The sequence below is a fragment of the Mesoflavibacter sp. CH_XMU1404-2 genome (genome assembly GCF_037029465.1).
Lineage (GTDB): Bacteria > Bacteroidota > Bacteroidia > Flavobacteriales > Flavobacteriaceae > Mesoflavibacter.
Window position 1 is genome coordinate 173,014 of record NZ_JAYMEM010000006.1, and the last position, 57,671, is coordinate 230,684.

General features: G+C 31.1%; 55 protein-coding genes and 1 tRNA gene (2 of these 56 only partly in view). 28 read left to right on the forward strand and 28 right to left on the reverse strand.

All coding sequences use genetic code 11. The features are described 5' to 3' along the window. Positions 1-1,706 carry the 5' portion of a GAF domain-containing protein gene (locus WA327_RS05450; protein WP_336067331.1) on the reverse strand. Its footprint begins 673 nt before the window's first position, so 1,706 of the gene's 2,379 nt are visible here — the first part of the coding sequence; the start codon lies at positions 1,704-1,706; its stop codon lies beyond the left edge, outside the window. A gap of 166 nt (positions 1,707-1,872) precedes the next feature. Here WA327_RS05450 and WA327_RS05455 point away from each other — a divergent pair, with 166 nt between their 5' ends. Next, the gene (locus WA327_RS05455; RefSeq protein WP_336067333.1) at positions 1,873-2,499 is read left to right on the forward strand and encodes a hypothetical protein; all 627 of its coding nucleotides are present in this window, start codon (positions 1,873-1,875) and stop codon (positions 2,497-2,499) included. Between the two features lie 3 nt (positions 2,500-2,502). Here WA327_RS05455 and WA327_RS05460 read toward each other — a convergent pair whose 3' ends face one another. Then, positions 2,503-3,597 (reverse strand): ABC transporter permease, encoded by a 1,095-nt coding sequence (locus WA327_RS05460; protein ID WP_336067336.1) that lies wholly within the window; start codon positions 3,595-3,597, stop codon positions 2,503-2,505. A 6-nt stretch (positions 3,598-3,603) separates the two neighbouring features. Then, entirely contained in the window at positions 3,604-5,739 is a 2,136-nt protein-coding gene (locus tag WA327_RS05465) for a carboxy terminal-processing peptidase (protein WP_336067339.1), read from the reverse strand. A 151-nt stretch (positions 5,740-5,890) separates the two neighbouring features. Between WA327_RS05465 and surE the strand changes: the two genes are divergently transcribed. The 4 genes from surE to WA327_RS05485 all read left to right on the forward strand — a co-directional run bounded on the left by surE (position 5,891) and on the right by WA327_RS05485 (position 10,486). Next, positions 5,891-6,667 carry a 5'/3'-nucleotidase SurE gene (gene surE / locus WA327_RS05470; protein ID WP_336067341.1) on the forward strand — a complete coding sequence of 259 codons (777 nt, stop codon included), beginning with the start codon at positions 5,891-5,893 and terminating at the stop codon, positions 6,665-6,667. A gap of 19 nt (positions 6,668-6,686) precedes the next feature. Further along, the gene (lpxB, locus tag WA327_RS05475) at positions 6,687-7,802 is read left to right on the forward strand and encodes a lipid-A-disaccharide synthase (protein WP_336067343.1); all 1,116 of its coding nucleotides are present in this window, start codon (positions 6,687-6,689) and stop codon (positions 7,800-7,802) included. Between the two features lie 7 nt (positions 7,803-7,809). After that, positions 7,810-8,388 (forward strand): C40 family peptidase, encoded by a 579-nt coding sequence (locus WA327_RS05480; protein ID WP_336067345.1) that lies wholly within the window; start codon positions 7,810-7,812, stop codon positions 8,386-8,388. Between the two features lie 112 nt (positions 8,389-8,500). Then, positions 8,501-10,486 carry a ComEC/Rec2 family competence protein gene (locus WA327_RS05485; protein ID WP_336067348.1) on the forward strand — a complete coding sequence of 662 codons (1,986 nt, stop codon included), beginning with the start codon at positions 8,501-8,503 and terminating at the stop codon, positions 10,484-10,486. A gap of 6 nt (positions 10,487-10,492) precedes the next feature. Here WA327_RS05485 and WA327_RS05490 read toward each other — a convergent pair whose 3' ends face one another. From WA327_RS05490 to WA327_RS05500, 3 genes are all read right to left on the reverse strand, one after another. Continuing rightward, complete coding sequence (locus WA327_RS05490) at positions 10,493-11,035, reverse strand: thioredoxin fold domain-containing protein (RefSeq protein WP_336067351.1); 543 nt, start codon at positions 11,033-11,035, stop codon at positions 10,493-10,495. 99 nt (positions 11,036-11,134) lie between these two features. Then, a complete protein-coding gene (locus WA327_RS05495) occupies positions 11,135-12,724 on the reverse strand; it encodes a peptide MFS transporter (protein WP_336067354.1) in 1,590 nt (529 codons plus the stop codon). A 25-nt stretch (positions 12,725-12,749) separates the two neighbouring features. After that, the gene (locus WA327_RS05500) at positions 12,750-14,936 is read right to left on the reverse strand and encodes a S9 family peptidase (RefSeq protein ID WP_336067356.1); all 2,187 of its coding nucleotides are present in this window, start codon (positions 14,934-14,936) and stop codon (positions 12,750-12,752) included. Positions 14,937-15,115: 179 nt separating this feature from the next. On the opposite strand from WA327_RS05500, the gene WA327_RS05505 reads away from it, so the two are divergent. Continuing rightward, a complete protein-coding gene (locus WA327_RS05505) occupies positions 15,116-16,414 on the forward strand; it encodes a hydroxymethylglutaryl-CoA reductase, degradative (protein WP_336067359.1) in 1,299 nt (432 codons plus the stop codon). Next, entirely contained in the window at positions 16,415-17,323 is a 909-nt protein-coding gene (locus WA327_RS05510) for a GYDIA family GHMP kinase (RefSeq protein WP_336067361.1), read from the forward strand. 23 nt (positions 17,324-17,346) lie between these two features. Here WA327_RS05510 and WA327_RS05515 read toward each other — a convergent pair whose 3' ends face one another. The 8 genes from WA327_RS05515 to WA327_RS05550 all read right to left on the reverse strand — a co-directional run bounded on the left by WA327_RS05515 (position 17,347) and on the right by WA327_RS05550 (position 25,505). Then, positions 17,347-17,700 (reverse strand): hypothetical protein, encoded by a 354-nt coding sequence (locus WA327_RS05515; protein ID WP_336067364.1) that lies wholly within the window; start codon positions 17,698-17,700, stop codon positions 17,347-17,349. A gap of 71 nt (positions 17,701-17,771) precedes the next feature. Then, complete coding sequence (locus WA327_RS05520; RefSeq protein ID WP_336067366.1) at positions 17,772-19,898, reverse strand: peptidylprolyl isomerase; 2,127 nt, start codon at positions 19,896-19,898, stop codon at positions 17,772-17,774. Between the two features lie 132 nt (positions 19,899-20,030). After that, positions 20,031-21,320: a hemolysin family protein gene (locus tag WA327_RS05525; RefSeq protein ID WP_336067369.1), complete on the reverse strand. Its 1,290-nt coding sequence runs from the start codon at positions 21,318-21,320 to the stop codon at positions 20,031-20,033. Beyond that, entirely contained in the window at positions 21,320-21,505 is a 186-nt protein-coding gene (locus tag WA327_RS05530; RefSeq protein ID WP_336067372.1) for a hypothetical protein, read from the reverse strand. Before WA327_RS05530 ends, WA327_RS05525 begins: the two co-directional genes overlap by 1 nt. 55 nt (positions 21,506-21,560) lie before the next feature. After that, complete coding sequence (gene lptC / locus WA327_RS05535; RefSeq protein WP_336067375.1) at positions 21,561-22,115, reverse strand: LPS export ABC transporter periplasmic protein LptC; 555 nt, start codon at positions 22,113-22,115, stop codon at positions 21,561-21,563. Beyond that, positions 22,115-23,440: a hypothetical protein gene (locus WA327_RS05540; protein ID WP_336067376.1), complete on the reverse strand. Its 1,326-nt coding sequence runs from the start codon at positions 23,438-23,440 to the stop codon at positions 22,115-22,117. Before WA327_RS05540 ends, lptC begins: the two co-directional genes overlap by 1 nt. Positions 23,441-23,460: 20 nt before the next feature. Beyond that, on the reverse strand, positions 23,461-24,777 hold the full coding sequence (locus tag WA327_RS05545) for a hypothetical protein (RefSeq protein WP_336067380.1): 1,317 nt from the start codon (positions 24,775-24,777) through the stop codon (positions 23,461-23,463). Continuing rightward, entirely contained in the window at positions 24,774-25,505 is a 732-nt protein-coding gene (locus tag WA327_RS05550) for a type III pantothenate kinase (RefSeq protein WP_304145210.1), read from the reverse strand. The genes WA327_RS05545 and WA327_RS05550 overlap by 4 nt, the downstream gene beginning before the upstream one ends. 185 nt (positions 25,506-25,690) lie before the next feature. On the opposite strand from WA327_RS05550, the gene WA327_RS05555 reads away from it, so the two are divergent. Beyond that, a tRNA-Phe gene (locus tag WA327_RS05555) sits at positions 25,691-25,766 on the forward strand. 116 nt (positions 25,767-25,882) lie between these two features. On the opposite strand, the gene WA327_RS05560 is transcribed toward WA327_RS05555, so the two are convergent. The 13 genes from WA327_RS05560 to WA327_RS05620 all read right to left on the reverse strand — a co-directional run bounded on the left by WA327_RS05560 (position 25,883) and on the right by WA327_RS05620 (position 39,566). Beyond that, a complete protein-coding gene (locus WA327_RS05560; protein WP_336067384.1) occupies positions 25,883-26,524 on the reverse strand; it encodes a DUF6266 family protein in 642 nt (213 codons plus the stop codon). 147 nt (positions 26,525-26,671) lie between these two features. Next, positions 26,672-27,094: a DUF6943 family protein gene (locus tag WA327_RS05565; protein ID WP_336067386.1), complete on the reverse strand. Its 423-nt coding sequence runs from the start codon at positions 27,092-27,094 to the stop codon at positions 26,672-26,674. Between the two features lie 250 nt (positions 27,095-27,344). Next, positions 27,345-28,181: a hypothetical protein gene (locus tag WA327_RS05570; protein ID WP_336067388.1), complete on the reverse strand. Its 837-nt coding sequence runs from the start codon at positions 28,179-28,181 to the stop codon at positions 27,345-27,347. Between the two features lie 777 nt (positions 28,182-28,958). After that, on the reverse strand, positions 28,959-29,702 hold the full coding sequence (locus WA327_RS05575) for a nucleotidyl transferase AbiEii/AbiGii toxin family protein (protein ID WP_336067390.1): 744 nt from the start codon (positions 29,700-29,702) through the stop codon (positions 28,959-28,961). A 3-nt stretch (positions 29,703-29,705) separates the two neighbouring features. Beyond that, entirely contained in the window at positions 29,706-29,993 is a 288-nt protein-coding gene (locus tag WA327_RS05580) for a DUF6922 domain-containing protein (protein ID WP_336067393.1), read from the reverse strand. A 152-nt stretch (positions 29,994-30,145) separates the two neighbouring features. Then, on the reverse strand, positions 30,146-30,709 hold the full coding sequence (locus tag WA327_RS05585; RefSeq protein ID WP_336067396.1) for a hypothetical protein: 564 nt from the start codon (positions 30,707-30,709) through the stop codon (positions 30,146-30,148). 81 nt (positions 30,710-30,790) lie between these two features. Further along, positions 30,791-32,356: a hypothetical protein gene (locus WA327_RS05590; RefSeq protein WP_336067399.1), complete on the reverse strand. Its 1,566-nt coding sequence runs from the start codon at positions 32,354-32,356 to the stop codon at positions 30,791-30,793. A gap of 11 nt (positions 32,357-32,367) precedes the next feature. Further along, positions 32,368-35,454, reverse strand: coding sequence for an Eco57I restriction-modification methylase domain-containing protein (locus WA327_RS05595; RefSeq protein ID WP_336067403.1), 3,087 nt, complete (start codon positions 35,452-35,454; stop codon positions 32,368-32,370). A gap of 137 nt (positions 35,455-35,591) precedes the next feature. Next, entirely contained in the window at positions 35,592-36,113 is a 522-nt protein-coding gene (locus WA327_RS05600) for a hypothetical protein (RefSeq protein ID WP_336067406.1), read from the reverse strand. Positions 36,114-36,325: 212 nt separating this feature from the next. Beyond that, entirely contained in the window at positions 36,326-36,616 is a 291-nt protein-coding gene (locus tag WA327_RS05605; protein WP_336067409.1) for a helix-turn-helix domain-containing protein, read from the reverse strand. A 3-nt stretch (positions 36,617-36,619) separates the two neighbouring features. Then, on the reverse strand, positions 36,620-36,916 hold the full coding sequence (locus WA327_RS05610) for a helix-turn-helix domain-containing protein (RefSeq protein ID WP_336067412.1): 297 nt from the start codon (positions 36,914-36,916) through the stop codon (positions 36,620-36,622). A 90-nt stretch (positions 36,917-37,006) separates the two neighbouring features. Beyond that, positions 37,007-38,248, reverse strand: coding sequence for a hypothetical protein (locus WA327_RS05615; RefSeq protein ID WP_336067415.1), 1,242 nt, complete (start codon positions 38,246-38,248; stop codon positions 37,007-37,009). Between the two features lie 10 nt (positions 38,249-38,258). Further along, positions 38,259-39,566 carry a site-specific integrase gene (locus WA327_RS05620; RefSeq protein ID WP_336067416.1) on the reverse strand — a complete coding sequence of 436 codons (1,308 nt, stop codon included), beginning with the start codon at positions 39,564-39,566 and terminating at the stop codon, positions 38,259-38,261. Positions 39,567-39,995: 429 nt separating this feature from the next. On the opposite strand from WA327_RS05620, the gene WA327_RS05625 reads away from it, so the two are divergent. The 13 genes from WA327_RS05625 (at position 39,996) to WA327_RS05685 (ending at position 52,003) form a co-directional block, all read left to right on the forward strand. Further along, positions 39,996-40,955 (forward strand): hypothetical protein, encoded by a 960-nt coding sequence (locus WA327_RS05625; RefSeq protein WP_336067418.1) that lies wholly within the window; start codon positions 39,996-39,998, stop codon positions 40,953-40,955. 23 nt (positions 40,956-40,978) lie between these two features. Then, on the forward strand, positions 40,979-42,574 hold the full coding sequence (locus WA327_RS05630) for a nickel-dependent hydrogenase large subunit (RefSeq protein ID WP_336067420.1): 1,596 nt from the start codon (positions 40,979-40,981) through the stop codon (positions 42,572-42,574). An 85-nt stretch (positions 42,575-42,659) separates the two neighbouring features. Further along, positions 42,660-43,136 carry a hydrogenase maturation protease gene (locus tag WA327_RS05635; RefSeq protein ID WP_336067423.1) on the forward strand — a complete coding sequence of 159 codons (477 nt, stop codon included), beginning with the start codon at positions 42,660-42,662 and terminating at the stop codon, positions 43,134-43,136. Then, positions 43,136-43,447: a hypothetical protein gene (locus WA327_RS05640; RefSeq protein WP_336067425.1), complete on the forward strand. Its 312-nt coding sequence runs from the start codon at positions 43,136-43,138 to the stop codon at positions 43,445-43,447. The genes WA327_RS05635 and WA327_RS05640 overlap by 1 nt, the downstream gene beginning before the upstream one ends. Continuing rightward, the gene (locus tag WA327_RS05645; protein WP_336067427.1) at positions 43,444-43,704 is read left to right on the forward strand and encodes a hypothetical protein; all 261 of its coding nucleotides are present in this window, start codon (positions 43,444-43,446) and stop codon (positions 43,702-43,704) included. The genes WA327_RS05640 and WA327_RS05645 overlap by 4 nt, the downstream gene beginning before the upstream one ends. Next, positions 43,679-45,151, forward strand: a complete 1,473-nt coding sequence (locus WA327_RS05650; RefSeq protein ID WP_336067430.1) for a hypothetical protein — start codon at positions 43,679-43,681, stop codon at positions 45,149-45,151. The genes WA327_RS05645 and WA327_RS05650 overlap by 26 nt, the downstream gene beginning before the upstream one ends. Further along, positions 45,151-45,498 (forward strand): hydrogenase maturation nickel metallochaperone HypA, encoded by a 348-nt coding sequence (locus WA327_RS05655; RefSeq protein WP_336067432.1) that lies wholly within the window; start codon positions 45,151-45,153, stop codon positions 45,496-45,498. The genes WA327_RS05650 and WA327_RS05655 overlap by 1 nt, the downstream gene beginning before the upstream one ends. Before the next feature lie 6 nt (positions 45,499-45,504). Next, positions 45,505-46,206: a hydrogenase nickel incorporation protein HypB gene (gene hypB, locus WA327_RS05660; protein ID WP_336067435.1), complete on the forward strand. Its 702-nt coding sequence runs from the start codon at positions 45,505-45,507 to the stop codon at positions 46,204-46,206. A gap of 3 nt (positions 46,207-46,209) precedes the next feature. Beyond that, positions 46,210-48,456, forward strand: a complete 2,247-nt coding sequence (gene hypF, locus WA327_RS05665) for a carbamoyltransferase HypF (RefSeq protein ID WP_336067438.1) — start codon at positions 46,210-46,212, stop codon at positions 48,454-48,456. A 3-nt stretch (positions 48,457-48,459) separates the two neighbouring features. After that, positions 48,460-48,735, forward strand: a complete 276-nt coding sequence (locus WA327_RS05670) for a HypC/HybG/HupF family hydrogenase formation chaperone (RefSeq protein WP_336067441.1) — start codon at positions 48,460-48,462, stop codon at positions 48,733-48,735. A gap of 3 nt (positions 48,736-48,738) precedes the next feature. Next, positions 48,739-49,833, forward strand: a complete 1,095-nt coding sequence (gene hypD, locus WA327_RS05675) for a hydrogenase formation protein HypD (RefSeq protein WP_336067444.1) — start codon at positions 48,739-48,741, stop codon at positions 49,831-49,833. A gap of 12 nt (positions 49,834-49,845) precedes the next feature. Beyond that, a complete protein-coding gene (gene hypE, locus WA327_RS05680; protein ID WP_304141106.1) occupies positions 49,846-50,907 on the forward strand; it encodes a hydrogenase expression/formation protein HypE in 1,062 nt (353 codons plus the stop codon). Between the two features lies 1 nt (position 50,908). Next, positions 50,909-52,003: a hypothetical protein gene (locus tag WA327_RS05685; RefSeq protein WP_304141107.1), complete on the forward strand. Its 1,095-nt coding sequence runs from the start codon at positions 50,909-50,911 to the stop codon at positions 52,001-52,003. Here the strand turns inward: WA327_RS05685 and WA327_RS05690 are convergent. Continuing rightward, entirely contained in the window at positions 51,992-52,681 is a 690-nt protein-coding gene (locus WA327_RS05690; RefSeq protein WP_304141109.1) for a sulfite exporter TauE/SafE family protein, read from the reverse strand. The two genes, WA327_RS05685 and WA327_RS05690, sit on opposite strands and share 12 nt — an antisense overlap. 151 nt (positions 52,682-52,832) lie before the next feature. Between WA327_RS05690 and WA327_RS05695 the strand changes: the two genes are divergently transcribed. The 7 genes from WA327_RS05695 to WA327_RS05725 all read left to right on the forward strand — a co-directional run. After that, positions 52,833-53,168: an arsenosugar biosynthesis-associated peroxidase-like protein gene (locus WA327_RS05695; RefSeq protein WP_304141111.1), complete on the forward strand. Its 336-nt coding sequence runs from the start codon at positions 52,833-52,835 to the stop codon at positions 53,166-53,168. Positions 53,169-53,171: 3 nt separating this feature from the next. After that, positions 53,172-54,236 (forward strand): arsenosugar biosynthesis radical SAM (seleno)protein ArsS, encoded by a 1,065-nt coding sequence (arsS, locus tag WA327_RS05700; protein ID WP_304141113.1) that lies wholly within the window; start codon positions 53,172-53,174, stop codon positions 54,234-54,236. Positions 54,237-54,238: 2 nt separating this feature from the next. Beyond that, the gene (locus tag WA327_RS05705; RefSeq protein WP_336067452.1) at positions 54,239-54,730 is read left to right on the forward strand and encodes a rhodanese-like domain-containing protein; all 492 of its coding nucleotides are present in this window, start codon (positions 54,239-54,241) and stop codon (positions 54,728-54,730) included. Then, positions 54,730-55,338 carry a TIGR04282 family arsenosugar biosynthesis glycosyltransferase gene (locus tag WA327_RS05710; RefSeq protein WP_336067454.1) on the forward strand — a complete coding sequence of 203 codons (609 nt, stop codon included), beginning with the start codon at positions 54,730-54,732 and terminating at the stop codon, positions 55,336-55,338. Before WA327_RS05705 ends, WA327_RS05710 begins: the two co-directional genes overlap by 1 nt. Beyond that, on the forward strand, positions 55,335-56,147 hold the full coding sequence (locus WA327_RS05715) for a purine-nucleoside phosphorylase (protein ID WP_336067456.1): 813 nt from the start codon (positions 55,335-55,337) through the stop codon (positions 56,145-56,147). The genes WA327_RS05710 and WA327_RS05715 overlap by 4 nt, the downstream gene beginning before the upstream one ends. Before the next feature lie 79 nt (positions 56,148-56,226). Then, positions 56,227-57,195, forward strand: coding sequence for an arsenosugar biosynthesis arsenite methyltransferase ArsM (gene arsM, locus WA327_RS05720; RefSeq protein ID WP_336067458.1), 969 nt, complete (start codon positions 56,227-56,229; stop codon positions 57,193-57,195). A 63-nt stretch (positions 57,196-57,258) separates the two neighbouring features. Beyond that, positions 57,259-57,671, forward strand: the 5' portion of a protein-coding gene (locus WA327_RS05725) for a DUF547 domain-containing protein (protein WP_336067461.1). Its footprint extends 379 nt past the window's final position; the window shows 413 of its 792 coding nt (coding positions 1-413); it begins with the start codon at positions 57,259-57,261; its stop codon lies off the right edge, out of view.

Below are 57,671 nucleotides of genomic sequence, written 5' to 3' on the forward strand. Positions count from 1 at the left end.
TAAAAATAAATAACTTTTAAAGTATCGTCTATCTTATTAAAGTAGTCTTCTATATCTTCCTTTAATTGCTGATGTTTATTTAGTTGAAATCTAAATATAGGTTCTATTTCTCTATTAAAAAACTGCGTTAATTTTTGCTCTGTATCTACTTTAAACTGTTGTTTTAAATGGTCTTCAAATTGATCTATCTTAAACTTAATTTGCTGGTAAATTATTAAATCTTCTAGCGTTGAAGCTTTTTCAATTATATTTTTTACTAGTTTAAGTTGTAATTGAAGGTCTTTAAGTGTTGCTTCATTTCTTTCTTTAGAAGAACCTTTCACATCAATTTGACCAAATAATGGATAAACTTTATCAAAACTAATACGTTTAAAGTTTGGGTTACGCTTACCTTCTTCTTGTTCTTTTCTAAATAATCTAGCTGCTTCTTCAAATTTCCATCTTACACTTGGATGTATGGATGTGCATTCTCTTTGTATAATGGCTTCTATTTGATTTTCTTCCTCTTCTTTTGCACGTTTTACTGCGGTCAAAATAAAAGGCATAACATCTATTAGTTTATTTGCGTTTATACTATTTAATTCGCCTTTTTTACTTGAAACTAACTCTAAAATAGCAAGTAACTCACCATCTTCTGCAATTGGCGCAAAAATGGCACTTTTTATACCTTGTTCTTTTAATGCTTTAAGTTGTGGCTCTTTACCTTGTGATAATTGATATAGTTTTTCTACATCAGAAATACTGTAGTAATTTTTATCTTTTATTAATCTATCATAAGAAAAAATACAAAGTGCTTCTTTACAATTAATAGTTTCTTGGTGATTAAGCAGGTAGCTTTTTATATTATTTTGATACGCTTGAGTAAGCGCATTTTCTTCTTGAGTAAACACCGAAAAGCCAACTTTTATATCTTTTGTATTGAATAATCGCTGAAAGACATTTTCAAAATTCTCTATAAATCCTTGCTTCTCTCTATTGTTTATTTGAATTAAAGTTGATTTTATATTTGAAATAGATTGATCGTCTGTAACATCAAACATACTAGAGATTACAAAACCATTAAATTGATAACTTTTTGGCGGAAATTTTTGTTTCCAAAGGTCTATATCATCAAAATTATCCAATAATTCTTCATAGTCTGCTTTTGTAAACTTTGGTGCATTTTCTGTTGGTAAAATCTCTATAAAATCTGCGTTATATAGCACTTTATATGTTCTTAAAATGCCATTACAATCAGGTATATCGTAATAAATTGGTCGTTTAAAATTTAAACTATAACCATAATACATACTTATAATTATTGTACAACCAAAAATATATAAGTCATCATCTGGCATGTTTTTTATTACCAAATCAAACTCTTCTCCTGCTTCTTTAAGTATATTTTTAAAACGTTGCGAAGAGGATAAAACTATGTTTTGTAATGGTATTGTTGCAAACTTTATTTCGTTTAAAGTTAAGACTTCACTAAATACATCTTGAAGTATAATTTTAACTTCATTTTGATATTCAGAAAGTATAGAATAATCTGTGAAACCTTCTTTTAGAATCGGGTTTTGTTCTGCAGTTTCTAATATAGATTTAGCTTTTTTTGCTATAATTTCATTTTCACTATTAGACAACGCATCATATTGCTCTAACAGTTTATTAAAGCCAATTTTTACAGAAAACGGAAAAGCAATACTTGTGTCTATAGTTTTTAGCATATTATTTTATTTGTGCAAAATTAAAAAATCTTAAAGCCAAAATCATTATTACATATAGATTTTTCAAATTAGAGCCATATACGTCATTTATCGTATTGTGTTTACAACCTTAATATAACAAATTTGTATCACAATAAAATATATAAACCAACTATTATTCTTTAAGATGAAAAAACATTTGCAATTTTTTTTACTGGTTGTATTTAGTCAAATTACATTAGTTAATTGTCAAGATAAAGTCGAAAAAAACACTATTACTTACACAATTACTCCAGAATTTTCTGCAAAGATTGATAAACCTGAAGTTCATTTTACAACACAAATACCTAAGGATTTAATTATTGACAAACCAATTGTTGGTAAGAAAAATTCATCTTTTGGAATGATTCAAAAGAAAGATAAAGACAGTGTTGTTATCCAGATGTATTCATTTAGCTACATCAACGCTAAACAAGAGTCTTTAAACTTTGCGAGTGAAACATTTTTTAATCAAATAAAAAGCATGTTACAATTTGGCGGTTATGAGATGATTGAATCCAAAATTGAAGAGGTAACTTTTGATGATGAAAAATATTTTGCATTACAAGCCATCGGTAAAATGAGTGACGATAGTAACCCTGCTTTTAAAGGCACTTACTTTTTTAATGTTATTTTAAAACCAAACCCGTATAGAGATACACATATTATTATGTTAATGTCTGCAAGAGATGATCAAAACATCAATAATTATGAAGATTTTAAGGACAAATTAGAGGTTTCAACTATCTGGAAAAACTTTAAATATATCCAGTAACTATTAAACTTTTACATCTAACGCGTCACGCAATGCGTTACCAACTAACATAAAGGCCATTACCAAAAACATAATACAAAGTCCTGGTAAAATTGCCAAGTAAGGCTTACCTAAAATAATATAATTATAATGATCTTTTATCATTGCGCCCCAACTTGCCATTGGCGGTTGTGCACCAATACCTAAAAAACTAAGACCTGATTCTATTAAAATTGCAGCTGCAAAATTTGCTGCGCAAATTACTATTACTGGTGCTAAAATATTGGGCAAGATGTGTTTTGTAATAATCCTAAAATCATTAAATCCTAATGCTTTTGCTGCGGTAACGTATTGCATTTCTTTTGCACTAATTATTTGACCTCTTACTACTCTTGCTACTTCAACCCACATGGTTAAGCCTACTGCTATAAATACTTGCCAAAACCCTTTACCTAAAGCTAAGGTTATAGCAATTACCAATAATAATGTAGGAATTGACCATGTCACGTTTATAATCCACATAATTGCTGCGTCTATTTTACCACCATAATAACCGGCAATGCTTCCCATAAAAACACCAATTACTAACGAAATAAACACAGCTACAAAACCTATAAAAAACGAAATACGTGCACCTACCAAAAGCCTGCTTAACAAGTCTCTTCCGTATTTATCTGTTCCTAAATGAAATGTTATTTTTTTTATGAATTGTTTTGTGGAATTATCTGTGATAAAATCAGCATTTATGGTTTTTGTTTGACCTTGTAATCCATCAGAAACATACTCGGTATAAGTTAATTGATTACCTTCTAATTTATATTTTGAAATAGGAATTTCTGTGCTTGTGTTTTTCTTTCCGAAGAAAATAATATCAAACCAATTTTGATCATTTTCAACTTCTGAAGGAATGGTTAGCATATCTACCGAAAAACCAGGTAATTTAGAGTGAATAGAGACATGCATTTGATTGGCGTTTTGCGAACTATCTGGAGCGAAAACATAAGCAAAAACCGAGATTATACCAACTAAGCCAATATATATCAAACTAAAAACGCCCCAAAAGTTTTTTTTAAACTTTTGAAGCGCTAATTGAGATAATGAGCTTGAGTTTTGACTCATTGATTATTAATCTTTTATTGTAGCTACTTTGTTAATACGGTAAGTGCTATTTAAGTCGTCTAATACGTTTAAAGCTTCTTCTACATAAACGTCTTTACTTAAATTTTCATGCCATCTTTCGCGCTTTTGCTTTAACACTGTATCTTGTTCAAATAGTTTTTGCTCGTATGGTAAAGAGCTAAAAGATAAGTCTGTTTTGTAATCTGAAATAGCATCAAATTGTTTAGCTTGTTCTTCGTTTAACTCTAATTTAGCTTTGTATTTATCATAGTTTAACGAGTAAGTATTATCGTCCATTTGCTTTTTAGCCCATTTTGCGCTTTGCTCGATAAGTTTAAGTTGCTCGTTATTTGCCATACGTTGTTTACTTTTTGAAATAGTTGCATCATAATCAAAATAACTATCCCAAACGTCGTAGTTTACTGGTGTAATCTTATCCCAAGGTAAAGGGTTTTCTTGGTCACGTTCGCCTATATCAATAAAACTATATCTATCCGGTACGGCAATATCACTTTTTACACCTTCTAATTGTGTTGATCCGCCGTTAATACGATAAAACTTTTGACGTGTTAATTTTAAAGCACCTAAATCTCCATGAGAACTATTGCGCACCATTCTGTTTAGATCAAGTACGTTTTGTACAGTTCCTTTTCCGTAGGTTTGTTTACTACCAATAATGATGGCTCTTTTGTAATCTTGCATTGCTGCAGCTAAAATCTCAGATGCAGATGCAGACAACTCATTTACCATAATTACTAGTGGTCCGTCCCAAGTTATACTTCTATCGGTATCTTTTAAGACTTCTTTTTCAGATCCTGTTTCTCTTACTTGAACAATTGGTCCATCTTCTATAAATAAACCAGCCATATCGACTACGGTTTTTAAAGATCCGCCTCCATTATTTCTTAAATCTAAGACTAACCCTTCAATACCTTCTTCTTTTAGACGTTCAATTTCTAATTTTATATCTGATGCAGCATTACGTTCTTTGTAATCATTAAAATCTACATAGAATTTTGGCAAGTTGATTACACCGTAAATTCTATCGTCTTTTTTAACAATTGAAGACTTTGCATAAGTTTCTTCAAGCTCTACTAAATCTCTTGTTACTTTTATGTCTTCTATAGTACCATCAACCTTTTTCATGGTTAAAACAACATCTGTTCCTTTTGGTCCTTTTATAAGTTTTATGGCATCATCAATACGCATTCCTACAATACTTACTGCTTCTTTTTCATCACCTTGACGTACTTTTAAAATCACATCTCCTACTTCAATTTGTCCATCTCTCCAAGCTGGTCCACCAGAGATTAACTCGACAATCTTAATGTAATCCATTTTCTTTTGTAGTCTTGCTCCTATTCCTTCTAATTTACCAGACATCTGTTGATCAAAACGATCTTTATCTACTGGCGCCATATAAGATGTATGCGGATCATACTCTTCTACAATAGTATTTACATACATAGCAAACCAGTCTTTGCGTTCCATATCTTCAATATAGTCTGTAAAGTAGTTATCCAATGCTTTTAAGGTTTCGTTTCTTGCTTCTTCTTCAAGCTCGGTTAACGATTTTGGTGCTTCGGTATTTTCTTCTTTAGCTTCGTCATTTTCTTGTTGTTCAATTAAAGTTTCATAGTTTGATAATGTATTAAACTTTAATTGTTGTCTCCATCTTTCTTTAAGCTGTTTTTTGTTTTTTGAATACTCTAAATTTTCATAATCTGCATTATATTCTTCATCTTTAGAAAAATCAAATGGTTTTTCTAAAATCTCTTTATAATAAGCTTTCGCCTCTTCTTGACGCTTAATTAACCTTTCGTGTACTGCGTTAAAGAATGAAATATCATAAGCTTTTAGCTGGTCATCTATTTCAGTTTCGTATTTTTTAAAATCATCAATATCTGACTTCAAAAAATAACGTTTTAAAGGATCTACTTGCTCTAAATAATCTTCAAATATTTCTTTTGAAAATGTATCATCTACAGTCTTTGGCTCAAAGTGAAGCTGATCTAATGCCAAAGTTATTATCTGAATTAATAATTTATCTTTATCTGGGTTATCGTCTACCTTAGTGGTAAAGCTACAAGATCCAAATGCAAGCACTAAAACTAGTAGCAAAATATTATAATTCCTTCTCATTTTCTTCTTATTTATTGGGAAATTTCTACTAAAGTAAAGAAAAAACTATGCCAATAAAATCTATTTGCACTAATTTTTTGTTAAACTGAATAAATTAGGCGGTTACAGAAGTTTTTATGTATTTTAGCAATAGGGAAAAACAAATCTAATTATGAGTAAAAAACCTTTAATTTTAGTGACTAATGATGATGGAATTACAGCTCCAGGTATTTTAGCTCTAATTGAAGTTATGGAAACTTTAGGCGATGTGGTTGTAGTTGCACCAGATAGCCCACAAAGTGGTATGGGACATGCTATTACTATTAACAACACATTACACTTAGATAAGGTCTCTAAAAAAGGTGAAAAAACACTAAAATACAGTTGTTCTGGCACACCTGCAGATTGTGTAAAAATAGCTGTAAACGAGGTATTAGACCGCAAGCCAGACTTATGTGTTTCTGGGATTAATCATGGTTCAAACAGTTCTATTAATGTTATTTATTCTGGCACGATGAGTGCAGCAATAGAAGCAGGTATAGAAGGTATACCAGCAATAGGGTTTTCTAATTTAAATTATAATTGGGAAGCCAATTTTGAAGCATCAAAAAAATACGTAAAACGTATTACAAAAAACGCTTTAAAACATGGTATATCTGAAGGTGTTATTTTGAATGTTAACATTCCTGATTTAAAAGAAAAAGACATTAAAGGCATTAAAGTTTGTAGACAAGCAAGAGCCAATTGGAAAGAAAAGTTTGACAAACGAAAAACGCCACAAGGAAAAGATTATTATTGGCTTACAGGAAAATTTGTAAATTACGATAATGGGAGTGATACAGATGAATGGGCTTTAAAAGAAGGTTATGTTTCTGTTGTTCCTGTTCAGTTTGATTTAACAGCACATCATTACATGCAGCAACTTAATACTTGGCAATTAAACGATTAAGTTTAAATATATTTAATTAATGAAATACTATATTATTTCGGGTGAAGCTTCTGGAGATTTACATGGCTCTAACCTTATGAAATCTTTACAAAAAGTAGATGCAAATGCAGACTTTAGGTTTTGGGGCGGAGATTTGATGCAAACCGTTGGAGGCACTTTAGTTAAGCACTACAAAGAATTAGCCTTTATGGGCTTTGTAGAAGTAGTGCTGAACTTACGCACCATTGCCAAAAACTTGTCGTTTTGTAAAAAAGATATAGAAAATTACAAACCAGACGTTATCATTTTTATTGATTATCCTGGTTTTAACTTACGTATAGCCAAATGGGCAAAAGCAAAAGGTTTTAAAACACACTATTACATCTCACCTCAAATTTGGGCTTGGAAAGAAGGCAGAATTAAAGACATTAAACGTGATGTAGATCAAATGTATGTGATCCTTCCTTTTGAAAAAGATTTTTATGAAAAGAAACATAATTTCCCTGTTCATTTTGTAGGTCATCCTTTAATTGATGCTATCTCAAACCGAATCCAAATTGATGATTCAGAATTTAGAAAAAATCACAATTTAAGTGACAAACCGATTATTGCATTGTTACCAGGAAGCCGAAAACAAGAGATTACAAAAATGCTTTCGGTTATGCTAAGTCTTGTAAATGATTATGAAGATTACCAGTTTGTAATTGCAGGTGCACCTGGACAAGATTACGACTTCTACAAGCAGTTTATAAAGCAAGACAACGTAAACTTTATAAGTAACAAAACTTATGATTTATTAAGCTTATCTACAGCTGCGCTAGTAACTTCGGGTACAGCAACTTTAGAAACAGCACTTTTTAAAGTACCTCAAGTGGTTTGTTATAAAGGTAGTTGGATTTCTTACCAAATAGGAAAACGTGTTGTAAACCTTGATTTTATAAGTTTAGTTAATCTTATTTTAGAAAAAGAAGCTGTTACAGAACTTATACAAAACGATTTTAATAAAAAACGTCTAAAAAAAGAATTAGACCTCATTTTAGATGAATACGAGCGTACTAAATTTTTTATTGATTATTATGATTTAGAAAAAAAATTAGGAGGAAAAGGTGCCAGTTTAAAAACAGCAACTCTTATATTTGAGTCTTTAAATGATTAGCCTTTTAATGAAAAGATCTGCTTTAATTTTATTACTACTTACCATTTTTTCTTGTGGTGGCTCTAAAAACAGACATGTTATTGTTACAAAAAAAGAGGAAGAAAAAACTACCAAAACACCAGAAGTAAGCAAACCTTCTACTAGAGGAACTACTAAAAAGACAACAGCTTCAACTGAAGTTATTGTAGAAGAAATTGACAATGCATTAATTGAAAAAATCATTAAAAACGCAAGCACTTACGAAGGTGTTAAATATAAATACGGCGGTACTACAAAAAAAGGAATGGATTGTTCTGGCTTGATGTACACTGTTTTTTCTGAGGAAGATATTAGCTTACCTCGTACCACAAGTCAGCTATCTACTTACGGAGATTGGGTAGATTTAAAAGAAGTAAAAGAAGGCGATTTACTATTTTTTGCCACTAAAAGAAATAGCAGGCAAGTTAATCACGTTGGTTTAGTTACTTCTGCGCGTTTAGGTCGCGTAGAGTTTATCCATGCTAGCACAAGTCGTGGCGTTATTAGATCTTTACTATCTGAAAAATACTGGTATTTTGCGTTTGTACAAGCACGCCGTATACTGTAATACACTTAAAAAAATTAAAATATTTCCTACAACATAGAACGAATAATCAATTATTTGTTATATTAGAGAAGTGAAGCTTCTCAAATTCAGCATAGTAAGACTAACCATCGGGTTGATTTTTGGAATCCTTTTATCAGAATTCTTACTGATAGAAATCAATTATGCATTAGTAATTCTCATCTTCAGTTTTATAATTACAACTGGTACTTATTTCATTTTTAAAAACAAATACAACAATACATTTTGGTTTGGTTTTTCAGCAATTTTCACTTGTATTATTTTAGGCATTTTTGTCTCTACAATCAACAAAAGTCTTTTAGAAAAAACTCACTTTTTTCATTTTAAAGAAGAAAATCAAAAACCTCAATTAATCACTTTTCAAGTTAGAGAATTTTTAAAACCAAATGCGTTTAGCGACCGTTATTACATTGAAATTTTAAAAGTAGATCATCAAAATACCAACGGTAAAGCATTACTAAATATTGAAAAAGACTCTACTACAAACGCATTAAAAATTGATGATATTTATGTGACTAAAACTGAAATATATGATATAAAATCTCCTTTAAATCCTGATCAGTTTAGCTACAAAAACTATCTAAAAAACCAACAAGTTTTTTATCAATTATACAGTAAAGATTCAGAGCTTTTCCCACTAAATAATGACACAAATACACTACGTGGTCATGCTGCCAACTTTAGACAACTTATCAATGAAAAGCTAAAAAAATACAATTTTACTAAAGATGAATTATCCATAATTAATGCTTTAATTTTAGGACAACGTCAAGGTATTGACAAAGATCTTTACGATAGTTACACCAATGCTGGCGCTATACATATTTTGGCGGTTTCGGGTTTACATGTTGGTATTATTTTACTCATTTTAAGTTTTGTTTTAAAACCTTTAGAACGCATTAAACATGGCTATTTTATAAAAACAATTGTCATTTTGTTGCTACTGTGGAGTTATGCCATAATTGCGGGTAGTTCTGCTTCAATTGTTCGTGCTACAACTATGTTTAGCATTGTTGCTATTGGTTTAAATTTAAAACGAACATCAAATATTTACAACACACTTGCGACTTCAATTTTTGTCCTTCTATTGATTAAACCTAGCTTTATTTTTGATGTTGGTTTTCAGTTAAGTTATGCGGCTGTATTTGCAATAGTAAGTATTCAACCTATTATAGAACCATTGTTAAAACCAAAAAATAAATTACTTAGATTACTATGGAAAACGCTGACAGTTACGGTGTCTGCGCAATTCGGAATTATACCAATTAGTTTGTATTATTTTCATCAATTTCCAAGTCTATTTTGGTTATCAAACTTGGTGATTATTCCAATTTTAGGAATTATTTTAGGTTTAGGTTTGCTAATTATCTCATTAGCTTTAATTGGAATGTTACCTGAATTTTTAGCCGATATTTTTGCTTTTATAATAAGAATGATGAACTCTTTTTTTGAATGGATTGCACATCAAGAAAGTTTTTTATTTCAGGATATATCTTTCAATGCATTTCAGGTGATTTTAAGTTATTTACTGATTTTTACCTTATATCAATTTTATTTTAACCAAAAAGCGAAATGGGTATTCTATTCCTTAGCATTAATTATTGGTTTTCAAGCAAATTTCATCTTTAATACAAGTCAAAATAAAGGCGAAAGTTTGTATGTGTTTCACAAAAGTAAATACACAATCATTGGTGAAAAAGTTGATAAAAAGCTTCAGTTATATTCTAATCTTGAAGCTGTTGAAACAAATACAATCCCAAGAACTTTTGCTGTAAAAAATAGCCTAACAATTGAAATACCAAAACCTATACAGCCTATTTTCAACATTAAAAACAAAACACTTTTAGTTGTTGATAGTTTAGGTGTATATCAAGTAAAAAAATTAAAAATTGATTATGTTTTACTTACCCAATCGCCAAAAATGAATTTAGAGCGTTTAATAGATAGCATAAAACCTAATGCCATTATTGCAGATGGAAGTAACTACAAATCTTATATTTTGCGTTGGGAAACTACTTGTTTAAAACAAAAAATCCCGTTTTACCAAACAGGAAAAACGGGAGCCTTTATAATTGATTAAGTCTTTTTACTTTTTAAACTCAAATTTAAAATTTTCATAATACGTATTGAAATCTTCTTGAGTTTTCATGTCTTTATGATCATTTTGAGCAAACATTTTTAAATATAACTCTAAACCTTGAGCATCTTTATATCCTACAATTGGCGCTAATAAATTAGCATCTTCATCTAAAAACACTAAGGTTGGAAATGCTCTAATACCAAATACACGTGATAATTGATGATTAGCATTTCTGGTTTTAGCTTTAGCTGGATCATAACTTGGATTAGAATATTTTTTTCCTTTGTAAGTTACTTCTTCATCTCCTTGCGCATTAAACTTTACAGCGTAGTAATTTTTATTGATATACTCTACAACATCTTCATTTTTAAAGGTATTACGATCTAACATTTTGCATGGTCCGCACCAAACAGTGTAAGCGTCTATAAATATCTTTTTTGGCGAAGTTTTTTGGGCTTCTAAAGCCTCTTCTAAAGACATCCAATTAATTTCTTGAGCAGTAAGGTTTAAGGCAAAAAGCATAGTAAATGCTATAAAAAATGTTTTCATGTGTTTCTGTTTTGAATTATAGTCGCAAAATGTATTCCAAATTTACAAAAAAATAAAAGCGCCTCGATATCGAGGCGCTTTTATGTTATATGTTTACGGTTATTTTACACCGTGCATCATTCGTTTCATTATAGGATTGATAATCACTAAAATTAACGCTGCTGCAAAAGGTATTATAGTGAATATTAAGAAGAATGTAGATAGCCCATATTCTTCTGATATTTGATCAATGTAACTACCTGTAATACCTCCTAAGAAGTTTGCTATAAAGTTAGCTATAAACCAAATACCAAACATTAAACCTACTAATTTAAGAGGTGCCAATTTACTAACGTAAGATAAACCTACAGGAGATATACATAGTTCTCCTAAAGTATGGAATAAATAAGCTACAACTAAAAACATTAAACTTACAGATGCTGTTTTTGCTCCTTCTGGGATTGCTGATGCTCCATAAGCTAAAACTGCAAATCCGATACCTAATAAGACTAAACCAATTGCAAACTTTATTGGTCCAGATGGATTAAATTTACTTTCCCAAATTTTAGAAAATAATGGTGCAAATAAAATAATAAATAATGAGTTAAGTACCGAGAACCATGATGCTGGCACTTCTGTTGCGTCTGCTTCAAATTCTCTTTTAAGCATCCACAATACAATACCCCAAATGATGACAAAGCTTAATCCTAACCATACATTTGACATTGCATATTTTCCAAAAGTTTGTTTAAATAGCATTGCCAAAACCCAAGTGATTACTACCATTGGAACCAATGTAATAATAGTATTTACTATCTTAAATGTATTTGCTGCACTACCTTCTAAAGCCCTATCTGTATAATCTGCTGCAAATATTGTCATAGATCCTCCTGCTTGCTCAAATGCCCACCAAAAGAAAATTGTAAATACTGCAAAAATTCCTATTACTGTAATTCTATCTCTTACTACTTTAGAGTTTTCTGCTTCTTTAGTAACATCTTCAATGTTTTCTCCAATTTCTTCAATTGTATCTTCAACAGTATCATCTAAATCTTCATATTGCTTTGGAGACAATCCTATGTTTCCAAAAATTGATTGTGCGAAATAAAACTGTAACATTCCTAAGAACATAAATATTCCAGCTAATCCAAATCCATAATGCCAACCTACTTTTTCTCCTATATATCCACATAATAAAATCCCTAAGAATGCACCTGCATTAATACCCATATAAAAAATAGTATAACCTGCATCTTTTTCTTTATCATTTCCTTTGTATAGTTGACCAACTATAGATGAAATATTTGGTTTAAAAAGTCCGTTACCTATAATTAAGAAGAATAAACCAAGATAAAAGAAGATATTAGTAAAGCCTTCTAACGCCATAGACGCATGTCCTAATGTCATAATAAATGCACCTAACACGACTGCTTTTCTGTAACCAAAAACTTTATCTGCAAGAAATCCACCGATTATAGGTGTTAAATATACTAATCCAGTGTACCAAGCATAAAGTACTAATGCGTCGCTTCTTTCCCAGCCCCAACCTTCATCTAATAATGAAGACACTAAGAAAAGTACTAAAAGTGCACGCATTCCGTAATAAGAAAAACGTTCCCACATTTCAGTAAAAAACAAGACAAATAATCCTGACGGATGACCTAAAACGGTCTTTTGATTGGTTTCTGAACCTCCAAATTTAAATTCCATAATATATAATTTAGTTAGTTTTTATTTAAAGTTTATCGCCTAAAGTACGATTTATAAAATTGGTCATTTTTGTATAAAGTTGCAACCTTGTGTTGCCTCCATAAATACCATGATTTTTATCTGGATAAATCATTAGCTCAAATTGCTTGTTAGCTTGTACTAAAGCTTCTACCATACGCATGGTATTTTGTACATGCACATTATCATCTCCTGTACCATGGATTAACAAATAATCTCCTTTTAATTTTTCTACATGATTAATTGGTGAGTTTTCGTCATAACCACTTGGGTTTTCTTGTGGCGTTGTCATGTAACGCTCTGTATAAATTGAGTCGTAATAACGCCAGCTTGTTACTGGTGCTACTGCAATTGCCATTTTAAAGACATCATTTCCTTTAAATAAGGCATTACTTGACATAAAACCTCCGTAAGACCAGCCCCAAATTCCTATTCTTGACGCATCAATATAATCTCTTTGTCCTAATAATTTAGCTGCATCAATTTGATCTTCAACTTCATATTTACCCAATTCTTTTTGGGTTACTTTTTTAAAGTCTGCACCTTTTAAACCTGTTCCTCTACCGTCAACACAAGCAACAATATAACCTTGTTGTGCTAATAGTTGATACCAATAATCGTTTGCGTTATTCCAACGGTTAGCTACTTGTTGAGATCCTGGTCCTGAGTATTGAAACATAAACAACGGATATTGTTTTGAAGTATCAAAATTAGCAGGTTTAATCATCCACATGTTAAGGTCGTTACCATTAACATTTATAGTTGAAAATTCTTTTTCAGATAATTGGTAATCTGCTAATTGATTTTTTAAATCGCTATTATCTTTGATAACCTTTAAAACCTTACCTGATTTTGCATCATTTAAAGTATATAAATATGGCGTTGATGCATTTGAAAATGTATTGATAAAATAGGTGAAATCTGCACTAAAATCCGCATTATTTGTTCCTGTTTTATCGGTTAATCTTTGTTTTTTAGTTCCGTTTAATTTTATAGTATAAACATCTCTGTTAATACTTCCGTTTTCTACAGATTGGTAAAAAATTCTATCGGTTTTATCATCGTAACCATAGTAGCTAGTTACTTCCCAATTTCCTTTGGTAACTTGATTGATTAACTTTCCGTTTTTATCATAGTGATAAATGTGATTATATCCATCTTTTTCGCTTGTCCAAATAAAGCTATCATCTTCTAAAAATGTTAAATCGAAAGTCACATCTATGTATGCTTTATCCGTTTCAGCTAAAACAATTTCAGCTTCATTTTTCTTTGCATTAATAAACCAAAGGTCTAATTCGTTTTGGTAACGATTCATAAATTGTGCACTTAACACATCTGGATTGTTGGTCCATTGGATACGTGGAATATAAAAATCGTTGTACACTTTATTTACTTTAACTTCTTCAGCTTTATTTGTTTTTAAATCATAAATATGAAGCGAAACTTCAGCATTTTTTTCTCCTGCTTTAGGGTATTTAAACACCGATTGTGTTGGGTATAAATCTTCACCATAAACATCCATTGAAAATTCCGGCACATCAGTTTCGTCAAATCTAATAAATGCTATTTTGTTGCTATCTGCATTCCAATCGAAAGCACGAACAAAACTAAATTCTTCTTCATAAACCCAGTCGGTAATTCCGTTGATAATTTTATTTTTTACACCATCAGCAGTAAACTGAGTAATTTTACCTGAGCTTAAATCTTTTACATACAAATTATTGTTTAAACCAAAAGCAATTTTTGTTCCGTCTGGAGAAAATGTTGGTTCTTGTATTTTGTCTTCGGTTACTAAAGTTGTTTTTCCTGTTTCTGTATCAAAAACAAAATATTTACCTAAAGTAGATCGTCTAAAAATAGATTCTTCTTCTGTAGCTAAAAGCACTTTGCTTTCGTCTTCACTAAACGTGTAATCTGTAAAATAAGGGATTGCATTAATATCTGCAGAGCTTACTAAAGTTTTGGTCTTTTCTAACGTTTTATAATCGTAAATATCGATAGTTGTAGCTCGATTGGCTCTATCAAAATTTAAAACGGAATACTGTTGACCGTTTTTCATAGAGTGTAACGCTTGTAAACCTTCTGTTCTAAAGGTACCGTTCCAAATTTCTTCTAATGTAATTTGCTTGTTTTGAGCCGTTAAAGCAGATGTTGCTAAAACTAAAAAAAGGGAAAGAATTTTTAATATTTTCATCTAAAATTAAATATTTAATAAAAGGTTGTCAAGTTTACTAAAAATTAGCCAAAAAACCGTAAATATTAACAGTAAATTCGGCTTAAACTATCTTTAAAAACATCATTAACATCAATTTTTACACCAAACTTAAAATGTTAACTTCAGTATAGTATCTTTGCAACTCAAAATTTAATTACATGGCAGCATTAGTTTCTGGATTTTCTAAACTATCAAAAACCGAAAAAATAGATTGGTTAGTAGCACATCATTTTTCTGAAAATGACTCGATTAAACAAGTTTTAAAGCAGTATTGGAACTCAGATGAAAAACTACAACAGCTACACGACGAGTTTATAGAAAACACCGTAACTAACTTTTACTTGCCTTTTGGCGTTGCTCCTAATTTTGTGATTAACGACAAAACCTACACTATTCCTATGGCGATTGAAGAAAGCTCAGTCGTTGCTGCTGCTAGTAAAGCGGCAAAATTTTGGCAAACGCGTGGCGGATTTAAAACTAAAGTGATTAGCACAACAAAAATTGGGCAAGTTCATTTTATGTACAATGGTAAAAAGGAAGCTTTAACCTCTTTTTTTGACAAAATTAAGTCGAAATTAATCACAGATGCCAAGCCAATAACCAAAAATATGGAAAAACGTGGTGGCGGTATTTTGGACATTCAACTTAAAGATAAAACAGAAGGATTATATAATTACTACCAATTGCATGCGACTTTTGAAACGCTAGATGCAATGGGTGCAAATTTTATCAATTCGTGTTTAGAGCAGTTTGCACAAACATTTAAAGCTGAAGCTGAAACACAACTTGCAGCACCTGTAGAGATTGTGATGAGTATTTTATCTAATTACGTACCTGAATGTTTAGTTAGAGCTGAAGTAAGTTGCAACGTTGAAGATTTAGCCGAAAAAGATATTGACCCAAACACCTTTGCCGAAAAATTTGTACAAGCCGTAAACATTGCCGAAATAGAACCTTACCGAGCAGTAACGCACAACAAAGGTATTATGAATGGTATTGATGCTGTTGTTTTGGCTACCGGTAACGATTTTAGAGCTGTAGAAGCTGGCGTACATGCCTACGCATCAAAAAATGGACAATACTCTAGTTTAACACATGCAAAAGTTGAAAATGGCGTGTTTACTTTTTGGATGGAAATTCCGTTAGCTTTAGGTACAGTTGGCGGATTAACAAGTTTACATCCTTTAGTAAAACTAGCTTTAAACTTATTAGATCACCCTACCGCAAAGCAATTAATGCAAATTGTAGCTGTTGCTGGTTTAGCACAAAACTTTGCTGCTTTAAGAAGTTTAACAACAACAGGTATTCAAGAAGGGCATATGAAAATGCATTTGATGAATATTTTAAATCAATTTGAAGCAACACCACAAGAAAAAGAAACTATAATCAATCATTTTAAACACAACACTGTTTCGCATAGCGCTGTTGTAGAACAGATTGAAAAATTAAGAGGATAAATGCAAACCTATTACAGTCACGGAAAATTATTACTTAGCGCAGAATATGTGGTACTTGACGGTGCTAAAGCATTGGCTATTCCTACTGTATTTGGACAATCACTTCACATTGAAAAAGAAGCAACAAATAAACTGACTTGGAACAGTTTAGACCATAATCAAAAGGAATGGTTTAATGCGGAATTTTCGTTTCAAAATGAAACTGTTTCAATTGAAAACACAACTAATTCTGAAGTCTCCAATCGTTTATTACAAATCATAACAGCTGTAAAACAATTAAATCCTAAATTTTTAAAAGATGAAGGTTTTAAAATTTCAACTGTATTAGAATTTCCTGAAAATTGGGGATTAGGCACATCTTCAACCTTAATTAATAATATCGCTAACTGGGCCAATGTTAATGCTTATAAATTATTAGAATTAACTTTTGGTGGTAGTGGTTACGACATTGCTTGCGCGCATAAAGACTCTGCTTTAACTTATCAATTAAATGATAAAAATAGAGTTATTGAATACGTAAACTTCAACCCTAATTTTAAAAACAATCTTTATTTTGTTCATTTAAATAAAAAACAAAATAGTAGAGATGGTATTGCACATTATAAAGCAAATAGAAACAATTTAGAAGCAACTAGAGCTACAATAAATGCAATTACAGAACAAATGATAATTTGTGAGACTTTAGATAAGTTTCAATCCTTAATAAACGAGCATGAACAGACTATTGCTTCTGTAACCAATCAAACACCTGTAAAGAAATTACTTTTTGATGACTTTAATGGAAGTATAAAAAGTCTTGGCGCTTGGGGCGGAGATTTTATTTTAGTTGCTTCAAAAAACAACCCAACTGAGTATTTTAAAAGCAAAGGGTTTGATACTATTTTAAGTTATACTGATATGGTTTTATGAAAAAAACCTTTTTCAACTTAAAATTAAACTTGTTTTTTAAATATAATCTTAGTTTCTCTAAAAAAGAAAATTTCAATTTTCATCCAATAAGTTTCAGTTTTACCTATTTTATTTTCTACATCAACAACTTGATATTTTATCAAAGGAGAACTAATCAAAATAGCAATAAAACTACTTGGTGAAACTTTAAATGGGTTATTTTTTAACATTGATTTAGTTGGGTAATTTAAATCAACTAATACTAAATTATTCTCTTCTGCAAATTGAATAGCTTCTCTCATATAACCTTTTAAAAACCTGTAAAACTTTCTAAGAATTATAAAATTTGAATAAATGATTATTAAAATAGCTACAGTAACTATAATTATTTCTTCCAAAATTAATTTACTTTTTAAAACAAAAAACCTCTTGATTTTCAAGAGGCTTTTTCTAATATTTTATTTAAGAATTACTGTACTGTGTTAGCACGGTTATCTTCTATTTCAGCAGCTTCTTTTAAGGCATTATAAAGTCTGTTTTGAACAGAGCTTAACTTTTCTGCACTTACTTGATTTGCAAATGGCTGGTAGTTTTCTAATTCTGTTGCTGGTGTCTTTTTAGTTGTTTGTACCATAAATACACCTGTATTTCCTTTTACTAAACCAGAAGTTTCTCCTTCATTTAATCCAAATGCTGTACCAACAACCATTGGCTCGTTACCTGCACCAGAAATAGTTGGATTTTTCATGTTGATAGCAACAGAAGTTCTAACATTTTGATTTTCTGCTTTAGCAAACTCATCTAAAGTTGTTGCACTTACTCTATCCATGATTAATTTTGCTTTCTTATCTTTTCTAATTGCTGGTAACGCAGTTACAGAAGCATCTTCTACACTCATTAATCCAGCTTCAGATTTTGAAGTTAATTGCGCAATTACAATTCCGCCAGATACAGGAAATCGCTTATAATCACCTACGTCTGTTCCTTCTTCAAAAGCCCAACGAACAATTTGTCTTTGGTTACCAATACCAGGAATACTTTCGTCTAATTCTTTTGCTGTCATTGGTCTTACATCGTAGTTAGACTCTTTTGCTAATGTTGCAAAATCTCCGTTTTCTAAGTTTACTTCAAAGGTAGAAGCATCTCTAAATATCTTATCGTTAGTTTCTTCAGAAGATTCAATTTTTCTAGCAATTGTTGCTACTTTTACCATATCTGAAGATCCTTTTTGACCTTCAACTTCAATAATGTGTAAGCCAAAAGTAGTTTCAACAACACCTAAATCTCCTGTTTTACCTTCAAAAGCAAAATCTCTAAATTCTGGTACCATTCTGTCATAAGCAAACCAGTCGTAACGACCTTCATTTTCTACACTTCCTTGGTCTGTTGAATATTTTGTTACAAACTCAGAGAATTTAGAAGTATCCGATTTTAATACTGTTAACAAGCTATCTGCTAAAGCTTCTGCTTCTGCTTTTGGCTTAGCATCTGCTGGTGCTCTTGTTGCACCAATAAACGGAATTAAGATGTGTCTTGTTTTAGCTGAATCTGGTAAAGTTGTTCTTCCTACTAATTTTGATAACTTGTAGTAGTTTTCTTCTTTGTATGGTCCGTAGATAAATCCAACTTCTTGGTTGAAGATAGTGTCTGCAATAGTTTCTGGTAAAGCAGATTTCTTTAAAAATCTATCGTTATATTTTATATCGTCAGAATTTGCATTAACAAAATCTTCTACGTCTGTTGTGTTTTTAAAACCAACTTCTGTACGTTTTTTGTCTTCTGCAGTTTCATCATAAACTTCTCTGTCGTTGATAAGCTCTTTTAAGCCATCTTGAATATTTTTTTCATCTTCAGCAGAAGCTTCTTCTTTAAAATATACATATTGAAAACTTCTACTAGCTTCTGTTTGATAAGACTTTTCGTGCTTAGAAATGTAATCTTTAATTTCAGATTTAGATACTGTTACGGTACTATCTGGAATAGAGCTGTAAGGTACTTGCACATACTTGATATCTACTTTATCATTAGCTAATTTGTGATCTAATTCACCTTCTGCTAACGTGGCAGTTGCACCAGCTTTTACCATATTAAAATAATCTGTTTGTAATGCTCCTACAGCTAATTGTTGCTCGTAGTTTACCCAGTTTTGGTAAGCTTGCGCCGAAGTAGATTTTAAGTTATCTATATAAACTTTTAATTTAGACTCATCAAACACGCCAGCTTCATTTAAAAATTCTGGACTAGTTGCTAATGCATTTTTTAAAATGTCTCTCATTTGATCAGTCTCGATAGATAATCCTAATTTTTCAAACTGACCTTCCATAACAGCTTCTCTAACTTTTGCATCAAATACTCGGTTCATCACTTGAGTTGATGTTGCGTTTGCGCCCATTTGTTGTTGCTGTTGCTCTACAAGATTCATAAACTCTACTCTGCTTATGTCTTTACCGTTAATGGTTGCAACAACATCTTGAGATTTACCAAATAAAGCATCTTTGTTATCAAATAAACTTGATAAAATAAATGCGAATAAGGCTAACGCGATAACCAAAATTAATACAACTGTTTTCTGTCTTATTTTATTTAAAATTGCCATTTTCTATGATAAATTTTATGAAATATAGTGGGCGAAAATACCATTTTCTATTCAATAATAAAAGCACTTTTTATAATAAATAGATAAATAATAAATTAAGCAGCTATTATCAAGATTTTCATGTAGTTGAAGCTAATCTTCTTCTTTAATTTTTAAGGCTACTAAATCTATTTTTGTGTTGGACACTTCTAATATTTTGAATTCGAAATTCTCAATAGTCACAATTTCGTCTTGTTGCGGAATTTCTTCTGTAAAGTCTACAATTAAACCTCCTAAAGTTTCGTAGTTTTCGCCTTCAGGTAAGTCAATTTTATAGGTTTCGTTAATATAATCTACTTCTAATCTCGCAGAAAACACAAAATTGTCTTCGTCTTTTTGTTCTTCAATTAAATCTACGCTATCATGCTCGTCTTCAATTTCTCCAAACAATTCTTCTACAATATCCTCTACGGTCATAATACCAGATGTACCACCATATTCGTCCACTACAACTGCTATACTTTTTCGTTTTTTGATAAGTACATTTAAGATATCTTTGATAAGCATTGTTTCTGGCACCAGCTCGACAGGCATAATCATTGAGCCTATATTTTTTGGCTTTTTAAACAAATCAAAAGAATGCACGTAACCTAAAATTTCATCTATAGTTTCTTTATAAATTAAGATTTTTGAGTAACCCGTTTCTGTAAAAAGTTTACTTAAATCGTCTACGGAATCATGAAGCTCTAGCGCTGTAATTTCGGTACGAGGTACCATAACTTCGCGTGCTTTTACTTCGGAAAACTCTAAAGCATTTTGAAAAATTTGAATTTCGGTATCAATTTCTTCATGTTCTTCAACGCTTTCCATTTGCTCACTAATATAGTTACCTAACTCAACTTTTGTAAAAGCTAGTTGTACTTGATCGCCTTCTGTTTTGAAGAATTTTTTAAGTACAACATCACTAATCCAAATGACAAAATCTGAAATAAAAGTGAAAAACACATAGAATAAATACGCAGGAAAGGCTAGTATTTTTAATAATGAATTGGCATAAATTTGAAAGAATACTTTTGGAAGAAACTCCGCAGTAAACAATATAATTAATGTTGAAATTATGGTTTGGGTTAGCAGGTTTAAGTCGGTTAATAAATAGGTTAAAAATCCGCTTTCTGAAGGTAAAAAGCTTTGAAACCATTGCACCAATAAATCTCCCATAAACAACCCATAAATAACTAATGCTATATTATTACCAATAAGCATAGTTGCAATAAATTTTGAAGGTTTAGCAGTAATTTTTGTAAGTATTTGAGCTAAAAAACCCTCTTGCTTTTTTTCAATTTCTATATGAATTTTGTTTGAAGACACGTAAGCAATCTCCATACCTGAAAAAAATGCCGATAGCAATAATGAACAAACAATAATTATTATTGAGGTTGCCATTATTTATTATTATCAAATTTATTGTTGAATTTTCTTCTAAAAAAGAACATAAATATAGCTAAAGCTGCTAAAAATAATGACAGGTATTTTATCTCTCCTGTACTATTATAGTCTGCAAACGCATCATAAACAAACAATACTGCAAATACAATGTATGCGTATTGAAAAATCTTAAATAATTTCATGTAATGAATTATAATTTAGGCTGTAAAGATACTAAAAAAGTAAAAGGTGCTACAATTATTCTGTAACTGCAAATTGACCAGTAACTCCTAAGACTTCTGCTTTATTAAAATCTCTATCAGAGTCAAAACCTTCGCCATTAGTTACATAATCTTTAGATCTAAAAGTAACAGGTAAATTTGTGAATAACCATTGCTTGGTTTGATCGTAATATAATTGCTCTGCATACAATGTATCTTTTTCTGGAGTTGCAGCAACAACATTTCCTCTTAAATCTATTAAATCTGTTTCGTTATAAACAATAGCATAATCTGAAATAATTGTTGTTCTTTGATTTTGCTTATCGTATAAGTAGAGTAAAATTCCATCAGGAAATTCGCTATAAGAAAAGTCACGATTACTATAATCGTACATTTTTGGACTAATTAAATTAGCTGCTAAACGACCAGAATCTGTATATTTCACATTTATACTATCTGAAATCCCTACGGGCTCGTTAGCAGACATATCCATCTTTTTGATGTCTTTTAAATTGCCTTTACATGCAAAAAACAAAGTCATAGCAAACGCTATGACTGAGTTTTTTAATATATGTAAATTTTGATTTTGCATTATAGGCTTGGTACTGTTACAGTTCTACCAATCCAACATCCAATACTAATTGATTTACCTGCCATATCTTTATTAAAGATTTCTGACTTAGTTGGTGCTAAACCATTGTATTTTGCTGCTGCACTTGAGTTTCCTGCTTTATTAGCTTCTTGAGCTGCTAACCAGAATACTGCTCTTTTGTTAAAACTATCTGTACCACAACTGTTGGCACTTTTTGCATACATTTCTGCTACGTGCATGTATGGGTTTTTGTTAGATGGATTTAACTTAACTGTTTCGTAAAAATATTGTCTTGCTTGACCATAGCTTCCCTTCTTCTTAAAGTTTAATGCAATTCTATACACTAAGTTTGACTTTTTTAAAGGATCTGTTTGAAGAGAAATTGCTTGATCTAAATATTTTTGCTCTCCTGTTTTAACATATAAATAGTAAGCTGAATCTGCTGTTGGTTGCAAATTGTGTTTAGTATCTAATATCTTTATAAATAAAGGATCTTCTTGACAATCTTTTTGATACATTTTATTTAATGCTCTTTGTAACCACTCAGCATTATCTTTATTAGCTTCAAAGTTTTTAGTATACAAAGGAATTAAGTTATCACAATTTGCTCTTGTTCCTAAATCTGAATCTATACCAGCAGTTACTTTACCAAAAGCATCTATCATTTGTCCGTGATACTTTTTATACTTTTCATCTCTACTTGTTAAAGGCGTACCAGCTTCTTCTTTTTCTATATATTTATTAAGTCTTCTGGTATTGTCTTCTATTTCGTATTCAATTTTTTCAGCAACATCATCATACTTATCAAATAACTGTTGAGCTGTCATTTTTTGTGCATCATATAATTCTACAGCTAATTTAAAGTAAAGATATAATCCTTTGGTGCTTGTAAAGTTTTCTTTATCTGTCTTGTATGCATTATCAAAACAATCATATAATTGTTGAGTAGTTAGCCCTAAAATATCTTTATTATCATATTTTAAAATACAAGCATCAACCATAACTTTACCAGCTTTAGTTTTGCTAGGGAAGTATTCTGCTCTATCATTCCACATATCTGTTAATTCTAAGATATATGTTTTTTTATCTTCTTTAGTCTCCACAAAACTTTCTAAAATTTTCTCACCATATTGATAAATAGCAAGATTATATTTTGCACAGTTTTCTCTTAGCCATTTAAATGGAGGATACGCAGCTTCATAATTACCAGCTTTAGCAGCTTCTGCCATTAAAGATAATTTTGTTGCACATTCTTGTTCATTTTGAGAAAAACCAAAGCTTAGACTGAAAAATAGCGCGATTAATAATGTAATCTTAGTCTTCATAATTTTAAATTTTATCTTTTTTAGTTGTATTTTCTTTTTTGGAACCACCAATCATTTAGCGACAAACTTATGTTAACATTTACAAAGTTTTCTTTTACTAAGTTAGCATCTGTTGTCCCACGTTTTCCAAATTCTACACCTATGTTTGCGTTAGAAAATGGTGTTCTTGGTGTTCCTACTGGTAATCCTACCCCAAAAGACATGCCAAACTCATTTATTGACTGATTATTAATGTTTAAACCTGTGTTTTCAAATCGTAATCCAGCTCTATAAACCGTTCTTTTCCAATAACTTGAAAATGAATTATACTCAGGAATATAAAAACCACCAATTGATAATTTAGAAGCATCTTCAAAAGTTGTTCCTGAATTAGCATATAGTGGGTTATTAAAATTACTCGTTTCTTGTAATGTATATTCTACACCCGCAAACCATTTACGTGGCTCTCCTAAACCACCACCAATACTGTATTTGGCTGGTAGTGTTAATGTAGTTTCAGCTAAATTATTTGCAGCTAAATCTATATCTATTGTATTAACAATAGTTTCAGCACCTGATAAACTACTAATTGTTATTGTTGAAATTGATCTTTCATTTTTAGACGTTAAATCAGATTCTGGGGAATATGTAGCAGACCCTTGAAATTCTAATTTTTCTGAAATCATTCCACGGTAATGCAAACCAAGATTCCAATTCAAACCACTTAAATCAGAACGATTAGTTTCTTTACTTTGGTAATTTAGTAATTGCTCTTCAGTATTGTAGGCAAATAAAACTGTACTATTTTGAATGTTACCAAAATTATAGTCAGCAGTAACACCAAAACTTAAATTTTTATTGATTTGATATCCAGCAGATAAAAACACTTTATTTAAACCACCTTCGCCTTCATACCTGTTTTCTACACCACCAAAATCTGTATATGTTTGAAGTTTATAACCTACAGAACTATAAGGCAAAAGACCAAAACCAAAACCTAACTTACCCACAGGTACAGAAAGTGCTAAGTAATCAAATGAAGTTGTATTAGATTTGTCACTACTTGAGTTTGACTCTAAATTTGAAGACGAGTGACTGCCTCCAACAGTATATTTTACTGGTCTACTTTCATTTCTAAAAGTTGATATATTTTCATCTCCAAAAGTGGCAGGATTGGTAAAATTTATATGAATACTATCTTTATAAACAGCCATTCCTCCCATACTTCTATTTTCAACAGAACCTTTAAATTTTAAACTTCCTATTCCATAAAAAGAATATGGTGATCCACCACCTTGTTGTGCTTTACTTTGAATTGCTATTAGTGCAATAAAAACTATTAAAAGTTTTTTTATCATTCGTTTAAATTGTTGAGTAAAATAAAATTCAAGCCTTGCAGCAAGAAATTTGAGTTGGCAAATATGCTACTTTTTAATTGTTTAGACAAAAAATTAGCGTCTCCACCTGTTAAAATTATTGTTAAATCGTTGTATTTTTCCTTATACTGTGCAATTACACCATCAATCTCATTTACTAATCCATTAACTACTCCACTATTAATTGATGTTATTGTAGAGTTACCAATTAAATTTTCAGGAGCTTCAGTATCTAATAACGGTAATTTTGCCGTTTGATTATACAATGCTTTATAACGCATTCTTATCCCAGGCGAAATAGCACCTCCTAAATATTCATTTTCTTTATTGATAAAATCATATGTAATACATGTACCAGCATCTATAACTAATACGTTTTTTTCAGAATATCGATCTACAGAAGCAGCGATAAGCGCTATTCTATCAATCCCTAAGGTGTTTGGTGTTTCATATAAATTTTTAAAAGGAAGTTTTGTTTGATGAGAAAGAAATAAAACTTGAAAATTATTGTCTAAATATTCTAAAACTTCTTTATCTAAATTACCAACTGAAGACACAATTACATTTTTAATTGTTTTATTCTCTTCTTTTATTTTAGAAATAGTTTCAAGTAGATCTTGAATCATTACTACTTCTTTTTTAAAGAGAAGTGCATCCTTAAAAACAGCAAGTTTTACGCTAGTATTTCCTACATCGATAACTAAATTCATACATATACCAAAAGCGCCAAATTTACAAAACCGATTTAAAATTTTTCTTAATTAATTTATAATATTGAATTTGAGCTTAATACAGCACGTAATAACAAAAGATTGAAAACTAAATTTATTTTTTCCTTTTTTTGTTTTGTCAGTTTTAAAAATGAACATATATTTGCATCCGCAATAATGCAACTGGTGCCTTAGCTCAGTTGGTAGAGCAAAGGACTGAAAATCCTTGTGTCCCTGGTTCGATTCCTGGAGGCACCACCATAAAACCCTTATAAACTCAATGTTTGTAAGGGTTTTTAAATTTAGGGTGCAAAATAGGGTACAAAAAAACCGCTACAAATTAATGTAACGGTTTAAAAAACATTTACTTAGATAAATTAAGAAGCCGTACCACTACCTAAATAAACACTATTTGATACTTGACTACCATCATCAGTAATAAAAGCCATAAATAACTCTACTGTATCACCAGCATAACTGTTAGGAATTACAACTGTTTGTGAGCCTACAGTCCTTAAAGCGCCATCTAAAATATAGATAGATTCTTTTTTAATAGGATTATAAACAATCACCATTGCTTTATCCGTTGTATTTGCGTTACCCTCTGTTGAGTTATCTGTCCAAGTAAACTCTACTTGACCTGCTGTTGTTAAATCTGTAGCTGGGTTTAAAGCTCCTGCTAATGATCCTCTACTCAATAAAGCAGTTGCATAATCTACTGTAAAGTTTGGTGCAGAACCTGTAATAGCATTATTTAAAACATAAGACATTGCTGCATTAAATTCTGTTTTACCTACTGCATAAGCCTTAAAACCTTTTCTAATAAAAGCAATATTAGGCTGTAAAAACTCTAAAGTAGTACTAAACTTATTTCTTTGGTTTACTTGCCCTTCTGTACGTGGGTTTGCAACGTTAATTGGTTTAGCTCTTATGTAGTCAATGTTTTTCCATCTACCACCAACTACTGTTCCGACTTTACCTGAAAAGCCTCCTAAAATACCTTGTGAAATTTTTCCCATTTCTATAACAATTTAAAATTAAAATTCATTTGGATTTGGTACGGCTTTAATACAATTTTAATCAATATACACCCTTATAACGATTTTTAGCTCATTTGTTTACATCATTTCATTGCTTTACTTTCTTTTTCCTTTTTATTCTGTTTATTAGGTTTTAATTGTTGACTTCATATATGCAATTTTAAGCTGGTTAATTTTTTTTAAGGTGTTTTTTAACTCATTTTCTTTTTTGATGATTAAAGCAATAGCTTTTAAATGTTTTTTTGACTTCTCACCACCATTATTGATAGCCAAACAGCCTTTTTTAAGCGTGTTAGAACAATCTTTTACAGATATAAACGGAATAACACTACCTTTTAAAGAAACCTTGTAAAATCCGCTTATTTGTAATATTGCAGATATTTGAAAAAGCATATTTTTTTCGGATTCTTTTTTTGTGATAACTACGAAACAGTTAGGACAAGGACTTGAGAGTGGTTTACCACTGTTAAGCCCTTTATTAAGGATAAAAAAATGAGGTTGCGTGTAGGATTTTCCGATTTGGTGTGTTTTCAGTTCAAAAGTTGACATAGCTATCCAATTTAAAATTGCTCGCTACGCTTCGCTACATTATTTTTTTTGAAAAGAAAAAAGATAGCCATTGATTAGGTGGCGTGGATAGGCTGTCAAGTTTTTTAAATAAAAGTTTTTTGAGGTAATAGTTTAATAATAAAGACGTATTTGTTTTAACAAAAAAGTTTTATTTAAAACCCTTTGGGTTTAAACTTTATAGCCTTGCGCGTTGGCTGTGGTAGCCACGTATATTTGCTTACTTTTTTATTTAATTACAATTATTTAAATCTTCTTCAATTATAGAAAATAAAATGTATGGGATTTTTCGTTTTTCTAAATCAAAAGGTTTGTTCTTAAAATTAGCTTGGTAGTTGCTGGATAAATTTATGTCTTTTAATTTTTCTCTTAATTTGCTGTAATAATACCCTTCACGATTTTTTAAAAATTGCTTTTGTGTTTTTTGTTGAAATTCAAAACGCTCTAGCATTTTTTTAGGATTAGAAAAGTCTAACTTTTTTTCGTCATAACTAAGTATGAAAGCCGATACAATTTCAACATACTCTGATAATGTTATTTTACCAGCGCTTCTACCTTTTTCTAATGTTCTAGATTTATATTTATTATCAAAAAAGAAATTAAGCCAAGGATTGAAAATTCTTGGATGTGGATACCCTAATTCTTTTCTAGTATTAGCCAATGTGAAGGTAACATTTTGGTTTATGTAGGCTATAAAACTATCCTTATATACTTCTGGAATTTTATTACTATCTGATACTGATTTTACAATATTTATATTATCATGTATTTCTTTGGATATATTAGCATTAGATTTAAATACTTCCAAATTTTGTAAGGTTTCTGTAAGGTTTGATGCTTTGTTAAAAGTATCTAAAACTGCAAATAACGAGTCTAAACTAAATTCTGCTAATAGTAGCTCTTGTAAGTTATTATCTTTTTTTGAAGTTTTAAGGATTTCTTTAAAAACTTCTCTAGCTTTTTCTTCTGAACCATATTTTTTTATAAATAAATCTTCTACCAAACTTAAGTTATCAAGTTTAGCTAGAAGTATTTTATTATCGTCAAAAAGCTTTTTAAAATCTATCATTAAACAAAAATAGCAATGCTATTAAAACATTGCTATTTAGTTTGGAAAATTTATAATAACATAATAATTATGATATCACTGTTTAAAGGTAATATATTATTTTCTTTTAGGCGGAAAATTAAACCGCTTATCACCAGATTTTACACCTATTTTTTTGCTTGGCAAATTAGGTACTAATTTATTTGTTTTAGGTTTAGGATTACTCATTACTCTTTAGGATTTGATTAATTTTCTTCTCTAGAATGCCAATATTCATCATTATTAGGGTTTAGTTGGTTTGCATGATTATCTAAATCTGCTTGTGTTGGCTCGTCTTTTTTTACTTTAAATTTTCTCATTTTTTTAAGATTTATAATTAATATACTACAAATCTACAATGGGATAAAACTGAAATTTTATAAATAATACACGATTAATAAAATTTCTAAAAAACTTTAAAAACGACCTTTTTTTAATTTAATGACTGCACCGAGCGTGGGAGGATGTCGGCTATTTTACATAGTTGAGTTGTGTGACAAAATTGTTGCGCTTATGCAATTTTGTTACATAACTACCAATTATGTAAATATAGCTTTGGGGAGTTTAGTGTTTTTATGAATAAATAATTAAAAAATAGCTTATTGCAGTTTGGTTTGATTTTATGAAAAACCAAAGCTGTAATATGCTATAACCTATAAGATAAAAAAACGCTAAACTTGTAAGGCGCGCGGAACAACACAAAAGACAGAGGGTTTTTGCTTTTTCGCAAAAAACTGGGTTTTGGGTTGTGTGGGATTGTTACTTGTTTTCTAAATGATTAAATAGACGACGTACTTTCATTCTCCAACTTATTCTTACTCTTACCCAACTTTTACCTCCTTCAACGATTAAAATAGTATCATTGGAGTGTATCGGTTTAATTCTGTTTTGCTTTACACTGCCATCAAACTTCAATAATAAATTAGGGTTTTGAGTAGGACATTCTTCTTCGTCTAAATCAAAAATATTTTGATGTTCTTTTTTATTAAACTTTTCTTTTTTAGCTTTTAGCATTTCAAACAGATTTACGATGTTTATTTGTTCAGTAATAAAATCTAAATCGTAAATATCTTTTTTAGCTGCACGACTTGAACCGCTAATTAATTTAAATAGCCCAATATCTTTAGTTGTTACTAACCTTACCTCATCAACAATTTCAATAGCGTCCATCATTTTCATATTTTGAATAATTTCTACTTTTATTTTTTCACTTTTAGTAGTTATCCAAAATCTAAGGTATGTGTGTTGTTCACTTTCTTTATCTACAGGATATTCTAAACCTGTAATATTAGCTTCACCAAAAAAGTTTTTTACTTCTGCTTCAATAGTTTCAAAATGCTTAATCCCTACTATTTCTGGGCAAAATAAATCTATATCTTGTGAGTGTCTGTGATTAAAACGGAATGCTAAATTTGTACCACCTGCTAATGCGAATTGTGATAAACTTGGTAATGACTGTAGTTGTTTTATGGTTTGTAAGAGTACTGGAGATACTGCACTCATTAACTAAAATTTATAACGTAAAAAGACTGGTTTATTGTAACGTTGTGCTACCATACGACAAACATTGTTACTTATACGTTCTTTAGTATTTTTTAAAACGTTATAAATCTCGTTAGGTGTATATGTTCTTTCTAAGTTAGAAATATCTTTAAGAAAACTTTCTTTAGTTGTAGCCAATAACATTCTTGGGATAATAAGTGCTTTATCTTGTTTAGTAGATAATTTACTTCTATCCATATCCCAAAACAGGTGTTTTCGAGCAATATTAGTTATATTGGCTTTAGTTTTCAAAAGTGGTATTTCTCAGTATTGGTAAATAATTAATTACAAATGTACAAAAATGTATTTATAAAATACACACTTTAGCATTAGTTTATGTATATACAGCAAGATCTATACCATTAATAGTTAAAACATTAAAAGATAAAATACAGTTAATAAACCTATCTAACACTATTATAAAAGAGAATAAAAGAAGCTATTAATAATGGGATTGAAGCTAACACAACAAACTTATAAATCAAATATCTTTTATTAGACCATTTTAAGATTGATTTATTATATTTAATAATCTTATTAGTGTAATAATTAATAGCATCTTTAGTATCTAGCTTACTAGTTAGTTTATGAATGTTAGAAATATCCTTGTCTAATAATTCCTCATCAGTTATAAAATCAATATTATCCATGTAAGAAATAAAGCTTTTTAATCTATAATATTTATCTTCGATTGTCAAAGACAAAACTTTTTCTTTATAAGTGTAAACAAGTAATAGTACCTCATTAATAGATAACCAGACAAATAGTAAAATATAAACGTATTTAAATAAAAGATTGTTAAGAATTAAATCCTCTAAAAACTCAGTAGATTGAACAACATTATTGATTAAATATAAAAGAATAGCAGAGTTTATACCTAATAACCATGAATTTATAATATTACTTTTTTTTGTTAGCTCTAAAAATTCTAAAATGCTTCTGAAAGTATTTGTATTAATTTTTTTCATACTACTTATTTGATCAAATGGTTGTAACACTAAAACTAAACTTTAATATCCTTGAAAGTTTCAAGAAACCATTCTACAGATTTATTGCTTTTTCCAAGTTCCTCCTCTAGCAAACTCAAGATATGCCTTGTATCTTTTGTAAGCAGCTTGTCTTTCTTCAAAACTGTCTGATATTCTCCTAATTTCAAGTACTGATGTAATTCCTTTGGACAATTCTTCATCTCCTTCGCCATCTTTATTGTTAATTCTTTCAATAATTGCTTCTTTAATTTTGTCATGCTTAAGTTGAAGCTCTCTGATTTCTTCTTTTTCAAAGTCTCCAAAGTTTTCAATTTCTGATTCAATATCTCGTTGCTCTCTTCTAATTTCTCCATCTTTTGATTCAAAAGCTTTTTGTAGTTGAACTCTTGACTCTTCAAACTGGATTGGTAATTGTTTGATATCGTCTGAAACTCGGCTTGCATCATATCCAATTCTTCTTGAATCTCTATCAATTTCATTTCTTCTATGTTCAATTCGTCCTCTAAGTTCTGCTTCAGCATCTCTATAGAAATCTTCACCTTTGAATTTTTCTGACTCGATTTTAATAGCTGATTCAAGTCTGCTTTTTTCTTTAAGATATCTTTCTTCCAAATCTTTACGGTTTCTTTGAAAATTACTTTCATCTGATTTAAAGTCGTGTAATCTTTGTTCAAATTCTTCTCGTACTTGACTCTCAAATTCTCTTTCCAATCGTTCCAATTCCTGTCTTTCTGTTTTTGTAGCTCTCTCAACTCTTGATATCTCAGATTCAAAGTGGTGTTCAGCTCTTTTGTACGATTGCGAGTCCATAATTCGTTTAACTGATCGTATAAGATTGCTAATTTGGTTTGCTCTGCACTTGTAAGATTCTTCGAAAATTCTACTCTGCTCGTCATCAATTTCCCATACTCCGCTACTAGATGACTTGGAAGTGTAAATATAGTTGGTGTTTGCTTCGACTTCATTATATACCCATTTAACTTTTGTACTTGATTTTAATGCTTTTTCTATTTCTTCTTCATTTTTTTTTGGTATTATTATTTGTACTGTGTTTAAACCTAAACGTTTAAGTTTGGCTCGTTTTTCATTATCGATTTTATGCGTCACTACAAATTCTACCAATAAAATAGGTTCTTGTTTTTCATTAAAGAATGATATATCAGGTCTAATTAACAAATGTCTTTCTTCAATATTTGGATTTTGACCATATCTTACATTACACTCTTCATCTTCATAAAATGTTAATTCTGATTTTACACTAAAAGCTTGAATAGTCTTTGATTGTTCTAGTAAGTTTGGTGCACCATCACTATTTTTAGGTGGATATTTATATATAGCTGGTACTTTTAATTGTCTTAATCTTTGAAGAATATCTCTTGCTATAAGCTCTCTATATTTTCTATTAGCAACTACACATTCTGTATTGTTTTTATCTACATCTTTAGCATGATGTCTAAAATAGTGCTCTCTAATTTGACCTTTTACAGCCTGCATTTCTTTTTTGCAACCTAGACAGTAATATCCATTTAAACCGCTTTTAGCTTCTGAAATATGAATATGTTTTATAAAATCATCTGTAAACGCCCAATCTGTCTGAAAATCCTTATTTGATTCCTTACTACTCATATTCGTCCTAATTAACTATTCTCAACAATTTGGATTTCTTCATCAGTTAAGCCATAAAGTTGATATACCATAGCATCAATTTCTTTATCGGTTTGGTTGATTTGGGTTTGTAAGGCTTGTGCTTTTTGTTTGTTATCTTCAAAGAGGTCTAACCACTCAAACTCGTCTTTTTTGGTTAGGGTTGGTATTTCTTCTAAACCATCTTTAACACGTTGTTTGTTATTGGCTTTTATGGCTTTATTAAGCTCTTTTATAAAGTCTCCAAACTCTAACTCGTGCCAGTTTTGTAGTTTTTTGGAGAGTTTTTCTAATTGAAATTTTGAAGTAAGGTATTTTTGGAATGTTATAACAACTTTTAGTAGCCGTATGTTTAAATTCAGAATATAATCAGCGGTTTTTACAAATGTGTTCTCCTTTAATTTTGATGGTAGAACTACAGGAATAAGTTTTAGGTATTGTATTGGAATTTTTGGAAATAGCTTTTTTACTGTTTTAAATTTTGTTTCAAAATATAAATTTATCAATTTACTGTTAATTAAAATGGAAATAAACTTCAAGTCTATATCTATCTTATTTTTTAACTGTACATTATAAACATCACAAACATTGAAAAGACCTGTATCGTCATAACAACTAATAATGTCATTACCAATTCTTCTAATTAGTATTTTCTCTTCTGTATAAATAGATTTAGGTTTATAAATTTTTAAATCTTCCTTATTATAATTAACATATTTATCTTGATAATTAATTACATTTCTTGAAAGGTCTCCACCACAAATTATGGGGTAAGGAAATTGTTCTGTTTTTATATCAGAAACATTTTCACTTTTAAAACCAAATTCAACACCTCTTGAAAAGTTTACTAATTCGGATAAAAGAATTGATTTTTTTTCTATTTTTTTTGACAATTTCAAATGAGCTGGTTTTAAGTAAATATTAAACATATTACCTTCTAAAGTCCCAAAAATAGATTGCTCTATTTCTTGGAAATTAAAATCTTTTGAAGCTACTGAAACTACATTATTATCTATTGTATTTTGATTATTTAAAATTAAAATACCCGAATCAACTGAAGCATCTGCAAAGACATTTTCACCTAAATCAATTATAACTTCTATTTTATATTTCAACAAGAAATCTCTAAGACTTTTGAATCCTATATTAGTTAGAAAAGAACTAGGTGTAATAAACCCTAAATAACCTGATGATTTAAGTAAATTAGTACCCTTTTCATAAAAGTAAGCATATAAGTCAGAGCATTTAAATGTTATGTATTTTGAAAAGTAATCTTTACTATTTTGCACATAAGGCGGATTCCCAATAATCACATCAAACCCACCTTTTTCAAATACTTTAGGAAATTGAGTTTCCCAATTAAAAGCCTTATCTCCTGCAACCGCTTTGCTATCTATTAAAGAGTTACCACATTTAATATTGCTACTTAAATCGTTTAGTTTTCGTCTTGGTTGTGCGGTACGTAACCAAAGTGATAGTTTGGCTATCTCTACAGACTCTTCGTTTAAATCTACACCATAAATGTTGTTTTCTAGTATGGTATTTTCTATATCAGGGAATTGTAAACCACCACCTAATACTTTGGTTTTAAGCTCATCTATATATTGGTGCTCTGCAATTAAAAAGTTTAAAGCTTGATTAAGGAATGCACCAGAGCCACATGCAGGATCGCAAATAGTTAGTTGTAGTAACCAATTACGATAGGTATCTAAAATATCTACTAATTTGGTAATGGTAGCTTTTTGTCTATTCTTACGCCCTTTAAAATATTCTTCTTCTTTAAAGCCTAGCTCGGTTTTCTTTTCTTCACAAAGTTTACCAACAGTATTTTCTACAATATATTTTGTTATGTATTTAGGAGTGTAGAATACACCATCTTTTTTACGTTTTGATTTTTGTTTATCGAAGTCTGCACCTTCAATTTCTGCATTAACACTTTCTATTTCGTTTAAAGAGTTTTCGAAGATATGACCTAGTATGTTTACATCTACTTGACTCTCAAAATCGTAAGCTGCTAATTTACTGGTGTGTTTGTATAATAAATCGCTATCTATATCTAAGCTATCTAAGGTTTTATCTTCTTTAAATAAACCACCGTTATATGCGTATATTTCGGCTCTTTTGGTTGTTCCTGCTCTTCCTGTATCTAAAAAGTTAAAGTATTGTTTAAATAGTACGTAAAGCGGTCTATCGTCTCCAAAATCTACATCTGCTTTCCACTTGTCTAATATTTGTTGTGTGCTATTTGGTGGTAGTAACCCTCTATCTTCTGCAAAGAAAATAAACAGGTAACGGTCTATTAATTTTTGTGATTTTTTAAATAGTGTTAGCTTAACGTTTTTTTCTAGTTTTAAAAGTTCTGCTTTTTCTTCTTCTGTTTGATGAGATTCTGAAACAAGTTCAGAATGACGTAAGTTTTTTAATTTACTTGCATTGCGTTTTACGAGGTCTCTAAATAGCTCTCGTTTAAATAGTGAATAGTCTTTATAGAATTGCTTTGTGATTTGTTCTTCTTCTACAACAGACTGCTCTTTAATTTTTAGAGGTGTGTTATTTAATACATTGTCTTTTTGTAAACAGATGTATAATAACTCAAAACGCTCTGGTGTAAGCTCGAATAGGTTAAACTCTTCAAACTCGGTTGCATCGTTAATGTAAAACCTTAGTTTTTCAAAGTTAGAGGTTATAACATACACGCATCCTTTTTGATTAGCTTTATAATCGAATGCCTGTTTACGTATGCTTTCTAAATCTTTAGTGTTAGTACCCTTTAATTCTATAACACCAATAGCAATATCGTTATCTAATATTGCACCATCTGCTTTACGTGCATTGTTTTGGTTTTTATACTCTGCTACAAGATTAAAGTTAGCTTTTGGTTTAAGTGTATAATCTAATACATTTACAAATAGCTCTGTAAGGAATATACCTTGATATTCTTCTTCTTTAGAGCTACGTATATTATCTTGTATTGTAGGATTTAGAAAGTACTTTTTATATTTAGAATAAGCTTTATTTATAGCTTCACTATCTTGTAATTTTAAATAGTGTTTTAATACTGATGGTTGATATAATGACATTAATAGCTTTTAGTTTAATGTTTAAAAATATAAATATATATTGATTTAGAATATATCTTCGTTGTATTTATTATTATATATAGTTTATGTATTACTATATGGTTTAGTAAATGAGTATATATTCCCTTTATTTATGTTTACAGAGATTTACGCTTAGTAAAATAAAAAAGAGGGAAAACAGTATCAATACCTTGTAAACGATACCCTTTATCTTTATAGACTAGATTAGGTGTTTTATCGTTATATTTTAGCCAATGTAACATAGATTGTTTATTAACTTTTGTTTTAGAATAGTTTTTTTTAAGATAAATTAAACCTTTATTATAAGCTAAATTTTTTAATCTAGATGCAGTTGCTTTAGACATATCAAAAAGTGCTTCTACTCCATTAACAGAAACAGGAGCTGGTTGTTCTTTATAGTTAAACTTAGGAGACAAAAAATGATAGGTACTTCCCTTTAACTGTACGCTTTTTTGCTTCTTAACTTTTCTCCAAAAATCTTTATGGAGATAACCATAAATTACCGCTCCTGTTATAGCTTTAATTTCTGTATAATTATTATAATCTACTTTACATGCTAGTCTTACTTCCCAATTATTTTCTATTCTTATTTTATCAAATGATTTGATGCTATAAAATTTAGTTTTAGAGTTATACACCAACCATTGTTTATCTATTAAAAATTGAAGTCGGTTTTTTAAAGTTTTACTACTTACTTTTTCTAAGTAACTAATAAATAAGATTTCTTGATTTTCTAATTTTATCTTACCGTATGGATGTAATAACTTTAAGAGTATAAATAGCTTTAAATTGTTAGAATATCTTTGTTCCTGTGCATTTATAAAAAACTCTATAGGAACACTAACACTATTTACATTTCTTTTTTTTTATTTGAATTATAATTATCGTCTATTACTTTTTGTAAATCTGATAGCTTGTAATAGATTTTAGCCTTAATCTGTACGTAAGGTAAAATACCTTCTTCCCTCCAATTAGAGGCTGTTTTAGAGCTTATTTTAAATAGTTGCATGATTTCTGAATTATCAAAAATTACATACTCTGGATTTGAATTTTGTTTTAGATTTTGAAGTTTTAACAATTGATCTAATCGTTGTGTTATTTTATTTAAACTATCGTTAAATGGGTGTTGAAATTTTGACATATCTTACTTGTTTTGGTTATTAATTCTGATTAATGCTTGTTCTAATTCGGTACGTTTATACCTTATTAGATTACCTAACCTGTAAGGGTTTAAGATGCCTTTTTTATTCCAATCTGTTAAAGTAACTAATGATACTTTAAGGATTTTTGCAGCCTCTTTACGCGTTAAATACTCTGTAGGTTTTACAGGTTGGAAGTTTTTAGAAAGTTGTTTTAACTCTGCTCTTACATCTGATAAGATGTCTTCTTTTAATTGTGTTGGTGTAATACCAAATACTTGTGTGATTTTACTTTGTTCCATCGTTTAAATTTTTAATTATTCGATGGTACAAAACTATTTAGCTTTAATCGTTTTTAATGTATTGGAGTAACTCCAAAGGATACTCCAACCCTACACCATTTTATCTAAAAGCTCATCAATTTTGTCAATATCTTTTTGGTAGTTTACGCCTAATTCACTAGGTTTCTTATCTAACTTCTGGATAGCTGTTTTTATATTTTTATCATTAAGACCAACGATTAAACTTATTAATTCTGATTGTTTAACTTTTGATGCTCTTTCTATTTTTGGATGCGTAAAGAAACCTATTTCTTGCAGTAATAAGACAATTTGATTTATGGATAATTGTTTTGCTTTATTAGGAGATTGTTTTGTATTTGCTTGTGTTTTATCTGTAGTTAATTTTTTAGAATTAGCAAATTGTATAATTTTTTGTGCTTCTAACATACAAGCGTAGCAATAAAAGTCTATTTGTATAGATAATAAATTATGCTGTTCTTGATGTGTCATGTGTGGCATACCTTGATAATAGGTTTTTAATGCTATATTTAATTCTTTATTATTAAATTTTGGAAACTCATTTATATCAACTCCGTATTCTTTTATATGTTGACTAATTATATCTTCTGAAATATTAGCATAAGGTGTTTTACTAATCTTGCCAATTACGTAGTTTAAATAATCTTCTTTTTTATCCTTATCTAAGATTAATAAGTTTTCGGTAATTTCTGATTCTAAATAAGGTGTAAAATGTGTTATACCATTATCATATAACTGCATAAAGGCGTTTTGTTTTACAGCTCTTTCATCACTAATTTCTTTACAAAAAGTTATTAGATATTCATCCTTAAAAGGTTTGATATTTATATTAGTCATATCATTTGATTTTTTAGAATCTGTGTTCCTTTTTGACTTTAAAAACATTATTAACTTATTTGCGTATGTCAAACAATAATAGTTTAAAAAATCACTTTGCAATAAAAACGCTTTATCCTTTTCTGGAGAATACGGAACCATATCATTGTAATGAGCATCTAAAACTTTAGCTATTGGTTTACTATGATCAAGTTCTTCTAATTCTTCAAGCGTAGTATTATATTCATCTAACCATTTTTGAATATTTTTAAAATGGATTTCTTTAATATAATCTTGTTTTTCGACTTCATTTATGAGATAATCTAAATAATCGTTTTTACCCTCTTTTAAGTTAAAGAGTTTTTTTAATACTTCTGACTGTATTTCTTTTAGAAGTGTTTTAAGTGTTCTAGAAACACCGTAAGCTGTAGATGTTTTTAAAATGACTTCATCACTAAGAATATTACAAAACCTATCGAAATAGTAACTGTCTTCCATTAATTAGAATTTAAACATTAAAGAAACCGCTTTTAATGATATGAGAAGCTCTTTCTTCATTTTTGATTCTAATATACTTATAAAATTCTTTTTCTGTAGTATGACCGCTAAAAAGCATAATATCGAATACATTCATACCTGCCTTATATTTATTACTGCAAAAACTACGTCTTGCTGTATGTGATGCTATTAAATTGTATTTAGGTATCATTTCTGTTTGAAAAACACCACCTTTTGTAAACTCGCATTTAACTAAATCATTCCATTCTAGCATTTGCCCTACTTGCTTAATGTAATCGTTTAAATCTTGCTCTGCTATTTTTTTAGGTGGTTTACCGTTATGCCTTTTATTCATTATCTCTTTAATCTCTTTTGTTACAGGACAATGAACCGTGCGACTGTATTTTCTGTTTTTTTTCTGACGTATCTTAAAACAATCGTAACCGTTTACACTAACAATATCTTCTGACTTTAAACCATTATAATCACTAATTCTTTGCCCTGTGTAACACCCTATTAAAAAAACATCTCTTGCATGTTCTAGCTCTGGATACTTAGACAAATCTTTGTTATGCATTTGTTTTATTTCATCATCTGTTAAATAGATTTCTGTTGTGATTTCCTTCTTTACTTTAAAATCGTCACTTTTAAAACGTTGGTTTTTTGTATAACCCTCTATTAACGCATAATTTAAAAAGGTTTTTAAAGTCTTTATATGTTTACCTATAGTATTTAAAGAGTAGTTATTGCTTTCCATAAAACGATTGAATTTATTATAAAAATCCATATCAATATACTCGAACATTAAAGTTTCCTTATAGTGCTTTTGGTATTCTTCTAATCGCTTTTTGGTTTGTTTATATGAGCGTATAGTAATATTTGAAATTTCACCCTCTTTTGAGTTTATAAATTCATCTATCACTTGAAAAAAAGACAAACCTGTTTTGTTTTTTACTTTATGCTCTTTTACCTTATTTGTTTTTACATCTAAAGCGTATTTTAAGAGGTGTTTAGGCACTTCTGAATGCTCTTTTGACAATTGACTATACTCATCATATAAAAAGCTTTCTAGGTCGTTTAAATGCGTGTTTATCTCGTCTTTATTTGTTATACTGTTTTTAATCTTAACTCTTTGCTTGTTAAAATCCCAATCATCAAAACAGCTTTTATACCCTGTTGAGTATTTAAACCTTTGATTACCATAAGTGAAATTTAAGTATATTAGACTTAATTGCTTTTTGTTTTCTGATAGTGTCTTATTCGATTCCTTAAAAGCGAATCTAACTTTCCCTTTGGTTCTTGTAAATGTAGTATTCATAATAGCTTCTTTAATATGAAGATACAAAAAAAGGGTGTAAAATAGGGTGCAAATAAGAAATATTTATTAATGATTTTCTTAATAAAAACCTATATGCAGAAACGATAAAAATCCCTTATTTACTGACACTAACAAAGGTTTTGATAAAAAACACAATGATTTGAAAAGGATAATAATAGTACTGGAGGCACCACCACTAAAAACCCGAACAAATTGTTCGGGTTTTTTGGTTTTATACACTTTCATTTCTTGTAAAACTCTCATTTCCCGACTTAAAAACTTCATTTTAACAAAGCGTTAACATTATTTAGAATTAAAATAAATAGGCTGATTTTTAGATCATTTGTAGTATTTTACTTAAAAAAGTAAATAATTCGCTATATATTAGGATGCTATAAACTAAACTAACAATAAACTAAACTCACTCTCATGGCAAATGTTTTATGGTTACAAGGAGGCGCATGTAGTGGTAACACTATGTCCTTTCTTAACGCTGAAGAACCGACTGTGGTTGAACTAATTACAGATTTTGGTCTAAATATCCTATGGCATCCTACTACAGGATTACAAATAGGTGACCAGGTTCAAGACTTATTAAAAGATATTATTGCTGGTAAAGTTCAAATGGACATTTTAGTTTACGAAGGTTCCTTAATAGAAGGACCTAACGGAACTGGTTCTATGAACTTCTTTGCAGATCGCCCAATGAAAGACTGGATTAAAGAACTTTCTGAAGTAGCTGGATATGTAGTAGCTGTTGGCGACTGTGCAACTTGGGGAGGAATTCCTGCAGTTCCACCAAACCCAAGTGAATCAACCGGTTTACAATTTCACAAAAAAGAAAAAGGTGGCTTTTTAGGTGCTAATTATGTATCTAAAGGTGGTTTACCTGTAATTAATATTCCTGGTTGCCCAGCGCATCCAGATTGGATTACTCAAATTCTTGTTGCAATTGCTGTAGGAAGAATTGGAGATGTAAAAATTGATGATTTCCACAGACCTAAAACTTTCTTTACAAACTTTGTGCAAGATGGTTGTACCAATGTTACCAACTTTGCTCAAAAAGTAGATGGTAACTTTGGAAAAAGAGGTGGTTGTTTATTCTACGAAGTTGGTTGTAGAGGACCAATGACTAGAGCTAGTTGTAATAACATCCTTTGGAACAGACAATCTAGTAAGACTCGTTCTAACCATCCTTGTTTAGGATGTACAGAACCAGGTTTCCCGCATCATGACTTGAAAAAAGGAAGCGTGTTTAATACTATGAAATACTTAGGCGTATTACCTAAAGAAGTTCCTACAGGAAGAACAAAATTAGCTTATTACTTAGAGGCTGGATTCCAAAAAGTGATGCCTAAAAATCATCCTATAATGGAGTCTTCTAAATAAAACTAACAACTAAACTCAAAGAAATGTCAGTTAAAGAATTAAATATATCACCTGTTGGTCGTGTAGAAGGCGATTTAGATGTAAAAGTTTATATCGACAACGGTAAAGTTACACGAGCACATACTCAAGCCGCTATGTTTAGAGGCTTTGAAAAAATTATGGAAGGTAAAGATCCGCAATCCGGACTTATAGTAACACCTCGTATTTGTGGTATTTGTGGTGGATCGCATTTATATTGCGCATCTTCTGCATTAGATACCGCTTGGGGAACAGAGCTTACACCAAACGCACTTTTATTAAGAGCAATTGGTCAAGCTACAGAAACTATTCAAAGTATACCTAGATGGTTCTACGCTATTTTTGCGACAGATTTAGCAAACAAAAAATATGCAGACAAACCACTTTATAAAGAAGTAGTAAAACGTTGGTCTGCTTATGTTGGAAAAACATTCCAAATAGGTTTAACAGCAAGTGGTTTACCTGTTCAGGTATACGCTTTATTTGGCGGACAGTGGCCACACTCAAGTTACATGGTTCCTGGAGGAGTTATGTGTGCACCAACATTAAAAGATGTGACTAGAGCACACGCTATTATGGCACAATTTAAAAACGACTGGTTAGAGCCAGTTTGGTTAGGTTGTACTATTGAGCGTTATTTAGAGATTAAATCTTGGGATGATATGCTTGCTTGGTTAGAAGAAAGCGATTCTCATAAAAATAGTGACTTAGGTCTTTATATTAGAGCTGGATTAGAGTTTGGCTTAGACGGTTTTGGAAAAGGCGTTGAAAAATTCTTAGCATTCGGTACATATCTACATAAAGACTTATACAATCACCCAACTATCGAAGGTCGTAATAAAGCTTTAATTAGTTCTAGCGGATTTTTTGATGGTGAAAATTGGCATGAATTTGACCACTTAAAAGTTAGTGAACACGTTAAGCATTCTTGGTATAATGATCAAGAAGACGGTTTACACCCTTGGGACGAGCCATTACCAACACCTGCAAAATCACAAACGTTACACGATTCAGATTTCGACGGTCAATACTCATGGTCTAAAGCACCAAGATACGATGGTCATGCAGTAGAAGCAGGACCAATCGCTCGTTGTTTAATGAATGGTAATCCTAATAATTTAGACCATCAAATTAAAGATCCTTTCTTTATTGACGCTTACAGAAAATTAGGTGGAGCTAGTGTATTTACAAGAGTTTTGGCTCGTGTACATGAAGCGCCTAGATTATACAAATTAATAGACCAATGGTTATCTGAAATTGATTTAGATGGCGAATTCTATATCAAACCAGTTGAAAAAGACGGCAAAGGTTTTGGAGCAACAGAAGCTGCACGTGGTTCTTTAGCACACTGGGTAGAAATTAAAGATGGCGTCATTAAAAACTATCAAGTTATGGCACCAACAACATGGAATGTTGGACCAAACGATGCCGAAGGCAATCCTGGACCAATTGAAGCTGCTTTAGTTGATACTGAAATTGAAGATCCTTCAGATCCAGTTGAAGTTGGTATCGTAGCACGTTCCTTTGATTCGTGTTTAGTTTGTACTGTACACGCTCACGATGAACAAAGTGGTGTAGAGTTATCAAAATTCAAAATCTAGAATTTATAAATTATTGAATTTCAAACCTGTCAGATTTAATAATTTGGCAGGTTTTCATATTTTATATTCCTAAAAAATTTCAACTATGAAAACAGCTATCATGGGATTTGGTAATCCTGTTAGAAGTGATGATGCTATTGGTATTTATGTTATTGAAGAAATTCAAAAACATATAAAAGACACAGACAATATTAGTGTTTTTGATATGGGAACAGCTGCTTTTGAAGTGCTTTTCGGACTAAAAGGTCACAATAAAATCATCATTGTAGATGCAGTAATCAACACTAACGAGCCTAATGGTACACTTTTTAAAGTACCTGCAGAAGAAGTGTTGCGCGCACCAGAAGAAGATCCAATGGTTTTTCTTCACGGAATGAAATGGGATCAAGCATTATCCTATGCAAAAAAAATAATGCAAGACGAGTATCCTAAAGATATTACGGTATATTTAATTGCTGTAGAAAACACAAGATTAGAAGTAGAATTGAGCCAACCTGTTAAAGAAGCTGGCGACAAAGTAGTTAATCTTATTTTAAAAGAATTAGAAATTGCTGTAAACTAATGCTTCATCTTAAATCAGAACATCTATACATCAATCATCAACTTGTAGAACAGGTTTTTAGTAATGTTGAATATGTTTATGCAGCATATAACACAGAACAAAAACAATTATTAATCACACCAATTACAAGTCAATGGTTTGTAAAAATGAATAAAAAACCATCACAATTTTTATTAAAATCTCGTAACTTAATTGGTGATAAAACCGTTGCCATTAGAGAAATTTTAATTGACAACGATTTACCAATTCACGATCGTGATTTAGATTATGAATTAATAGAAAAAACAGAACTTTTGAAAATAAGATTATGAGTACCAATAAGGACAGTAAATGGTTGCTAGATGCCGAAGTACAAAGCAAAATCGAGTACGTTAAAGGTAGATGGCAAGTATCTTTAGTGTTTATAGACACCAAAGACCCAAACCATATTCTTATTCAAACTATTGGCGATTATAGATCAAAAAGATTAGCAGAAATTGGTGCAATGTATATGCAGCAAAACGCAGCAAAAGACGTTAGAGGCACACAAAAAGTAAACAAAGATGATTACAATTTTAACAACAACTAATCATAAAAACGAAGTTGAACAAGCTATAAAATCTGTTGACAGATTAGAAGAACTTGTTTCAATTTCAACAGAAAACACAAACGATTTAAACCTTTTAATTGTAGAAGATAACTGCATAACAAAACCATTAGATTGGTTTGATATGCAACCACCTTTTATACTTCCAAAAGCTGATTTCACCCAAAATAACTTACTTGCTTTTGTATTTTACACTTTAGGAAATCATCAAAAGGCGTTTGAATATTTAACAGAAGACACTGAAGTTTACAAAAATATTCTAACTGCAACCAACATTCAGTTTGGTTACGAGATTTCTGAAGATTTATATCAAAACATCAATAACTCAAAGCACAATTTATGTGTTGTTCATCAATACGGAAATTATGAAAATCGCTTTCAGCTTTCTGAATTAATGGAAGCTTACGACGATGCAATACATTCAGCAGAAGACATTGAACTAAAAGCCTTTTCAGCTAAACATTACATCAATTTATTAATTGATATTCAACAATATGATAAAGCCGAAAGTTTAGCGAAATCAATGCTAGAAAACCAACTTTCAGAAGAAGCTAAAAATGCCTTAAAAGTTCAGTTAGCAACAGCAATGATGCAACAACTTAAAGTACCTTTTAACACTGATGCTTTAGAACAAATTTCAACTTTATTTGAAGAAGCAATTTCATTTTATGAAGCTAAAGACCTAAAAATTCAAGCTGGCTTACTTTTAATTGACGCTTCAGAAATTGCGAATTACAAAGAAGATTTCATCCTATCTAAAGACTACATCAACAAAGCCATTTTATACTTTAAAGAAGCTGATATTCCTGAATTTTTAGGTGAAGCTAGCTTACGAAAAGCCACATTATTATACACGTGGAGTAAAAATGGGCAACCGCAATATTACAAAGCTGCAATTAATGCTTATCAAGATACTTTAAAGGTGTTTAAACGCGATACGCATCCTGATAAATTTGCCGAAATCCATCATAATATGGCATTAATTTATTCAGAAATTCCTGTATCGCCAGAAGAAAAACCAATGTGGACAGCCTTTTGTGCCTCATCTTTTAAAGAAGCTTTGGCATATTTCACTAAAGAGCGATTTCCTTATGAGTATGCGATGGTCAGTCATAATTACGCAACTGCATTAATCAACTTTCCCGAAGCGAAATTGCATAGCAACTTTGACAAAGCTAATGGATTGTTTAACGAAGCTTTAAGTGTAAGAACTGCTGAAAATTTCCCGTTTGAACGTGCTTCAACATTAATCAATCAAATAGAATTATATTGGTTATTAAACAACGAAAATAGCGAAGACGAAATCAACAAAATAAATAAAATGAAAAGCAAATTAGACGAAGTTAAACAGCTAACAACTAATGCTTCAATGTTAGAAAAAGTTGCCTTTCACGAAGAAAAAATAGAATCTCTAAAATCCGTTTTATAATGCACGAAACATCCATAGTAAATAGCATTATGAAAACTCTTGAAATGGAGTTTGAGCAAGAAAAACTAAATAAGATGAAAGCCATACATCTTAAAGTTGGCATTTTATCAAACATAGAACCTAGATTGTTGCACAATGCCTACAGCGCTTATCATTTAACGCATCCAGAATACAGTAATGTTGGCTTGCATATTGAGTCTGTAGACATAAAAATTAAATGCGACGTTTGCAATCATGTAACAGAAGTTAAAAACTATCGGTTTATTTGCGAAAATTGCGAACGACCTAGCAAAAACCTGATTCAAGGTCAAGAAATGTTAATCCATAAAGTAGAATTTGAAGACTAAAAAGTTATGAGCATAGAAAAATCAACAAAAGCAGCTCGCGGAACTGTACAATGCGAGAACACAAATCTTAACTTACTGAAAGCTAACGATTTTGTGGCAGATATCATTAAAAAGGAAATGGCTAAACACAAAACGCTTTTAGTCAATATTACCTCTTCTGCAGGTAGTGGAAAAACCACCTTAATGCAAAAAACTGCCGAAAAACTTAAAGACAAAATCAAAATTGCGGTAATGGTTGGCGATCTTGAAACCGAGCGTGATGCAGAACGCATTAGACAAACAGGTATCCATGCATTACAAATTGTAACTGGCGGAATCTGCCACTTAGAGGCGCAAATGATTCATCAAGTTTTAGATCAATTTGATTTAGAAAACACAGACCTTTTATTCATAGAAAATGTAGGTAACTTGGTTTGTCCTGCGTCATTTGATTTAGGTGAAGATTACCGCGTAACACTTATGGCAACAACTGAAGGTGATGACAAACCAAAAAAATATCCACGTATGTTTTTAACCAGTGATATGATGTTGGTTTCAAAAGCAGATTTGTTACCGTATTTACCATTTTCGGTAGAAGCTGTGACCAAAGATGCACGCGAGGTTAATCACGAGTTGGAAGTCATTCAAATTTCATCTTTAACCGAAGAAGGTATTGATGCTTGGTGCGATTGGTTATTAGAAAAAGTGAAGCAAAAAAAAGAAGCTTAATCCTTGTCTAAAACCTTTAAAATACAAATTAATGGACGAGTCCAAGGTGTTGGATTTCGTCCTTTTGTTTTTAATCTTGCCCAAAAACTTGGGTTAAAAGGTTCAGTTAGTAACAACCAAAATGGTGTGCTTATTTTTATCAATTCTGAAAGACATAAAGCTGAAAATTTTCTAGTTGAAATAAAAAAAAATCATTCTAAAGTTGCTGTAATTACACAAACTTCAATTGAAGAAATCACTTCTAAAACATTTGATAGTTTCGATATTATTTTAAATGAAACTAAAGATGAAATCAACATTCCACTTACACCAGATTTTGCTATTTGCGACAGTTGTAAAACTGAAGTTTTAGACACTAAAAACCGAAGGTACAATTATGTATTTACAACGTGCACACAATGCGGTCCGCGTTATTCTATCACAAAAAAATATCCTTTTGAAAGGCATAATACATCCATTTCAAAATTTGAAATGTGTGCTGTGTGTTTGAAAGAATATAGTAATCCAACAAACAATAGATTTCATTCCCAAACTAACAGTTGCGCAACTTGTGGTATTCAATTAGAATTTTTAGATAACAAGAATAATACTATTGAAATCAACAAATCAAAAGTCATTGAAACTGTTGTCAGTAAACTAGAGCAAGGTAATATCATCGCCATAAAAAACACGAACGGTTATTTACTGTGTTGCGACGCTACTAACATTGAAACCATAAACCAATTACGCCAACGTAAACAACGACCAAACAAACCGTTTGCAGTATTATATCCTAACATTGAAAACGTTGCAAATGAGTTTGTCTGCTCAACCCAAGAACTTGAAGCACTACAATCTAACATTGCGCCAATTGTCATTTTAAAAAACAGTAAAAACACGACCATTGCCACCAATGCAATTGCACCAAATTTAGATCAAACTGGTGTGATGCTACCATCTTCTGCGCTGTTGTATTTAATCAGCAAAACATTTAATAAACCTATAGTTGCCACTAGCGGAAATATTCATAAATCGCCTATTATTTCAGAAAATGATGAGGCTATTTCAAAGCTAAATCAAGTGTATGATTTTATTTTAAATCATAATTTGGATATCGAATTTCCGCAAGACGATTCTGTTGTTCGATTTGCTAATAACAAACAACTTATTTTACGTCGTTCTCGCGGAATGGCACCAAGTTTTTTAGACATTAATACAGCTTTTGAAACACCTATTCTGGCAATGGGCGCACATTTAAAAAGCACCTTTACCCTACTTCCAAACCAAAATTGCTACACATCGCAATACTTTGGCAACTTGGATAGTTTTGAGGTATTTGGTCGCTACCAAAATACCACCAACCAATATTTAGGTGTTTTTAATATAACACCAAAAGTGATTTTAGTAGATGCACATTCGCAATATCAAAGTTCTGTTTTAGGTAATGATTTAGCTGAAAAATTCAATGCTGAAGTTTATAAAATTCAGCATCACAAAGCCCATTTTGCAAGTGTTTTAGGCGAGTATCAATTGTTCGATTCAAAAGAAAAAATATTAGGTATCATTTGGGATGGCACTGGATTAGGTGACGATAATCAAATTTGGGGCGGCGAATTTTTCACCTATCAAAACAATACTATAAATCGCTTAACACATTTTGAGTATTTTGATTGGATAGCCAATGATAAAATGGCTAAAGAGCCAAGATTGAGTTTATTGAGCTTGATAGAAGATAAAACTTCAATTAAAGATAAATTCACTGAAACCGAATTTAAAATTTACAGCAAAACGCTTAAAAATAACACTTTAAAAACTTCATCCGTAGGACGATTATTTGATGCGGTTTCAAGTCTTTTAAATCTTTGCGATAATAACACTTTTGAAGCCGAAGCTAGTATGCTTTTAGAACATTGTGCTTCAACCTATCCAAACAAAAATTATATCGATTATTTAGAAGGTGAAGCTTCACTTTCATCTAAAAAAATAATAGAAAACATTCATTTTTATCTAAAAAAAGGTGAAAAAACAAACAAATTAGCGGCTAGTTTTATTTATACGCTAGCGCTTTCAATCATAAAAATTTCAGAAAAGGAAAATATAAAAACCATTGCGTGTAGCGGTGGCGTTTTTCAGAATTCAGTTTTGGTCAAAATGCTTTCAGAAATGACAGAAAAATCCAATATTGTTTTGAAAATTAATTGTAAATTGTCTCCTAACGATGAGAATATCTCATTTGGACAATTGATGTATTATCAACATTGTAAAAATTAAATTATGTGTTTAGCTGTACCTGGACAAATTAAAAGCATAGAAATGCAACACAACGATACCGTAAGAATGGCAAAAATTTCTTTTGGTGGTATTGTAAAAGAAGCGAGTTTAGAAATGTTACCGGACGCCAATATTGGCGATTACGTGTTGGTACACGTTGGTGTTGCTATTAGTAAAGTTAACGAGGAAGAAGCCCAAAAAACCTTTAAATATTTAGAGGAAATTGGCGAATTAGGTGAACTTGAAGACGTTGATGATTACCTACCAAAAAAGGAATAGCTTATGAAGTATATGTCAGAATACCGAGATCCTGAATTAGCAAAACAGTATCTTGAAGAAATAAAAAACACCGTAACACAACCGTGGTCGATTATGGAAGTTTGTGGCGGACAAACGCACAGTTTGGTTAAAAACGGAATTATAGAAATGCTTCCAAAAGAAGTCACTATGATTCACGGACCTGGTTGTCCTGTTTGCGTAACGCCATTACGATTAATTGACAAAGCAGTGCATTTGGCGTTGCAAGAAAATGTGATTTTATGCTCTTTTGGAGATATGTTGCGCGTTCCTGGTTCTAAAAAAAGTTTACTCGAAGCCAAAGCCGAAGGTGGTGATGTGCGTATTTTATATTCGCCTTTAGAAGCTGTAAAAATTGCCGAAGATAATCCAGATAAAGAAGTCGTGTTTTTTGCTGTTGGTTTTGAAACTACAGCACCTGCAAACGCTTTATCGGTTGTTCACGCGCATAGAAAAAACCTTAAAAATTATTCCATTTTAGCTTCTCACGTGTTAGTACCACCAGCAATGAAAGCGGTAATTAACGATGAAGAAAGCAAAATTGATGGTTTTTTAGCTGCTGGACACGTTTGTACCATTATGGGAAATGCGGAATATCATCCTCTTTCTGAAGAATTCAAAGTACCAATTGTAGTTACAGGTTTTGAACCTTTAGATGTATTACAAGGTATTTTAATGGTTATTCGTCAATTAGAACAGCACAAAGCGCAAGTAGAAAATCAATATTCTAGAATTGTTAAAGAAGAAGGAAATCCTAACGCTCAACATATGATTTATGAAGTTTTTGAAATTCAAAATCAAACGTGGCGTGGTATTGGTGAAATTCCTGAAAGCGGTTACGGTATCAAAGAAAAGTACGCGCAATTTGATGCGATTAAAAAATTTGAAATTGATATTGAAGAAGTACCAGAAAATCCAGAATGTATCTCTGGTCAAATTATGAAAGGCATCAAAAAACCTTTTGAATGTGCGCAATTTGGTAAAAAATGTAAACCTACAAATCCGCTTGGTGCGCCAATGGTAAGTAGCGAAGGTGCTTGCGCTGCTTATTATCATTTTTCAGGAATGGTAGAAGCCTAAATTAAACTAACTATGTCTCAATCAAAAAACCTAAAAATGCAACTGCAATGTCCTATGCCAAAGTTAGACTTTGATGTCATTACACTTGGTCACGGAAGCGGTGGCGTTTTAACCAATAAATTACTTGACAGTGGCGTTTTCGATATCTTACAAAATGACATTTTAAACGAGCGTCATGATGGTGCTTTTCTTAATTTAGAAGGAAAAACAGCCTTTTCTACAGATAGCTTTTTAGTAAGCCCAATCTTTTTTCCTGGTGGAAATATTGGCGAATTAGCAGTTAACGGAACCGTTAACGATTTGGCTATGTGTGGCGCAATCCCAAAATATTTATCCTTAAGTTTCATTATTGAAGAAGGCTTAAAAATGACTGAATTTTGGGAAATTTTAGTGTCTATAAAATTTGCTTGTGAAAAAGCTGGCGTACAAGTGGTAACTGGCGATACTAAAGTGGTTGAAAAAGGAAAAGGTGATAAAATTTTCATTAATACTTCTGGTGTTGGTAACATTCATCCAAAAGCAAATATTAGCGCGAAAAACATAAAAGTTGGTGATAAAATTATTGTTAGCGGCAATGTCGCTTCCCATGGAATGGCTATTATGTCTGTTCGTGAAGGTTTAGAATTTGAATCTCAAATAGAAAGCGATACTACAAACCTTAACTATTCTATTTTAAATTTAATTGAAAAGTTTGGTAGTGATATTCATCTGGTAACCGATCCAACTCGTGGTGGCGTTGCAACTGTTTTAAATGAAATTGCTAAACAAGTTAATCTCGGAATTGATGTTTTTCAAAGAGACATTCCTATTGAAACTCAAGTGGCAAGTGCTTGCGAATTGTTAGGTCTTGATCCTTTATACGTGGCTAACGAAGGTTTGTTTTTAAGCTTCGTTTCCGAAGACAATGCAGATCAAATTTTAGCCGAACTTCAGAAAGACGAAAACGGTAAAGATGCCAAAATTATTGGTCAAGTTGTAGAAACGCATCCAAAACAAGTCATTTTAGAAAGTGCTATTGGTGGCAAACGTGTGATTAGTATGTTACCTGGCGAACAACTTCCAAGAATTTGCTAAAATGGATTACAGCACTTTAGGTAATTGCGTGAAAAACGCTTACACGTTTAAGGGTTCTAAAACCAAACCTTTTTTAGCACCAAGAGGCGTTTTTGTTGCAAATAATATGTTGTTTGTTTCAGATACTGGGCAAAACAGAGTCTTTATTTGGAACACCATTCCAACTACAGAATTTGCCGAACCTGATGTAATTTTAGGTCAAGAAGCGATTGAAGATTCTGGTCGAAATCAAAACGCCAATGTGTCTTCAAAAACCTTGCATTATCCTTCTGGAATTTGGAGCGACGGAAAAAAATTAATTGTTGGAGATGCATGGAATCATCGTGTGTTGATTTGGCACCAAATACCAACCCAAAATGCGCAACCTGCAGATGTGGTTTTAGGGCAACCAAATTTTGAAACTAACCAACCTAATGTTAAAGGTCAAGCGGCAAATCCAACATCGCAAACCTTAAATTGGCCTTATGGCGTGTTTTCTGATGGCGAAAAACTTTGGATTGCAGATACAGGAAACAGACGTATTTTATTTTACAATGAAATCCCTAAAGACAATTTCGCGAAAGCAGATAATATTATCGGGAAACCAGATTTTGATACCAGAGATTATGAAAATCAAGATCCTATTTGGCCTTATTCAGTTAAAATAAATGCTAAAGGTGAAATGGCTGTTGCTGACACTCAATTTTACCGTGTATTAGTTTGGAATAACTGGAAAGACGCTTTTAAAAATCGAGCAAATCTTATTATTGGACAAGATAATTTTGATGCTTGCGGACAAAATCAATTTAGATTAGCACCAGAAGCTAACACCTTGAATTGGACTTATGATGCTTGTTTTTACAAAGACGGTTTATTGGTCAACGATACAGGAAACAGTCGTGTTTTAGGATTTAAAAACTTACCAAAAAAGAACAACGAAACTGCGGATTTTTTAATTGGAAGACCAGATTTTAACACAAGTAGCGAGTACAAAGGAAACTTAACAGGAACGCAAAGTGCTATTTATTGGCCTTTTTCAATTACTACGTTTGAAGATAAATTGTTTTTAGCCGATACAGGAAATCACCGTTTGGTCATTGCCGATTTACAGACTTAAATACAGCCAGTAAATTCCGACGATTAAGGCAAACAAACCACCAGCAAGTCTAATCATTTTTAAGATTGAAAGATTGCCTTGACTTCCTTTGGTTAAGCTACCTAAAATAAAGGTATAAACACTCATCGAGACAACTGTTCCAATAGCAAAACCAAAGATGTATTGAACACTTTCAGTAGCACTTTCAAAACCTAAAGCTGGTAATAATAATAAAAAATGAGCAACACCAGCCAAACCGTGTAATACACCAATACTAAAAGAGGACATTTGCTTCTTTTTTGTTTGTGTGGTATGCTTTCCGTTTTGGTGATTGGCTTCGTGCGTGTGCAAATACACATCATCATCGTGAGTATGAATATGCGGTCTTTTGCTAATTTGTTCTTTGTAAAATAGCTTATACAAAGACCATAAACCGATACCAACTAGCACAATAGCAACTAATTGTTCGCTGTGTTCCGAAATCATTTCAACAGGAATAGCTTCCTTAAAGGCTAAAAATAGTAAGCCAATAATTAGCATACCTAACAAATGACCAAATCCCCAAAAAAAGCCAATTTTCCATACTTTAGATCTTGTTTCTAAAGCAATTGGCGTTACTGCTGCTAGATGATCTGGACCAGAAACAACGTGTAAAGCAGAAGCTATTATTCCAGCAATTAAAGGGATATCGGTTGACATAAAGCAGTTTGTTTAGTTGTCCTAAATATAGAAAAAGATGTAAGAAAAATAAACAAGTCTCAAATAATTCTTACATTTTGTAATATGCTCCTATTTTTCTCGACATAAAACCGTATTTTCACTTTTTTCGTAACTATTATAAACACCAATTATGTCAAAAACTTATTACGATCCTGCTGATTTAAGAAAATTTGGTAAAATCTCTGACTGGAACGAAGAGCTTGGTACTAAATTTTTCGATTATTATAATTCTGTTTTTCAAGAAGGCGCACTTTCTGAAAGAGAAAAATCATTAATAGCCCTAGCAGTTGCTCATACAATTCAATGTCCATATTGCATAGACGCTTACACTGGCGATGGTTTACAACGCGGGATTACTAAAAAAGAAATGATGGAAGCCTTACATGTTGCAGGTGCAATTCGTGGCGGCGCCTCTTTAGTACATGGCGTTCAAATGATGAATAAAGTGAATAAATTAGAAGGTTAATTTATGTCTAAATTAAAAACACAATCTTTACATAAACGCGATAGTGAATTAGCTAAAACCAATAAACAACTAGAGATTTTATCTAATGGTATTTTTGCAAATGGCGAATTACCTACTTTTAAAGATAAAATTGCCGAAAGCAATCAATTTCCTCTTAAACCAAAACCTTTAGAAATCTTACAAATTAATGTAGGATATATGTGTAACCAAGTTTGCGAGCATTGCCATGTAGACGCTGGACCAGATCGAAAGGAAATTATGACGAAAGAAACTATGCAGCAATGCTTAGGCGTTATAAAAACAACTGGTGCACATACATTAGACCTTACTGGTGGCGCACCAGAAATGAATCCTAATTTTAGATGGTTTGTAGAAGAGGCAGCTAAAGTAGGAATTAAAGATTTTATTGTTCGCTCTAACTTAACTATTATTCGAGCTAATAAAAAATATCACGATTTACCAGAGTTCTTTAAAAAACATAACGTACATGTAGTATCGTCAATGCCACACTGGACAAGAGGAAAAACAGATAAACAACGTGGCGAAGGTGTTTTTGATCAATCCATACAAGCTCTAAAAGATTTAAATGCAGTTGGATATGGTATGCCAGACAGCAATCTAAAATTAGATTTAGTTTATAATCCATCTGGCGCTTTCTTACCGGCTAATCAAGCTGCAATGGAAAAAGATTTTAAAAAGGCTTTGCTTGAAGATTTTGGTATTCAATTTCATAATTTATTTGCTATCACTAATTTACCTATTAGCCGCTTTTTAGATTTCCTAATTGCTAGTGAAAATTATGAAGATTACATGTACGCTTTGGTAGATGCATTTAATCCTTCAGCAGTAGCAAATGTAATGTGCACAAATACACTATCTGTAAGTTGGGATGGTTATTTATACGACTGCGATTTTAATCAAATGCTAGATTTAAAAGTCGCTAGTAAAACCAAACATATTAGCAACTATAATGAAGAAGTTTTACAAAACAGAGATATCATAATTTCTCAACATTGTTATGGTTGTACTGCTGGTGCAGGAAGCAGTTGTCAAGGTACTGTAGCTTAAAAATGAAAACGGTTTTTTTATACATATTTGTCTTAATTGGATTTCAAAGTTTTGCTCAAAAAACTTTAGATGACGTATTAAAAAAACACAATCGTTCTGATATACCTTACATTAGTGTACAAGAGTTAGCTATGCCAAAAACCAAAGCTAAAATTTTGGATGCCAGAAGCGTTGAAGAGTATAATATAAGTCATCTGAAAAATGCTTTTTTTGTGGGTTTTGAAAATTTCAATCTCAAAAAAACAACTCAACTTTTTCCTGATAAAACTGAAATGATTGTCGTGTATTGCTCTATTGGGGTACGATCTGCAAAAATTGCTCAGCAATTAAAAGATGAAGGTTACACCAATGTTTTCAATTTGTATGGTGGTATTTTTGAGTGGAAAAACAATAATTTTCAAGTCTTTGATTTAAAAGAAAAAGAAACTGAAAAAGTTCATGTTTACGACAAAGATTGGGCTATATGGCTAATTAAAGGCGAAAAAGTATATTAATGCAACAAAAAAACCTCATCATAACATTCACAAGAAATCCAGAATTAGGAAAAGTAAAAACCAGATTAGCAAAAACTATTGGCAATCCTTCAGCATTAGCGATATATAAAAAATTATTAAAACATACCGAAAGTGTTTTAAGACCATTAAGCTGCGACAAAGCAGTCTATTACTCTGTAAAAATTAGAGAAAACGATATTTGGGACAGCAATATTTATCAAAAACACCAACAAAACGGCGAAGATTTAGGCGAAAGAATGGCGAACGCTTTTAAAAACGGTTTTAAAAGTGAATATCAAAAAATAATCATAGTTGGTAGTGACCTTTACGACTTAAAAACAGAACACATTAACCAAGCGTTTGAGGTGTTAAAAAATAATGACGTCGTGCTTGGACCTGCCGAAGATGGTGGTTATTATTTGTTAGGAATGAAAAAATTTCACGCTAAATTATTTCAAAATAAAAACTGGGGAACTAGCAGCGTTTTAAAAGAAACTTTAGATAATTTAGAACAAGAAAACGTATTTTTGTTAGACACCTTAAACGATATTGACGTTTATGATGACATAAAAAAATATAACGATTTAAAAGCATTAATTAAACCATGATAAAATACATTAATAAAACTGTAGATTATTTAAAAGATAAAGGATTTGACCAACCAGAAATTGGTATTGTTTTAGGCACAGGATTAGGACAATTACCTAGTCATTTAGAAACTATCGCAGAGGTTAGTTACAATCACATTCCACATTTTCCAACAGCTACAGTCGAATTTCATAAAGGCAAATTAATCTTTGGTAAACTTTCTGGAAAAAAAGTAGTGGTAATGCAAGGACGATTTCATATTTATGAAGGCTACACACTTCAAGATGTGACCTATCCAGTAAGAATTATGGAAAAACTAGGTATTCACACATTATTAGTTTCAAACGCAGCTGGTGCCATAAATTTAAATTTCAAAAAAGGTGAAATTATGCTAATCGACGATCATATTAACTTACAAGGTAGTTCGCCATTAGCTTTTCAAGGAGTAGAAGCTTTAGGAGAACGTTTTGTAGATATGAGCGCTCCTTACAATTTAGAGATTAACAAAAAGATAAAAAACATTGCCCAAAAACACAATATCACATTACACGAAGGTGTTTATGCAAGTGTTGTTGGTCCGCAGTTAGAAACTCGCGCCGAATACCGAATGTTAAAAACTATTGGCGCAGATGCTGTTGGGATGAGTACAGTGCCAGAAGTTATTGTCGCTAATCACTTAAATTTAAAAGTTGCTGCTGTATCTGTATTAACAGACGAATGTGATCCAAAAAATTTAAAACCTGTAGATATACAAGAAATCATAGCTATGGCAAATAAAGCCGAACCAGATATGATTACTTTATTTAAAGAATTAATAGAAACACTTTAATAGTTGGTAGTATTTAACAGAAAGTTTGCATTCAAAACTGACACTGAATACTAAATACTGCCCACTGCATACTGAAATTATGAGTTACTTAAACACCACAAAAGACGTTTACAAAGAAGCAGCACTTACACCAGATGTTGGCTTATGTTGTACTACAAATCCTATATGGGAATTACCAGGATTAAAAATCCCAAAAATTATGCAAGAGATGAATTATGGTTGCGGATCAACCGTTCATCCTCGAGATTTAACTAACAGTCCAAAAATACTTTATGTTGGTGTTGGTGGCGGAATGGAGTTACTGCAATTCGCTTATTTTTCTCGTCAAAAAAATGGCGTTATCGGTGTAGATGTTGTAGATGAAATGTTAGACGCTTCTCGTAAAAACTTTAAAGAAGCCGAAGCACAAAACGCTTGGTTTAAAAGTGAATTTGTAGATCTTAAAAAAGGTGACGCTTTACATTTACCTGTTGAAGATAACAGCATTGATGTTGCAGCTCAAAATTGCTTATTCAATATTTTTAAAGCTGAAGAATTGAAAAAAGCAATAGACGAAATGTACCGTGTTTTAAAACCTCATGGTCGTTTAGTTATGAGTGATCCAACTTGTGAGCAACCAATGAATGATACGTTACGTAACGACGAAAGATTACGTGCACTTTGCTTAAGTGGTAGTTTACCAATTGCTGAGTATGTAAAAGCTTTAACCGATGCTGGTTTTGGAACTATCGAAATTAGAGCCAGAAAACCATACCGTATTTTAGACCCAAAACATTACCCAACAGACGAGCTAATCTATATAGAATCTATAGAAGTTGCCGCTATAAAAGATCCAATGCCTGCAGATGGACCTTGCATTTTTACTGGTAAAGCAGCTATTTATTATGGTGAAGAGGATTATTTTGACGATAAAGCTGGTCACGTTTTATTAAAAAACCAACCATTGGCAATTTGCGACAAAACTGCTGGTGCTTTAGCTAGTCTTGGCAGAGATGATATTTTTATTAGCGAATCTACCTTCCATTACGATGGTGGCGGATGCTGCTAAAATTTCTGCGAAAGCAGAAATCTAAAAATTATAAAAAACGTCTAATTAAAACTTGAAATTATCATGAAACACATCATTTATATATTATGTTTTGGTTGGACGTTTTTTGGTTTTTCTCAAGATTTAGAACAAAAAAAAGAGAAAGCAAATGATTCAATAAAACAAGTGGAAAATTTTCATCAAGAGTTAAAAAAAAGAACTTCTAACAACATTCACTTACTTTGGGATGAGTTATTAAAAAAGCATGTCTCAGACAATGGAAATGTAAATTATAAAGGGTTTAAATCCGATCACAAAAAGCTATTGGACTACATTTATGTTTTGAGTTTAGTCAATAAAAATGAAAACTTTAATAAGCTTTCAAAAAATGAAAAACTAGCGTATTGGATTAACCTTTATAATGCGTTAACAGTAGATTTAATTGTGCATCATTATCCAATAAAATCTATTAAAGACATTAAAAACCCTTGGAAACA

What these genes read in the sequence shown, in the direction of transcription:
- WA327_RS05655 (WP_336067432.1), top strand. Translation starts at nt 45,151, where the DNA reads ATGCACGAAACATCCATAGTAAATAGCATTATGAAAACTCTTGAAATG.
- WA327_RS05625 (WP_336067418.1), top strand. Translation starts at nt 39,996, where the DNA reads ATGGCAAATGTTTTATGGTTACAAGGAGGCGCATGTAGTGGTAACACT.
- WA327_RS05630 (WP_336067420.1), top strand. Translation starts at nt 40,979, where the DNA reads ATGTCAGTTAAAGAATTAAATATATCACCTGTTGGTCGTGTAGAAGGC.
- WA327_RS05715 (WP_336067456.1), top strand. Translation starts at nt 55,335, where the DNA reads ATGATAAAATACATTAATAAAACTGTAGATTATTTAAAAGATAAAGGA.
- WA327_RS05605 (WP_336067409.1), bottom strand. Translation starts at nt 36,616, where the DNA reads ATGTCAAAATTTCAACACCCATTTAACGATAGTTTAAATAAAATAACA.
- WA327_RS05570 (WP_336067388.1), bottom strand. Translation starts at nt 28,181, where the DNA reads ATGATAGATTTTAAAAAGCTTTTTGACGATAATAAAATACTTCTAGCT.
- WA327_RS05455 (WP_336067333.1), top strand. Translation starts at nt 1,873, where the DNA reads ATGAAAAAACATTTGCAATTTTTTTTACTGGTTGTATTTAGTCAAATT.
- WA327_RS05635 (WP_336067423.1), top strand. Translation starts at nt 42,660, where the DNA reads ATGAAAACAGCTATCATGGGATTTGGTAATCCTGTTAGAAGTGATGAT.
- WA327_RS05710 (WP_336067454.1), top strand. Translation starts at nt 54,730, where the DNA reads ATGCAACAAAAAAACCTCATCATAACATTCACAAGAAATCCAGAATTA.
- WA327_RS05490 (WP_336067351.1), bottom strand. Translation starts at nt 11,035, where the DNA reads ATGAAAACATTTTTTATAGCATTTACTATGCTTTTTGCCTTAAACCTT.
- WA327_RS05545 (WP_336067380.1), bottom strand. Translation starts at nt 24,777, where the DNA reads ATGATAAAAAAACTTTTAATAGTTTTTATTGCACTAATAGCAATTCAA.
- WA327_RS05610 (WP_336067412.1), bottom strand. Translation starts at nt 36,916, where the DNA reads ATGGAACAAAGTAAAATCACACAAGTATTTGGTATTACACCAACACAA.
- WA327_RS05520 (WP_336067366.1), bottom strand. Translation starts at nt 19,898, where the DNA reads ATGGCAATTTTAAATAAAATAAGACAGAAAACAGTTGTATTAATTTTG.
- WA327_RS05460 (WP_336067336.1), bottom strand. Translation starts at nt 3,597, where the DNA reads ATGAGTCAAAACTCAAGCTCATTATCTCAATTAGCGCTTCAAAAGTTT.
- WA327_RS05585 (WP_336067396.1), bottom strand. Translation starts at nt 30,709, where the DNA reads ATGAAAAAAATTAATACAAATACTTTCAGAAGCATTTTAGAATTTTTA.
- WA327_RS05495 (WP_336067354.1), bottom strand. Translation starts at nt 12,724, where the DNA reads ATGGAATTTAAATTTGGAGGTTCAGAAACCAATCAAAAGACCGTTTTA.
- WA327_RS05645 (WP_336067427.1), top strand. Translation starts at nt 43,444, where the DNA reads ATGAGTACCAATAAGGACAGTAAATGGTTGCTAGATGCCGAAGTACAA.
- WA327_RS05540 (WP_336067376.1), bottom strand. Translation starts at nt 23,440, where the DNA reads ATGAAGACTAAGATTACATTATTAATCGCGCTATTTTTCAGTCTAAGC.
- WA327_RS05620 (WP_336067416.1), bottom strand. Translation starts at nt 39,566, where the DNA reads ATGAATACTACATTTACAAGAACCAAAGGGAAAGTTAGATTCGCTTTT.
- WA327_RS05640 (WP_336067425.1), top strand. Translation starts at nt 43,136, where the DNA reads ATGCTTCATCTTAAATCAGAACATCTATACATCAATCATCAACTTGTA.
- surE (WP_336067341.1), top strand. Translation starts at nt 5,891, where the DNA reads ATGAGTAAAAAACCTTTAATTTTAGTGACTAATGATGATGGAATTACA.
- WA327_RS05505 (WP_336067359.1), top strand. Translation starts at nt 15,116, where the DNA reads ATGGCAGCATTAGTTTCTGGATTTTCTAAACTATCAAAAACCGAAAAA.
- WA327_RS05685 (WP_304141107.1), top strand. Translation starts at nt 50,909, where the DNA reads ATGGATTACAGCACTTTAGGTAATTGCGTGAAAAACGCTTACACGTTT.
- lptC (WP_336067375.1), bottom strand. Translation starts at nt 22,115, where the DNA reads ATGCAAAATCAAAATTTACATATATTAAAAAACTCAGTCATAGCGTTT.
- WA327_RS05695 (WP_304141111.1), top strand. Translation starts at nt 52,833, where the DNA reads ATGTCAAAAACTTATTACGATCCTGCTGATTTAAGAAAATTTGGTAAA.
- WA327_RS05560 (WP_336067384.1), bottom strand. Translation starts at nt 26,524, where the DNA reads ATGGGAAAAATTTCACAAGGTATTTTAGGAGGCTTTTCAGGTAAAGTC.
- WA327_RS05590 (WP_336067399.1), bottom strand. Translation starts at nt 32,356, where the DNA reads ATGAGTAGTAAGGAATCAAATAAGGATTTTCAGACAGATTGGGCGTTT.
- WA327_RS05595 (WP_336067403.1), bottom strand. Translation starts at nt 35,454, where the DNA reads ATGTCATTATATCAACCATCAGTATTAAAACACTATTTAAAATTACAA.
- hypD (WP_336067444.1), top strand. Translation starts at nt 48,739, where the DNA reads ATGAAGTATATGTCAGAATACCGAGATCCTGAATTAGCAAAACAGTAT.
- WA327_RS05550 (WP_304145210.1), bottom strand. Translation starts at nt 25,505, where the DNA reads ATGAATTTAGTTATCGATGTAGGAAATACTAGCGTAAAACTTGCTGTT.
- WA327_RS05565 (WP_336067386.1), bottom strand. Translation starts at nt 27,094, where the DNA reads ATGTCAACTTTTGAACTGAAAACACACCAAATCGGAAAATCCTACACG.
- WA327_RS05705 (WP_336067452.1), top strand. Translation starts at nt 54,239, where the DNA reads ATGAAAACGGTTTTTTTATACATATTTGTCTTAATTGGATTTCAAAGT.
- hypB (WP_336067435.1), top strand. Translation starts at nt 45,505, where the DNA reads ATGAGCATAGAAAAATCAACAAAAGCAGCTCGCGGAACTGTACAATGC.
- lpxB (WP_336067343.1), top strand. Translation starts at nt 6,687, where the DNA reads ATGAAATACTATATTATTTCGGGTGAAGCTTCTGGAGATTTACATGGC.
- WA327_RS05615 (WP_336067415.1), bottom strand. Translation starts at nt 38,248, where the DNA reads ATGGAAGACAGTTACTATTTCGATAGGTTTTGTAATATTCTTAGTGAT.
- WA327_RS05480 (WP_336067345.1), top strand. Translation starts at nt 7,810, where the DNA reads ATGAAAAGATCTGCTTTAATTTTATTACTACTTACCATTTTTTCTTGT.
- WA327_RS05525 (WP_336067369.1), bottom strand. Translation starts at nt 21,320, where the DNA reads ATGGCAACCTCAATAATAATTATTGTTTGTTCATTATTGCTATCGGCA.
- WA327_RS05575 (WP_336067390.1), bottom strand. Translation starts at nt 29,702, where the DNA reads ATGAGTGCAGTATCTCCAGTACTCTTACAAACCATAAAACAACTACAG.
- WA327_RS05670 (WP_336067441.1), top strand. Translation starts at nt 48,460, where the DNA reads ATGTGTTTAGCTGTACCTGGACAAATTAAAAGCATAGAAATGCAACAC.
- WA327_RS05510 (WP_336067361.1), top strand. Translation starts at nt 16,415, where the DNA reads ATGCAAACCTATTACAGTCACGGAAAATTATTACTTAGCGCAGAATAT.
- hypE (WP_304141106.1), top strand. Translation starts at nt 49,846, where the DNA reads ATGTCTCAATCAAAAAACCTAAAAATGCAACTGCAATGTCCTATGCCA.
- WA327_RS05530 (WP_336067372.1), bottom strand. Translation starts at nt 21,505, where the DNA reads ATGAAATTATTTAAGATTTTTCAATACGCATACATTGTATTTGCAGTA.
- arsS (WP_304141113.1), top strand. Translation starts at nt 53,172, where the DNA reads ATGTCTAAATTAAAAACACAATCTTTACATAAACGCGATAGTGAATTA.
- WA327_RS05690 (WP_304141109.1), bottom strand. Translation starts at nt 52,681, where the DNA reads ATGTCAACCGATATCCCTTTAATTGCTGGAATAATAGCTTCTGCTTTA.
- WA327_RS05650 (WP_336067430.1), top strand. Translation starts at nt 43,679, where the DNA reads ATGATTACAATTTTAACAACAACTAATCATAAAAACGAAGTTGAACAA.
- arsM (WP_336067458.1), top strand. Translation starts at nt 56,227, where the DNA reads ATGAGTTACTTAAACACCACAAAAGACGTTTACAAAGAAGCAGCACTT.
- WA327_RS05465 (WP_336067339.1), bottom strand. Translation starts at nt 5,739, where the DNA reads ATGAGAAGGAATTATAATATTTTGCTACTAGTTTTAGTGCTTGCATTT.
- WA327_RS05500 (WP_336067356.1), bottom strand. Translation starts at nt 14,936, where the DNA reads ATGAAAATATTAAAAATTCTTTCCCTTTTTTTAGTTTTAGCAACATCT.